At 46.3% G+C, this 57,671-nt stretch carries 47 protein-coding genes and 1 tRNA gene (2 of these 48 running past the window's edge); 21 read left to right on the forward strand and 27 right to left on the reverse strand.

Features of this window, described 5'->3' with window-relative positions:
* The 3 genes from GM173_RS06495 to GM173_RS06505 all read right to left on the reverse strand — a co-directional run.
* A protein-coding gene (locus GM173_RS06495) for a GNAT family N-acetyltransferase (protein ID WP_203570550.1) crosses the window boundary here: on the reverse strand, positions 1–340 show its 5' portion. The gene continues 116 nt to the left of window position 1, outside the view; only the first 340 of its 456 coding nucleotides appear in the window; it begins with the start codon at positions 338–340; its stop codon lies off the left edge, out of view.
* Between the two features lie 103 nt (positions 341–443).
* Positions 444–1,595: a cell division protein ZapE gene (gene zapE, locus GM173_RS06500; protein WP_203570551.1), complete on the reverse strand. Its 1,152-nt coding sequence runs from the start codon at positions 1,593–1,595 to the stop codon at positions 444–446.
* Positions 1,596–1,697: 102 nt separating this feature from the next.
* A complete protein-coding gene (locus tag GM173_RS06505; RefSeq protein ID WP_203570552.1) occupies positions 1,698–2,300 on the reverse strand; it encodes a peroxiredoxin in 603 nt (200 codons plus the stop codon).
* A gap of 326 nt (positions 2,301–2,626) precedes the next feature.
* Between GM173_RS06505 and GM173_RS06510 the strand changes: the two genes are divergently transcribed.
* Positions 2,627–3,508 (forward strand): type 2 periplasmic-binding domain-containing protein, encoded by an 882-nt coding sequence (locus tag GM173_RS06510; RefSeq protein ID WP_203570553.1) that lies wholly within the window; start codon positions 2,627–2,629, stop codon positions 3,506–3,508.
* Between the two features lie 82 nt (positions 3,509–3,590).
* Here the strand turns inward: GM173_RS06510 and GM173_RS06515 are convergent, their stop codons facing one another.
* Together GM173_RS06515 and GM173_RS06520 are read right to left on the reverse strand one after the other, a co-directional pair.
* Complete coding sequence (locus GM173_RS06515; RefSeq protein WP_203570554.1) at positions 3,591–5,993, reverse strand: EAL domain-containing protein; 2,403 nt, start codon at positions 5,991–5,993, stop codon at positions 3,591–3,593.
* 181 nt (positions 5,994–6,174) lie between these two features.
* Positions 6,175–6,251: transfer RNA gene (locus tag GM173_RS06520), tRNA-Arg, on the reverse strand.
* Positions 6,252–6,383: 132 nt separating this feature from the next.
* On the opposite strand from GM173_RS06520, the gene GM173_RS06525 reads away from it, so the two are divergent.
* The 4 genes from GM173_RS06525 to GM173_RS06540 all read left to right on the forward strand — a co-directional run bounded on the left by GM173_RS06525 (position 6,384) and on the right by GM173_RS06540 (position 9,241).
* Entirely contained in the window at positions 6,384–6,854 is a 471-nt protein-coding gene (locus GM173_RS06525) for an SRPBCC family protein (RefSeq protein ID WP_203570555.1), read from the forward strand.
* A 63-nt stretch (positions 6,855–6,917) separates the two neighbouring features.
* Complete coding sequence (rarD, locus tag GM173_RS06530; protein WP_203570556.1) at positions 6,918–7,790, forward strand: EamA family transporter RarD; 873 nt, start codon at positions 6,918–6,920, stop codon at positions 7,788–7,790.
* Positions 7,791–7,891: 101 nt separating this feature from the next.
* Positions 7,892–8,482, forward strand: a complete 591-nt coding sequence (locus GM173_RS06535; protein ID WP_203570557.1) for an acetate uptake transporter — start codon at positions 7,892–7,894, stop codon at positions 8,480–8,482.
* A 363-nt stretch (positions 8,483–8,845) separates the two neighbouring features.
* Entirely contained in the window at positions 8,846–9,241 is a 396-nt protein-coding gene (locus GM173_RS06540) for a carbohydrate-binding protein (RefSeq protein ID WP_203570558.1), read from the forward strand.
* A 77-nt stretch (positions 9,242–9,318) separates the two neighbouring features.
* Here the strand turns inward: GM173_RS06540 and GM173_RS06545 are convergent, their stop codons facing one another.
* The 6 genes from GM173_RS06545 to GM173_RS06570 all read right to left on the reverse strand — a co-directional run bounded on the left by GM173_RS06545 (position 9,319) and on the right by GM173_RS06570 (position 22,400).
* Positions 9,319–13,905, reverse strand: a complete 4,587-nt coding sequence (locus GM173_RS06545) for a PAS domain-containing hybrid sensor histidine kinase/response regulator (protein WP_203570559.1) — start codon at positions 13,903–13,905, stop codon at positions 9,319–9,321.
* A 63-nt stretch (positions 13,906–13,968) separates the two neighbouring features.
* On the reverse strand, positions 13,969–15,087 hold the full coding sequence (locus GM173_RS06550; protein WP_203570560.1) for a response regulator: 1,119 nt from the start codon (positions 15,085–15,087) through the stop codon (positions 13,969–13,971).
* A gap of 95 nt (positions 15,088–15,182) precedes the next feature.
* Positions 15,183–16,535, reverse strand: a complete 1,353-nt coding sequence (locus tag GM173_RS06555; protein WP_203570561.1) for an HD domain-containing phosphohydrolase — start codon at positions 16,533–16,535, stop codon at positions 15,183–15,185.
* A 4-nt stretch (positions 16,536–16,539) separates the two neighbouring features.
* Positions 16,540–19,740, reverse strand: a complete 3,201-nt coding sequence (locus tag GM173_RS06560) for a PAS domain S-box protein (RefSeq protein WP_203570562.1) — start codon at positions 19,738–19,740, stop codon at positions 16,540–16,542.
* Positions 19,741–20,061: 321 nt separating this feature from the next.
* Positions 20,062–21,366: an NAD(P)/FAD-dependent oxidoreductase gene (locus GM173_RS06565; protein ID WP_203570563.1), complete on the reverse strand. Its 1,305-nt coding sequence runs from the start codon at positions 21,364–21,366 to the stop codon at positions 20,062–20,064.
* A gap of 218 nt (positions 21,367–21,584) precedes the next feature.
* A complete protein-coding gene (locus GM173_RS06570; RefSeq protein ID WP_203570564.1) occupies positions 21,585–22,400 on the reverse strand; it encodes a response regulator transcription factor in 816 nt (271 codons plus the stop codon).
* A gap of 249 nt (positions 22,401–22,649) precedes the next feature.
* Between GM173_RS06570 and GM173_RS06575 the strand changes: the two genes are divergently transcribed.
* On the forward strand, positions 22,650–23,201 hold the full coding sequence (locus GM173_RS06575; protein WP_203570565.1) for an NADPH-dependent FMN reductase: 552 nt from the start codon (positions 22,650–22,652) through the stop codon (positions 23,199–23,201).
* Positions 23,202–23,301: 100 nt separating this feature from the next.
* Here GM173_RS06575 and GM173_RS06580 read toward each other — a convergent pair whose 3' ends face one another.
* Positions 23,302–24,534, reverse strand: coding sequence for a phosphoglycerate kinase (locus GM173_RS06580; protein ID WP_203570566.1), 1,233 nt, complete (start codon positions 24,532–24,534; stop codon positions 23,302–23,304).
* Between the two features lie 217 nt (positions 24,535–24,751).
* Between GM173_RS06580 and GM173_RS06585 the strand changes: the two genes are divergently transcribed.
* Both GM173_RS06585 and GM173_RS06590 read left to right on the forward strand, forming a co-directional pair.
* A complete protein-coding gene (locus GM173_RS06585) occupies positions 24,752–25,027 on the forward strand; it encodes a hypothetical protein (RefSeq protein WP_239078410.1) in 276 nt (91 codons plus the stop codon).
* The gene (locus tag GM173_RS06590) at positions 25,027–25,602 is read left to right on the forward strand and encodes a lysophospholipid acyltransferase family protein (protein ID WP_203570567.1); all 576 of its coding nucleotides are present in this window, start codon (positions 25,027–25,029) and stop codon (positions 25,600–25,602) included. Before GM173_RS06585 ends, GM173_RS06590 begins: the two co-directional genes overlap by 1 nt.
* Before the next feature lie 73 nt (positions 25,603–25,675).
* Here GM173_RS06590 and GM173_RS06595 read toward each other — a convergent pair whose 3' ends face one another.
* Positions 25,676–25,879, reverse strand: a complete 204-nt coding sequence (locus GM173_RS06595) for a cold-shock protein (protein WP_203570568.1) — start codon at positions 25,877–25,879, stop codon at positions 25,676–25,678.
* Positions 25,880–26,091: 212 nt separating this feature from the next.
* Entirely contained in the window at positions 26,092–26,700 is a 609-nt protein-coding gene (locus tag GM173_RS06600) for a YceH family protein (RefSeq protein ID WP_239078411.1), read from the reverse strand.
* A 117-nt stretch (positions 26,701–26,817) separates the two neighbouring features.
* Here GM173_RS06600 and GM173_RS06605 point away from each other — a divergent pair, with 117 nt between their 5' ends.
* Entirely contained in the window at positions 26,818–27,300 is a 483-nt protein-coding gene (locus tag GM173_RS06605; protein ID WP_203570570.1) for a DUF3617 domain-containing protein, read from the forward strand.
* 14 nt (positions 27,301–27,314) lie between these two features.
* On the forward strand, positions 27,315–28,418 hold the full coding sequence (locus tag GM173_RS06610) for an HD-GYP domain-containing protein (RefSeq protein ID WP_203570571.1): 1,104 nt from the start codon (positions 27,315–27,317) through the stop codon (positions 28,416–28,418).
* A 3-nt stretch (positions 28,419–28,421) separates the two neighbouring features.
* On the opposite strand, the gene GM173_RS06615 is transcribed toward GM173_RS06610, so the two are convergent.
* The 4 genes from GM173_RS06615 to GM173_RS06630 form a co-directional block, all read right to left on the reverse strand.
* Positions 28,422–29,168 (reverse strand): substrate-binding periplasmic protein, encoded by a 747-nt coding sequence (locus GM173_RS06615; protein ID WP_203570572.1) that lies wholly within the window; start codon positions 29,166–29,168, stop codon positions 28,422–28,424.
* Between the two features lie 84 nt (positions 29,169–29,252).
* On the reverse strand, positions 29,253–29,984 hold the full coding sequence (locus GM173_RS06620; protein WP_203570573.1) for a pseudouridine synthase: 732 nt from the start codon (positions 29,982–29,984) through the stop codon (positions 29,253–29,255).
* Positions 29,985–30,143: 159 nt separating this feature from the next.
* Positions 30,144–31,583 (reverse strand): pyruvate kinase, encoded by a 1,440-nt coding sequence (gene pyk, locus GM173_RS06625; RefSeq protein ID WP_203570574.1) that lies wholly within the window; start codon positions 31,581–31,583, stop codon positions 30,144–30,146.
* 241 nt (positions 31,584–31,824) lie between these two features.
* Positions 31,825–33,255 (reverse strand): MltF family protein, encoded by a 1,431-nt coding sequence (locus tag GM173_RS06630; protein WP_203570575.1) that lies wholly within the window; start codon positions 33,253–33,255, stop codon positions 31,825–31,827.
* Positions 33,256–33,358: 103 nt separating this feature from the next.
* On the opposite strand from GM173_RS06630, the gene GM173_RS06635 reads away from it, so the two are divergent.
* The 11 genes from GM173_RS06635 to mltA all read left to right on the forward strand — a co-directional run bounded on the left by GM173_RS06635 (position 33,359) and on the right by mltA (position 50,431).
* Entirely contained in the window at positions 33,359–35,248 is a 1,890-nt protein-coding gene (locus tag GM173_RS06635; protein WP_203570576.1) for an ATP-binding cassette domain-containing protein, read from the forward strand.
* Positions 35,249–35,253: 5 nt separating this feature from the next.
* The gene (locus GM173_RS06640) at positions 35,254–38,157 is read left to right on the forward strand and encodes a PAS domain S-box protein (protein ID WP_203570577.1); all 2,904 of its coding nucleotides are present in this window, start codon (positions 35,254–35,256) and stop codon (positions 38,155–38,157) included.
* A gap of 123 nt (positions 38,158–38,280) precedes the next feature.
* Positions 38,281–39,870 (forward strand): peptide chain release factor 3, encoded by a 1,590-nt coding sequence (locus tag GM173_RS06645; protein ID WP_203570578.1) that lies wholly within the window; start codon positions 38,281–38,283, stop codon positions 39,868–39,870.
* Between the two features lie 209 nt (positions 39,871–40,079).
* A complete protein-coding gene (locus GM173_RS06650; protein ID WP_203570579.1) occupies positions 40,080–42,368 on the forward strand; it encodes a mechanosensitive ion channel domain-containing protein in 2,289 nt (762 codons plus the stop codon).
* The gene (locus tag GM173_RS06655; RefSeq protein ID WP_203570580.1) at positions 42,358–42,627 is read left to right on the forward strand and encodes a hypothetical protein; all 270 of its coding nucleotides are present in this window, start codon (positions 42,358–42,360) and stop codon (positions 42,625–42,627) included. The genes GM173_RS06650 and GM173_RS06655 overlap by 11 nt, the downstream gene beginning before the upstream one ends.
* A 133-nt stretch (positions 42,628–42,760) precedes the next feature.
* The gene (locus GM173_RS06660) at positions 42,761–43,642 is read left to right on the forward strand and encodes a flagellar filament capping protein FliD (RefSeq protein ID WP_203570581.1); all 882 of its coding nucleotides are present in this window, start codon (positions 42,761–42,763) and stop codon (positions 43,640–43,642) included.
* Positions 43,643–43,941: 299 nt separating this feature from the next.
* Positions 43,942–44,964: a tryptophan--tRNA ligase gene (trpS, locus tag GM173_RS06665; protein WP_203570582.1), complete on the forward strand. Its 1,023-nt coding sequence runs from the start codon at positions 43,942–43,944 to the stop codon at positions 44,962–44,964.
* Positions 44,965–45,135: 171 nt separating this feature from the next.
* Positions 45,136–46,317 (forward strand): response regulator, encoded by a 1,182-nt coding sequence (locus tag GM173_RS06670; protein WP_203570583.1) that lies wholly within the window; start codon positions 45,136–45,138, stop codon positions 46,315–46,317.
* 280 nt (positions 46,318–46,597) lie between these two features.
* Positions 46,598–48,883, forward strand: a complete 2,286-nt coding sequence (locus tag GM173_RS06675; RefSeq protein ID WP_203570584.1) for an NADP-dependent malic enzyme — start codon at positions 46,598–46,600, stop codon at positions 48,881–48,883.
* On the forward strand, positions 48,876–49,127 hold the full coding sequence (locus GM173_RS06680) for a PhaM family polyhydroxyalkanoate granule multifunctional regulatory protein (RefSeq protein WP_203570585.1): 252 nt from the start codon (positions 48,876–48,878) through the stop codon (positions 49,125–49,127). The genes GM173_RS06675 and GM173_RS06680 overlap by 8 nt, the downstream gene beginning before the upstream one ends.
* A 110-nt stretch (positions 49,128–49,237) precedes the next feature.
* Entirely contained in the window at positions 49,238–50,431 is a 1,194-nt protein-coding gene (gene mltA, locus GM173_RS06685) for a murein transglycosylase A (RefSeq protein WP_203570586.1), read from the forward strand.
* A 96-nt stretch (positions 50,432–50,527) separates the two neighbouring features.
* On the opposite strand, the gene GM173_RS06690 is transcribed toward mltA, so the two are convergent.
* The 9 genes from GM173_RS06690 to GM173_RS06730 form a co-directional block, all read right to left on the reverse strand.
* The gene (locus tag GM173_RS06690) at positions 50,528–51,070 is read right to left on the reverse strand and encodes a phosphotransferase-like protein (RefSeq protein ID WP_203570587.1); all 543 of its coding nucleotides are present in this window, start codon (positions 51,068–51,070) and stop codon (positions 50,528–50,530) included.
* A 71-nt stretch (positions 51,071–51,141) separates the two neighbouring features.
* A complete protein-coding gene (locus tag GM173_RS06695; protein ID WP_203570588.1) occupies positions 51,142–52,413 on the reverse strand; it encodes a dihydroorotase in 1,272 nt (423 codons plus the stop codon).
* A complete protein-coding gene (locus GM173_RS06700) occupies positions 52,413–53,375 on the reverse strand; it encodes an aspartate carbamoyltransferase catalytic subunit (protein ID WP_203570589.1) in 963 nt (320 codons plus the stop codon). Before GM173_RS06700 ends, GM173_RS06695 begins: the two co-directional genes overlap by 1 nt.
* 347 nt (positions 53,376–53,722) lie before the next feature.
* A complete protein-coding gene (ruvX, locus tag GM173_RS06705) occupies positions 53,723–54,136 on the reverse strand; it encodes a Holliday junction resolvase RuvX (protein WP_203570590.1) in 414 nt (137 codons plus the stop codon).
* Positions 54,133–54,354 carry a hypothetical protein gene (locus GM173_RS06710; protein WP_203570591.1) on the reverse strand — a complete coding sequence of 74 codons (222 nt, stop codon included), beginning with the start codon at positions 54,352–54,354 and terminating at the stop codon, positions 54,133–54,135. The genes ruvX and GM173_RS06710 overlap by 4 nt, the downstream gene beginning before the upstream one ends.
* Positions 54,351–54,923 carry a YqgE/AlgH family protein gene (locus GM173_RS06715; RefSeq protein ID WP_203570592.1) on the reverse strand — a complete coding sequence of 191 codons (573 nt, stop codon included), beginning with the start codon at positions 54,921–54,923 and terminating at the stop codon, positions 54,351–54,353. Before GM173_RS06715 ends, GM173_RS06710 begins: the two co-directional genes overlap by 4 nt.
* A 142-nt stretch (positions 54,924–55,065) precedes the next feature.
* On the reverse strand, positions 55,066–56,241 hold the full coding sequence (locus tag GM173_RS06720; RefSeq protein WP_203570593.1) for a hypothetical protein: 1,176 nt from the start codon (positions 56,239–56,241) through the stop codon (positions 55,066–55,068).
* A 179-nt stretch (positions 56,242–56,420) separates the two neighbouring features.
* A complete protein-coding gene (locus tag GM173_RS06725) occupies positions 56,421–57,317 on the reverse strand; it encodes an ABC transporter ATP-binding protein (RefSeq protein WP_203570594.1) in 897 nt (298 codons plus the stop codon).
* Positions 57,310–57,671 carry the 3' portion of a GntR family transcriptional regulator gene (locus tag GM173_RS06730; RefSeq protein WP_203570595.1) on the reverse strand. 16 nt of this gene lie beyond the right edge of the window, so 362 of the gene's 378 nt are visible here — the last part of the coding sequence; its start codon lies beyond the right edge, outside the window; it ends in the stop codon at positions 57,310–57,312. Before GM173_RS06730 ends, GM173_RS06725 begins: the two co-directional genes overlap by 8 nt.

The raw sequence follows: 57,671 nt of genomic DNA on the forward strand, positions 1-57,671 counted from the left end.
TCGTTCCCGTCTCCAGGCTCAAACGACGAATCCCACGCTCACTTGCCCTGCGCATTATCTCTACCAGAATCGCCTGCGCTACACCTTTGCGCAGATGGCGCGACGAAGTGCGCATCGATTTAACTTCAGCATGTTGTGCATCAAGCTGTTTGAATGCACCACAACCGAGCAGCTCTTCACCGTCCCATGCAGTTAAAAAAGTAATTGCTGTCGCTTTAAGTGCATTCAAATCTAGTGCAAACACACACTCGGCTGGTGAGCTTGCATACATGCCTGCAAGATGTTCACTCAATAAAGCGGCGACTTTCGGGTGGCTCAAATCATCGACAATAATGCGCATTCAAAGCTCCTGCTTTTCTGAAAAGAGATACTGAACCAGCAATTTATGTACCTAAATGGCATTTAAGCGGCGACCCACATAAACTTAGAAGTAATTGATACTCTTAAGTCTCCACCACCCCAGCCGTCTGCTGCTCCAGCGTTTGATGCGCGAGCGCGAGGTATTCTTTGGATTGCATTTCCGACAAGCGACTAGCTGTGCGGAAAAATTCGCTGGCTTGCAGACCTTCGACATAAACTTCTTCCACCGGCACGTCGGCGGCGATGATGAGTTTGACGCGGTTGTCGTAAAACACGTCGACCAGCCAGGTAAAGCGGCGCGCTAGATTGCTCTGTTCGGCGCTGAGTTTGGGCAAGCCCGATAAAAACACCGTGTGATATTCCTGCGACAAGGCTAAATAATCGGCTTGGCCGCGACCATCGCCGCACAGCACGGCAAAATCAAACCAGATCGCCCCCCCCGCGCAGCGCCGTGCTTTCAGTTTGCGGCCTTCGATTTCAATATTGGTGTTTTCATCGTGCGCGGTCGCCATTTTGGCAAAAAGCTCGCTCAGTTCTTGCTCATTCTCGGCGTTATTCGGGTACAAATAAGTACGCGCAGCGGTCAGCGTGCGCAGCCGAAAGTCTTGCCCACCATCGACATTCAACACGTCGAGTTTAGCTTTCAAAAGCTCAATTGTGGGTAGGAAACTTGCGCGATGCAGGCCATTTGGGTACAAGCCATCCGGCGGATAGTTAGAGGTCGTCACCAGCACCACACCACGCTCAAAGAGCTGCTCCATCAGGCGACCTAGAATCATCGCGTCAGCAATATCAGAAACGTGGAATTCATCAAAACACAGCACACGCACCGCTTTCGCCCATTGCTCGGCGACTTTACCGAGCGGATCGTTTTGCCCTTGCTGCGCACGCAGGTCTTTATGAATTTGCTGCATAAAGTGGTGAAAATGCAGCCGTTTTTTGCGTTTGAACGGCAAGCCCGCGTAAAACGCATCCATCAAAAAACTTTTGCCACGCCCTACTCCGCCCCAAAAATACAGGCCGCGCGGTAAATCGGGCATCGGCAACAATGATTTACCAAACAAACGATTGCGCTTTTGCTTGAACACGACCAATTGTTGCCATAAGTCTTCTAACTGAGCGATGGCCGCGGCTTGCGACTCATCGCGGATAAAGCCTTCTTGGCTCGCCAAGGATTGATACCAAGTTTGTGGGCTGATGCCTGCTTGCGGCGGGGCGATGACGTGTTGAGACATGGGTTAACTCTTTAAAGACATAAGCCGATTATAAAGGCTTTAAATGCAAAAAAGCCCTGCGAAGTACGCAGGGCTTTGGATTACTTGCAATCGCGCGATCAATTACAGCGTAGCTGCATTGTCAGCCAAGTAGCTAGCAACGCCATCCGCAGAAGCGGTCATGCCTTTTTTGCCTTTGTTCCAACCAGCTGGGCAAACTTCACCGTGTTCTTCGGTAAATTGCAAAGCGTCAACCACACGCAACATTTCGTCGATGTCACGACCCAATGGCAAGTTATTCACCACTTGATGTTGTACCACGCCTTGTTTGTCGATCAAGAATGAACCGCGCAATGCCACGCCGTCATCCAATTGTACATCGTAGGCTTTGCAAATTTCGTGCTTGATGTCAGCAACAAGGGTGTAACCCACTTGGCCAATGCCACCTTTTTCAATTGGGGTATTACGCCATGCCGCATGAGTGAACTGGCTGTCGATGGATACACCGATCACTTCAACATTGCGTTTTTTGAATTCTTCCAAACGATGATCAAAAGCGATCAATTCAGATGGGCAAACGAATGTGAAATCAAGCGGATAAAAGAACAGTACAGTGTATTTTCCAGCGGTAGCCGCTTTCAAATTGTAGCTATCAACGATCTCACCAGTACCAAGAACAGCTGCGGCAGTAAAATCAGGGGCTTGCTTAGCAACGAGTACAGACATGTTTGCTCCAAACGAGAGTAGGTTTAAAAGGTAGGTGCACCATAAAACATCGGGGCGATCAGTGTCAAATCAAGAGAATTCATCCAGTTCATAGCTAAATTCTATTTCAAAGACCCAAAGGACTGCTCAAGTTCAATGTGATCAATACGTTTGCGTAATTGGTTAACTCACAGCAAAGCGTAAAAACCTCGCATAGTCACCATAAAACTTGACCGTATGTGATCGTAAATCAAACGTCCACAGACCTAGGCAGATCGAATACTTGCCATTTTCCTTACAGCTTGCCATGATAAGACAATCTGACTACAAACCGATGAAGGCTGGCTATGCACTTCCCACAAATCGCAAAATTGACCTTCGCAATCTCATTGATCACGCTCAGCACGGCAGGCTTTGCACAAGAAAAAACCATTACTATTTTGACACAGCAAGACGTCTACAATGATTATCAAAAATTTATTGATGGTCGTGATCCACTCAGTTTGACCCAATTTGGTGGTCCTAACTCGCGTCGTGATGTTGTTGAGCTGGTACTTGTTCAGCAAGCGCTCAAATTGGGCGGCAATAATTATCCAATTAAAATTGTCAAAGTCGACAACACCAGCGATTCATACAATCGATTTATCAAGGAAATTACTTCCGGCTCTGCCACGATGGGCGGCAATAGCGCTTGGCTGATCGATTTAAAACAGATTGCCGATAAAGTGCATATCAGCGAGCCCGTGATTCGCCAAGGGGAATTCGAAGCCGGGCTGTACACCACAGCAGATAATGCGGATGCCCGTTTATCCAAAACGCTGCCACAAATTCAACAACTCACAGCAGTAGTGGCTGAGAGCTGGAAACCCGATGTGGCTACACTTGAAAGCTTGAAATTCACCAATTTACTCAAAACCCAAAGCTGGGACTCTATGGTGGGCATGCTTGCCAAAAAACGCGCCGATGTATTGCTGGCTCCTTTTCAACCCACGCCTGATTTATCGATGGACGTGAATGGCAAAAAATTAGTCCCGATTTTAAATGTCAAAGTAGGCCTACAAGGCAGTCGACATTTCTTTGTGAGTAAAGCGTCCCCCATCGGGGCTGATGTTTTTAAATCATTAAATACTGGGCTAGGAAAATTACGCGATCAAGGATCAATTGAAAAAGCATATCGAGAATCAGGCTTTTTTAATAATGCCACTCGCAACTGGAATCGCCTCAATTAAATAATTTACAGATATAAAAAATACCCCACATTGCAAAATTCAAACAATGTGGGGTATTTTTTTAACAGAAGATAAGAGTCAATTACTTTAAGGGAGAAGGTTTACCAAAATGATAGCCTTGAGCAAAGTCCACACCAATTTCTTGTAAAACCTGCAAAATATCTTCGGACTCGACGAATTCAGCTATCGTTTTACAACCTAAACTATGCGCGATTTCATTAACCGCAATCACCATTTGCCGGCTCACTTTATCTTCAATAATATCAGTAACTAAACTACCATCAATTTTCAAATAATCAACAGGTAGAGTTTTTAAATAGTTGAAGGATGAAAAACCACTACCAAAATCATCCAAAGAAAACATGCAGCCGCGCGCACGCAACGTTTCGATAAACATCGTAGATTCTTTCAAATTAGAAATAGCTGCTGTTTCTGTAATCTCAAAACACACATTTGTCGGAGACACCCCAGTTTTATCTAATTGCTGCAAAATAAAAATCAGTGTTTTATTGTTCAGCGATTTCCCCGATAAATTCACTGCTATTTGTGGCAATGCACGACCTTCGTTTTTACACTCAGCCAGATAATTCAAACTGTGTTCAACCACCCAGCAGTCAATCTGTGCCATCATATCGTAACGTTCTGCGGCCGGAATAAATGCACCAGGAGTAATAACTCGTCCACTTGCATCAATTAACCGCAATAAAATTTCTAAATGCGGCAATTGGTGTAAATCACGATCAAATGGCTCAATTTTTTGGTAATAAAGTTGAAAGCGATTTTGCTCAATAGCTTCTTTTAAAGTTGCTAATAATTGCAACTCATTATGCCGCTCTTGTAACCCTTCATCGTCACGACGATACCAGCTCAAACGATTGCGACCGCCATCTTTGGCTGCAAAACACGCAATATCCGCTTGACTCATTGCCTCTTGAGCGCTGACGCAGAATTCATCAATCGTTGCTAAACCAATACTTACGGTGACACCATGTGGTCGACCTTGCCATACAAACCTAAATTGCGCCAAAGCATGCAAAATGCGTTCGGCTAATGCTTCAGCTTCAGCTAATTGCTCACCTGTAATTAAAATACCAAATTCATCCCCACCGAGTCGGCCTAACAGCCCCTCCGGTGACGTAATTAAGCCTTGTAATAAATTAGTGACCAGTCGTAGCAACTCATCACCGGCTAGATGACCGCAGGTATCATTCACTAATTTAAATTGATCAAGATCGAGCAACATCAAGACAAATTTCTGCTTTGATTCAAGAGCCGACTGATGTGCAGTTGCCAAGGCTCGCTCAAACCCACGCCGATTGGTAAGTCCAGTCAAATAATCATGCTCAGCCTGATAAGCTAGCTTTTCGGTCAGCGCTTGCGATTCGGTGACATCATGCAAGACCAAAACCATACCTTCAACTTGACCATCTTGGTCGCCAATCGGCGCAATTGCATATTCAACGGTAAATTGCTCACCACGGCGATTCACTATTGCAACCGTTTGTCTTGAGATCGCTTTATTTCGTTCACGAGCATGATGCAGCATAGCCAAAAATGCATCTGCACTAAGCTCACCACCTTGGCATAGAATGTCGCTAATACACAAATCACGTGCTTCAAACTGAGTCCAGCGCAATAATTTTTCTGCTGCCGGATTAAGCAATTTAACTTTAAAATCAGGGGTCGTGGTTACGATAGCGTCGGTAATCGAAATCAGGGTCACTTCAGCTAGTTCTTTCTCAACGTACAGCGCCCGTTGTGCTTCCTCTCGCTCTTTTACGCCGCGTTGTAAATTGAGCCGCATTTGATTAAATGCGTTCACCAAGGTTTGCAACTCATCTTCGTGCTGATTACGAGATAGTTTAAGCGGTGCTGCCAGCAAGTTGTAATTCAATCGGCCGGTATATTCCGCAATGTGGCTCAGATGCCGTGCGATCAACCTGTGGTACAAGATCAGGAAAAATAGCGCTGCCACAAACATACCCAGACCTTGCAACAAAAGCAGACGTAAGAATTGATCAAAAAGCTGCGTTTTATAATCACGCAGTGAAACGGTCAAACTTAACTCGCCTAAATTGACTTTTTTATTGGTCAGAGGATGCAAATAAGCGATAGGGAAGACTTCTGTGATGGTGTTACTTTGTTTCTTAATATCTATACCCGAGGTATAAATTTGCCCATCATTTTCTACCAACTGAATAAAATCAACGACACGAGTTTGCCGTAATGAATGAAGCTGTCCATGAATCGCTTCGGTATTGACTAGCCATAGGTTACTGGCTAGCTGAGGAGCAGCACTACTGCCTAGCGTGCGTAAATCTGCTTTGACTTTATCTAGACCGCGATTGTATTCAAATTGCAATAGCACCAGCGTCAAAGAGACTGTTACGACTAGACCCACCGCAAAAACAGCAAATACCAATCGCCATGCCAGCTGATTAGCTGAATATAATTTTCTCAGGCGGGGGAATAAAATGGAGATCACGCAAGCGGGTTCCTGATTACAAGCAGTTCAGCATAAACGCTGACGCACTAGGAGACAACCAAAATTCGTAAGCTAGATAAGGAAATGATGTTTTTAGAACCCAAAGCAATCATTTATCATTTCAGTTAAGAAGTGTTTGCTAAGCGACGAGTAAGAAATGATTAGATGCATATGGTGAAAGTGGTGCGCCCGGAGCGATTCGAACGCCCGACCCTCTGGTTCGTAGCCAGATACTCTATCCAACTGAGCTACGGGCGCACTAGCATGCAATCAAAGGAATGATCGCAGCGAAGAGGCACGATAGTACAGCCCTTATCCCTACGCGTCAAGCAGCTAAGCGGCTCAAATCAGCCTATAATCCAGTCTATTCATGTCGCCAGCGAGCCGCAAATGCAATTTGAACATCTCATCCAGATTAACGATTTAAAACAGCCCCTAGCCCAACTCCTCACTCGCAATCAACTATGGCAAGGCTTAGTCTATCGAGCAGAATCGCCAATGGAATTTATGGATCACATTGATGATGCCAAGGTTATTGAGCGGGGAAGCAATTGGATTGAGCGCCAAATTATCATGGGAAAACTACTGGTTCACGACAAAATTGAATATACGCATGAATCACATGTGCATTACCACACGTCCGCAAGTGCAGATCATGGTGGTGGACAAATGATCATGACAATCGAAGAACCTAGCCCAGCAGCATTGTTTGTTCGCTTTACTTACATCACACCACACCCTGACTCGCCTGACCCAGAAACTGCACACTATTTAGAGTTTCTTAAATCAGCTTGGCGCGAAACCGACATCGACACCATCCGGAAAATTCGTGAACTAGCCGCTCTCGGTCAATTGGGATAATCGCGCTATCTTGCTTGGGGGTTCAGCGATTACACTGCCCCCTTCCCTAGATTGGCGCTTTCGATGCAAACTGGAATTCTTTATACCCTACTGGCTTTTTTGATTTGGGGGCTGTTCCCGCTTTACTTCAAAGCCTTACACACGATTGCAGCATACGAAATCGTCCTGCATCGCTTTGTATGGTCATTGCTGTTTTTGGCGATCGTTTTACTGATTAAGCAGCGCTGGGCGTGGCTTCGCCCGACACTGAGCCAACCCAAACTCATTGGGCTGTTTACGCTGAGTGCAACCTTACTGGCAGCCAATTGGTTGACCTATATCTGGGCGGTGAATGCAGGCCGTGTCATCGACGCCAGTTTGGGATACTTTATTAATCCTCTCATCAATGTATTACTTGGCGTTGTGCTCTTACATGAACGCCTAAATAAAGTTCAATGGCTTGCGATTGCGATTGCGTGCCTCGGCGTCGCTTGGTTAACGTGGCAAGCGGGGCATCTCCCTTGGATTGCGCTGATTTTGGCCTGCACCTTTGGCTTTTATGGCTTGCTCCGCAAAACCGCTCAATTAGGCGCCTTGGAAGGTCTTTCCTTAGAAACCATCGTGCTATTTCCATTTGCTATCGGCGGATTACTCTGGCTGATATGGACAGATCGCAGCGACTTTATAGTGGCGTCAATCGATACGCAGCTTCTTGTCTTACTGACCGGGCCGATCACTGCAATTCCACTCTTATTGTTTGCCGCTGGCGCACGGCAAATTCCCTTGTCTCTGGTCGGTATCTTGCAATACACCGGCCCGACATTGCAGTTATTAATCGGAATTTTTGTCTTTCATGAGCATTTTGGCCTTGAGCGCTTGCTCGGATTTGGCCTGATTTGGTTAGCACTGACGATCTATGCCGCGGACGGCTGGCGAGCTTTTACTCAAAAAACATAAAAAATAATTTTCAAACGGCTATTTATTGACGCGTTACAAACCTTATATCATTGCGCCCCTGTATAAAGCAGCTCTAACTTACACATAATAGGAATCGCAAGATGACGGCCCCCACACTCTATTCCGAACAAGATCTCACTGCTAATCCAGCGCCATTAGGCTTGATGGGTTTTGGGATGACCACGGTACTACTCAATTTGCACAACCTCGGACTATTCGGCAATAGCGCCATGATTTTGGCGATGGGGATTTTTTATGGTGGTATCGCCCAAGTGATTGCTGGCATCATGGAATGGAAAAAAGGCAATACCTTTGGCACCACAGCATTCACCTCGTATGGCTTTTTTTGGCTGTCTTTAGTGGGCTTATTAGTGCTACCCAAACTAGGTTGGGCTGAAGCAGCCACTAGTGGCGCGATGGGTGCGTACTTGTTGATGTGGGGTATTTTTACCGCCTTCTTATTTATTGGCACGTTGAAAATGGACAAAGTATCACAGTTTATTTTTGGCTCATTAACCGTCTTATTCCTGCTACTCGCCATCGGTGACTTTAGCGAAATCGCGAGCATCAAATGGATTGCAGGCTTAGTCGGTTTGATCTGCGGTAGCGCGGCGATTTATGCAGCAATGGCGCTGGTTTTAAATGAAGCTTATGGCAAAACGGTGCTCAGCCTTGGTGGGAAAAGCCATTAATAACAATGGGTATATTGATAAAGGCATTATTTAATAAATACTACATCAATATACCCACTTATCAATACACACTCATCATCCTAAATCAAACTCAGTATGACTCGCAGGTGCGTCGGCTCACGGTGTACTTACTTGCTACGCGCATCTGCTTAAATTTTCAACTCCATAACTTGAGCCGATTTTGATGTATCGGCTCTTGCCAAAGCGGCTGCATCAATGCGGCGAGCCTAAGCTGCGATTTTTCAATTTAGAACCAGTACTTCACCTCGGCAGGCGCGACGTAAGTTGCTGGCGTTAATTAGTTCATTGTTGATTCAGTACCTGCATGGCAAACTGCGGCTATTTCACTTAAAGCGCAAACGTATGTCCACATTCAATAAGCTCATCTTATCTTTAGTGTTGATTAGTAGTTCATTGGCATGGGCAGCGAGCCCTTGGCGCGAGGGGCGCCACTACGGGCAAGGAGAGATTGTGACTTACCAAGGGCGCACTTACAAAGCGCTGCAAAGTCATACAGCCGAACGCGGTGCAAATTGGAGTCCGGCAGCAGCTGCGTCTTTATGGACGCCATTTACAATCAAAAACCCAAGCTTTAGCTGGCAAGAAGGCAAACACTACCGCCAAGGCCAAATGGTCGATTACCGCGGTCGCAGCTTCCGCGCTCGCCAAGCCCATAAAGCAGAGCCAGGCGCCAACTGGAATCCAGAAGCGGCCCCATCGCTTTGGGAAGCACTCGACAATATTCAATTGCCACGATAATTCGTAATTCAGCCTAGCCTCACGGCATTGCGAGGCTAGATATCAAATACCCACATTCAAGCAATGGATTTTAACCGTCATGATGAAATGGCGCTTTTCAAAATTTCGCGGGCTTGCTCATATTCAAAGTCCTCAATTTTGGCCTGTAATGCCTTGACCGACTCACCGAAAGCCTGCGAGAACGTATTCAGATTGTTTTGCAGCACAACAAAGGCCCCCATGTCATCCGTAGCAAGCAATGCATCCAATTGATTGATTAATGTTTTGATTTGCTCATCTGAAATTTGTCCCTCGGAAACCGAAGTGTTTTCATGCTCTGCTTGAAGAGCAATCGCTAATGCAAACGTCAATCGCTGATGTTCTGCCAACAAATCCGCCAGCGTATCTTGGATTGCGATAGGCAGCGCCGTCATCTCATCGTGTCGTAAAGCCCGTTCACAATCGGCTGCCAACTTGGAAAACCCAGCCATACCCAGTGTCGCTGCAGTACTTTTTAGCGTGTGCGCAAGCCGACTTGCAGCGAGCCAATCTTGCTCTTGGATTGCTTTGCTTAATTGCTCAGGCGTGTTATCAGCTTGAAACTTTTTGAGTAAACGCAGGTAACATTCAGCGTTGCCATTACAGTATGTGAGAGCCTCAGACGTACTGAGTCCATCAATTGTGCTGATTTTTTGCATAATGGCTTCAATAGAAGGGGCGACGTGGGTTGCCTGTAATTCCCTGACAGTGCCAGATGCTTTTTTAGGCAACCATTGCAGCAATTTGGCGTAGAACTCATCAGGGCGAACAGGTTTGGCAATATGATCATTCATCCCTGCTGCCAAGCACGTTTCTCGATCTTCATTAAATGCATTCGCGGTCATAGCGAGGATGGCGGTGCTGCTATAACTGGCTAGTTTTCTAATTTGACGCGTCGCTTCAATACCATCCATCACCGGCATTTGTACATCCATTAAGATTAAATCAAATTGAATTTGTTGAGCGTAGGTGAGTGCTTGTAAACCATCACTTGCGACTTCTGCCACAAAACCGACTTGTTGTAATAGCTCTTGAGCGACCTCTTGATTAATCACATTATCTTCAACCAGCATGATGCGCAAACCGCTGAGCTGCCGTAACTGCTGTTCTGTTTCATCGTTCGAGGACGGATGCGTCATTGCTGAGAGACGTGGAAATAAATGGCTTTGTACCGCATCAAATAATAGCGATGCAGTAAGTGGTTTTTGTAACATGGCAAAATAACCAGCTCTTGCGAGCGCCTCCTCGGGCAGCTGCTCTGAACTAGATGAAATCAGCAAACGAGGAATTGACGGACCATTTTTTTGATTTGCTAAACGACAGCCAAACTCTAGACCATCCAGTTCAGGCATTTTCCAATCGACAATCAATAAACCAAAGGGATCTTCATTTTGCTCAGCATTTGCAATCGCTTGCAAAGCATGACCAGCGCTGTCGCTAAGCTCAACACGCAAACCGAGTGAGCCCAACATTTCGCCGATGACTTCGCGAGCCTCGTCTAAATCATCGACGACGAGAGCATGCAAATTGAACGAGTGAGGCAAGCTTGAAATGGGGGTTTGTGTTTGGGCGGGCATCAAATCGACCTCAAACCAGAAAGTTGATCCCTGTTCGACTTGACTGTTAACGCCAATGTGGCCTGACATCATATCCACCAAATGACGTGAAATCGCCAATCCCAAACCCGTGCCCCCATACCGTCGGGTGGTGCTGGTATCAGCTTGCTCAAAATTTTGAAACAGCCGAGATTGCTGCTCTGGCGTAATGCCAATACCCGAATCACTCACCTCAAAGCGAAGATGAATTTTATCTGAACTACTTGAAGTCGATCTGACCCGCAGGGTGATTTGTCCTTGACTAGTGAACTTGACCGCATTGCTGAGTAAATTTAATAAAATTTGCCCCAAACGCAAGTCATCACCATGCAGCATTGAAGGCGTATGGTTGATGTCGACAATCAACTCTAACCCTTGTCGTTCGGCCTTATCCCGCACGAGATGAACCGCATCCGAGATCACTTTCTCTAGCGAAAAATCAACACATTCTAATTGCAGCCTACCCGCCTCGATTTTCGATAAATCTAGGATGTCATTGATAATGTTTAGCAGATGTTCCGCAGAGCGCTCAATTTTACTTAACTGACTCAGTAATCTAGGATCTTCAATTTTACGTTTAACTAAATGAGTTAAACCCATAATCGCATTCATTGGAGTACGAATTTCGTGGCTCATATTGGCAAGAAATTCACTCTTACTTTGATTAGCGCGTTCTGCGGCCAATTTGGCAATGTCGAGCTCTTTAGTGCGTTCTATCACCATATCTTCAAGATGCTCTCGGTGCTCGATCAACTCTAATTCAATCCGCTTACGCTGTGTAATATCCCGTGCAATCCCCAAAACGCCAATAACTTGACCTTGAAAATCAAGCATCTTTGTTTTAATGGTCTCCAAAAAAACCCGTGAACCATCCGAAGCAAAAGTCACCTCCTCTTCATTGAGAAGAGATTGCTTACTCAACATCGCTTTTTGATCATGTGCGCGGAAAAAATCAGCTAAGGCCTTATCAACAAAGTCGTAATCAGTTTTGCCAATCACGTCGGCTTCTTTAGCGCCAACAAACCGCTCAAACATTGGATTGCAAAATTGATAAACACCGTTTGTGTCTTTAAGCCAAACCAAATCAGGTAGCGTATCAATCAGCAATCTTAATCGCCGTTCGCTCTCTTGTTGCGCCAGTAATAACTGAGTCCGCAGCGTTATATCTTCCTTGATCGCAACATAATGTGTGATTGTGCCGTCATGCATGCGCAGCGGAATAATGATGGCTGACTCGATGATTTCATCGCCATTTCGGGTGTTATTGATAAATTCACCCTTCCATACTTCGCCTCGACTGATCGTTGACCACAACTCTATATGAGTCGATTTTGGGGTTTTATTTGATTTTAAAAAGCGTGGGTTTTTCCCGATAACATCGGCTTGTTCATAACCAGTACACAGACTAAATGCTGGATTAACATAGACAATATCCCCCGCAAGATCCGTGATAACAACTGAATTTGGGCTTTGCTCCACAACGAGAGACAACTTTGTGATTTCATTGAGCGCTTTCTTTTCTGCAGCAATATCTCGCCACACACCAAGAAAATAAGATTTTGCATTTAATCTAACGACCTGCACCGTGATATTTATATCGAGTAAATGACCATCACGATGACGATATTGTGCCTCGAACGAATCAAACCCCGCTTGCAAAATCTGCGTGGCTTTGGCTTGCAGCGCGTCACCAACAAAACCAGCAAGGACATCTGCCACATTCATTTGCATTTTTTCGGCACGAGAATATCCCAGCAAATCGCAGCTTTGCTGGTTACATGCATAAAAATCGAGCGTTTCAGTATCCACAAGCTCAATCGCCATCGGCGATTGATCAAATAACATATCCAATAAGCTCATTTGTTTTTCGAGTACAGCCGTATTGCGCTTACGTTCAAATGCTTGGGTCAGGTGCGTGGCGATACTTTCAAGTAAAGCCAGCTCTTCAACTAGGAATTCCGGCCAACCCCCTGATACCAAAGGTTGGGAATAAAATACGCATAAATCAGTTTTTTCACCGGAAGAATTAGTAAATTGCACGCTGCGCTGCGGCCCATCGGGTAAAAATTCAGGCAACCCAAGATGAACCTGTAATAGCTCGGGGTACTGAAACGCAGCCGGCAAACGCTGGCAAATCGCATCAATGAGTTCGTGCTCTACAAAATCCGGTTGATCGCATAAGCTAACCACATCATATAAGCAGTGTTGCTCTTTGAGTCTTTCTTTAAGGGTATTTTCGATACTGTGGCGCGACTGGATTGAATCATGAAATGCCAAAATAGCTTGGGCCATTTCGCGCAATGCGCTATGACGGTCATTGGCTATTTTCTTTACTAGGCGCAAGTGATCCGAAGTGTCGTTCTCCGAACTGATGGCGATCAAAGCCGACGTCATATAAGCGACTCGACGACCGATCCATTGGCTAAAAAATAACCATAGCAAGCAAATCAGCGCCATTAGAGCACCACCAGAAATGATTGCTCGCCAAACCAGTTGATTTAACTGGCTACTTTCCAACTTTGACTCTTCTAAAACACTAACACTGAGACCGTTTTCAAGCTCTTGAATGTGTTCAAGTAGTCCAAGTAAGTGATTCGCCGCATTTAAAATAGTGACTTGTTCGACTTGGTTTTCATTTGAGCTAAGAACGAGGGTAAGTTGCTCTTGGTATTGCAACAGATGTGTTTTAGCTTTTTGGGCATGCAGAGGGTCAAGGTGATCGAACTGATCTAATTGAGTTTGTAGATCTTTGATTTGCTTTAGAAAATAAGGCAATTGTGCATGTCGACCTGCCTGCGTGAGTGTGACGGTTTGATTAATGGCAACCGTTTCGTTGAGCGCTTGCTGTAGTTGGAGTAATTTGGGCTCGAGTTGCTGTACTTTATGCAGGACTTCAATTTTTCCTAAATGGCGCTGGAGATTGTGAGCTTGAAATTGTTCAAGTTGATTCAAGGTATAAAGCATCAGCACGCCACCAAACAGCGTAATGAAGAGTACGGGCAAGAACAGAAGTGATAAATAATTCCAAGCGCTTTTATTTGGCTCTGTCATGGTATTGATCTGTAGCCCTTTTGTCTTAATAGCTGCAATTAAATAGATGTACTGGGTATACCCTTAATCCGCATGAAGTCGTGCAATCGCTTCGCACTCGGCACTGCACGCGACAAAAGCATCCACAATCTGTGGATCAAAGTGCTTACCTTTACCAAGTTCAATCCAGTGATTGGCGTCACTAAAACTCCATGCCACTTTGTAAACACGGCGGCTAACCAGCGCATCATATACATCAGCTAATGCCATCAACCGCGCACCAATCGGGATCGACTCGCCCGAAAGTTGCATTGGGTAGCCAGAACCATCCCATTTTTCGTGATGACAACGGGCGATTTCTTCGGCAATTTGCAAAAATGAAACCGCTGAATGGCTAGTATTCAATTGCGGATTAGCGGCCACCGCTTGCGAAATCGCTTTATTGATAGCTTCAGACCCAATTGTGGTATGGGTTTTCATGATTTCAAATTCGGCGGAAGTGAGGCGGCCAGGCTTGAGCAAAATCACGTCGGCAATGCCCACTTTGCCAATGTCATGCAAGGGTGCCGCTTTGATAATTTGCTGTAATTTTTCAGGCGTCAGCTCAGGTGCGTGATTGGCTTGCTGAATCAGATATTCACCCAATATGGCCACATAGGATTGAGTACGAATAATGTGCCGGCCGGTTTCATTGTCTCTTGCTTCAGCTAAACACGCTAAAGCACGTATATTGAGTTCTTGAATCAAGATATTTTCACTCATTCGTCGAGCGACTTCTTGTTCAAGCCAGTCGTTTTGCTGCTTAAGTTTATCACGCGAATGCTTTAATTCGAGTTGAGCCTTCACTCTGGCCAATACAATAGCAGGACGGAATGGTTTAGTAATATAATCGACTGCGCCGAGCATCAGACCATGTTCTTCATCATGGCTATCGCTCATTGCGGTAATAAACATGACCGGAATAGACTGAGTTTCCGGATTGGCTTTGAGTGCGGCAATGACTGCATAGCCATCCATATCAGGCATCATGATATCTAACATAATCAAGCTGGGGCGAGGCTCAGTGAGGACTGCTTTTAATGCGCGCGCGCCACTATTGGCCGCCCGAACACGAAATTCAGGCTGCAACAAATTGCCCAAAACTGTTAGATTTTGTGGTGCATCATCCACGATCAGGATGACATCCTCTGTTGAGCTTGCCATCACCACTCCGATTGGCTTGAAAATTCACAATTATGCAAATATTTGCTACTACCTTAGCTCATTCTGACTTTTAATTCTGGCTTATTCCCACTGTCTCATCCACGCTTTACCGCTGTCGATGTAGATTCATTTCCTTTATGGCTAGTGCGAGTTGGTCTTTCTTTGATCACGTAAATGCTTAATGTCGTCGCTGCTTGTTTTTCAACTAAAACCAACTGATCAATCAAGGTGCGATTCAAAAGTGTACTTTTCGATAGCAATAAAAATCCATCAGGATGCATGACGTCTTTGGATAGCAACATGCCTTCTTGTAGGTACTTAGCTGAAATTCGCACTTCATCAATTTCAGTAGCACTATCCTGCGCGATATAGGGTTCTAGACAGTCAATCACACAAGGATCATAGCGGCGACCGCGGTTTTCTAAAAAATAGCCATGGCAATCCCGAGCATTCATCGGGCGCGTAGTAAGTGCGCCAGTACGAAAATCATCGTAGTCGCTCACAGCGGCAATTATTCGCGCGCCAAGCGGGATATTGAGTCCACTTTTACCCGCAGGAAATCCTGTGCCATCGAAGTACTCATGATGATCTTGAATCATCTCGGCAATGTGGTTGAGCGATTTAATTTGGCGCACAATATTTGCGCCTTGCACGCTATGACGTCGATAAATGCTTAATTCACTGCTATTTAAAGTATTCAGTGATTTATTGAATAATGAATCGGGGAAGCTCACTTTACCGATGTCATGTAGCAAAGCCGCAATAAAAACATCTTGAACTTCATCATCACTAAGATCCATTTTTCGAGCGACTTGTCGCGCTAAATCGGCCACACGCCTTGAATGCTCACCGATGCCACCGCCACGCAGTTCCGCCATTGAATTAATAGCGAGCAAAGTGCTGAAATAGGTCTTCTTAAGTGCGGCATGAGCAGTTTCGTTTTGCTCCAATGCTTGGCGAAGTGCTTGCGTACGCTGTGCCACTTGGAGTTCAAGAAGATTGTTGGCTTGTGCGAGATGGTCTCGCATGGCTTTTAACTCAAGCTGGGTGCTGACTCGGGCCAGCAAAATCGGAGCAGTCACTGGCTTAGTAATGTAATCCACTGCGCCATGCTCTAAGCCTTCGGCTTCATTCTCCAAGCTATTCATCGCGGTGACAAAGATCACGGGAATGGTTTTGCTAATGTTTTGTTGACGCAATGCCTGCAGAACTGCGTAACCATCCATATCAGGCATCATAATATCAAGTAGTACTAAATCAGGCGTTGGCATAGACGAAATTGCACGAAGCGCTTCTGGGCCAGAGCGAGCAGCGCGGACCCGATATTGCGGTTTTAAGATCGCAGCGAGCACGCTGATATTCGTGGGCTCATCATCGACAACGAGAATAGTCGGCAGATCCGATGATCGATTTAAACTACTTTCAGTTTGTTTTATCGCGGCGTTCATTGGTTCAATCTCCCTCTAATTGTTTGCGCAATTGATTGACTTGCGCCACCGCTTTGGGAAAATCAAAGCTCTCAATGCTTTGTTTTAATTGCTCAGCTTGCTCTGCAAAATATAATTTGAGCTGCACCTGATAGGCTTGAAACAGGTCATCCGAAGCCGTGTCATCACACGCCAGCAAATCACTAAGCTGGATGAGGATTTCTTGCATTTGTGCGGACGGGATTTTTGCTATCGCCAATTGAGTGACTTTCAACTCCAAAGGCAGTTTTGATAAAGCTAAGAGATGCTCAGCCATTTTTTTAATCAAAACCGCAATACCACTACCATTTTGCTGAAGCGCTTGTTCAAGCTCTGCGGCGCAGGAGTGTAACTTAAGTAATCCAAGCGTAGCTGAAGCGCCTTTCATAGTGTGTGCACGACGTATGGCACTCTCTATTTTTCCGGTTTGCAAATCATGGGCTATGTGCTGGCCTTCATTGCGATGGCTTTGAATGAACCGCCGAAGTAAGCGCAAATAAGTATCGACATCGCCATGAAGGGCACTGAGTGAACGCCGAACATCGATATCTGAATTGTGTTGCAAACACTCAGGTAGCGATTCAAGTAATGAGGAGGATTCTGGCTTGTTGAACAATTCAGGTGCTGTGCTAGGCTCAGGCAACCAGCGAGTTAAGACCTGCAGCAAAAGATTAGGATCCACCGGTTTAGTAATAAAATCATTCATTCCTGAATCAATACAAGCTTGGCGATCTTCTTTAAATGCATTCGCCGTCATAGCGATAATCGGTACATCTTTCCAAGCTGGATTTTTTCGCAAACTACGTGTGGCTTGCAAACCATCCATTTCAGGCATTTGCATGTCCATTAAAACAAGAGGGTAAGGATACGCAGCCATCATTTTGATTGCCTCCAGCCCTGTCCTTGCAATATCAACTTGCAAACCTAAATCTTGTAGCATTTGTGTAGCAACTTCAGAATTAATCTCATTATCTTCTGCCAACAATATCTTTATATCTTTCCAGATTTTATTGATTAATGTAAGACCCTTTTCCTCCACAGCTGGCTGGACTTTGGAGAAGGAAAATTTAGCTGTAAACCAAAAACGACTCCCTTTACCCAATTCACTATCGACGCCAGTTTCCCCTCCCATCATCAGAACTAAACGACGCGAAATAATCAAACCTAAACCTGTTCCCCCATAACGGCGGGTAATTGAACTATCTACTTGCTCAAATGGATTAAAGAGTTTTTCGATATTTTCTGGTGAAATTCCAATTCCGGTGTCGATTATTTCAAACAGCAAGGTCACTATTTCTGCATCATGCTGCGCCTCTGAAATTCGAAGCTTTACCTCGCCTTGCGCTGTAAATTTAATTGCATTACTCATAAAATTAAGTAGCACTTGATGTAGTCGTGCAGGATCACCACTAAGCCAATCAGATACACTCTCTAACTCAACAATTAACTTCAGTCCTTTTCTCCTAGCTGTTTCATCTAACATGCAAATTAAATTGTTAATTGTAGATTCCAGCGAAAAATTCGTTTTATCAAGAATAAGCCGATCGGCCTCTATCTTTGAAAAATCAAGAATATCATTAATAATAAACAATAAGTGCTTGCCAGATAATTCAATCTTCTGTAAAAACCCATCTTGCTCTTGATTGGGCTGCTTAGCACGCAATACATGAGCCAAACCAATAATTGCATTTAATGGCGTCCTAATCTCGTGGCTCATTGTTGCTAAAAACGCACTCTTTGCTTTATTGGCTGCTTCTGCACTTTGCTGTGCAATTCTTAATTCAGAAGTCCGCTGCTCAACTAATTCATACAAATGATCGCGATATTTTGCTAACTCCTCTGCTTGCATCTTCTTTTCGGTAATATCTTCTTTAACCGCAACATAATGGCTAACGATTCCATCATCTTGAAAAATAGGTGTAATCGAAGCAGATTCAATATAAAGCGTACCGTCTTTCTTAGTATTATAAAATTCCCCCTTCCATGTACGCCCTTGAGATAGCGTTGACCATAGTTCAGTGAAAGTCGCTGCATCGGTTTTCCCCGCATTCAAAACTCTTGGATTTTGACCAAGGACTTCCGCGTAACAGTAACCCGAATTAATCTCAAATGCCTTATTGACATAATTAATCGAACCATTCACATCGGTAATCACAATACTTTCAGAGCTTTGCTCTACAGCCTGCGATAATATTCTCAGCTGCTGCTCATTTTTTAATTGTTCTGTTACATCATGAATCAGTAGTAGACCTGCATTTCGTTCAGAAAATAAAATAAGCCGACTGTTTAAATTAACTTGAATCTCTTCGTTACTTTTCTTTATGTGCCGCCATGGTCCAGACTGAATTGCCAAATTCGATGAGCTAGATAAATGCTTGACTTCAATGACTGGCGAATTAGGCACAGCCAAATCTTTTACTGTCTTCTGGCGAATCTCATCAAGTGTATATTCGTATAGATTAAGTGCTGATGCATTGGCATCCAAGACTACTTGCGATTCAAGATCATGTACAATCATTGGTAGCGGATTATGCTCAAATAATAATTGATAGCGCTCTTTCGCTATCCGAGTTTCATTTTCAGCGGCTTGTCGAGCGCGACGCGACTCAAAATTATCTAGCGCATAGCCAATATCTTCGACCATTGCCATCAATAATTCACGTATATCGTCATCAAACGCATTCTTCTCTGTCGAATAAATTGTTAATACACCGACTGTGCGACCATTTTTCCTAAATGGAAGCGCTGCCATAGAGCACCAACCTAAACGCTCAGCTAATGAGCGAATAGCACTAGCTCGCGGATCTGTTAGTAATTCATGACTCCAAATTGGATATTTCTCAATAAATGCGTGAATTGAAGGATTAATTAATTCTGTTTCATAACAACTGTGATTTAGAGACACATTTTCAAAGGTATCTCTTGCTTCCCCATACGATGCTGCAACATTTAAGCTTTGCCCGTCATCTGAAACTAATCCTATCCACGAGGAATGCATGCCGCCAAAATGAACAACAGCACGTGCTATTTTCAAAAATAACTCTTCGGGCCTAGTCGAACGAATAATAGCTCGGTTACTCTGGCTCAAAGCCGCATTGAGAAATGTTAATCGTAAAACATTCGCCTCGAGCGAATTTATCGCTTGTGCAAATCCTTGATTATTATCCAAACTTTGCTCAATACTCATTTTAATCGACTCAATTCAAGATAAACATTAGATTTACTAATAATCCAGTATTACTCCTGCAATCTGGCTTTTGAACTTAATTACGAATTATTAAGTATTTCGTCATCAGTATAGATGATAGAACTTAAATCGCTTGTTAGTAACATTTACTTGTTTCTGAACTGAGCAACAAAGCAACATCTAACGCTTTAGAAACCTTCCCCTATTCTGAACAACAAGACAACCAATTTACCCAAGAGAGGCTTTATCAATAAGTAATAATTTAAAATACCAAGCAGAGAATGGAGTTGCAAAAAAAGGGAAGCAAAGTTCCCTTTTTTATCAATGCAATTTAAGTGATGGCCGTGCAACACGCCTGAGCTTATCGCCTACCCACAGCAATCCGGTCAAAATCCAGCCATGAACCGCAGCTTGGTGCATCCGATACAAAGAAGCATAAATTAATTTTGCGCCACGCCCTTCTACATAGTAATTACGCTGCGGCCCGACTATTGCGGCCAAACTCCCCACGGCCGTATGTTTGCCTAACGAGACCATCATCCCTTGCGGCTTAAATTGAAACGGCTGCACTTCTGCACCCTTGATTTGCTGCTCTAAAGCCCTTGCGAGCCATTCAGCTTGCTGATGCGCCACTTGCGCCGTCGCAGGCAATACCATGCCATCATTGTTGGGCGACAATGCTGAACAATCACCCAAAGCATAAATGTGTTTATCGGTTAAAGTTTGCAAGGTACTAGTCACTTCAATTTGGTTTAAGCGATTGGTTCTTAAACCCAAAGTACTTAACCAGTCAGCTGCCTTTACACCAGCGACCCAAACACGAATATCGCTTTCGATTTCACGCCCATCAGCGAGGACAAAGCCACGCTCGGTGACTTTGGTCACTCGGCTATTGGTCGCAACTAAAATACCGCGCTGCGCCAAAGACTCCGTCGCGTACTCAGATAACGATTCTGGTGCCCCCGCCAAAATCCGCGGCATCCCTTCAATAATGGTGATTTCAAGCTGCGCCGGGCTCAATTCAGCACCATAAATATGCATTTCTCGAATGGTGTGATCAATTTCAGCGGCAAGCTCGACCCCGGTTGGGCCTCCGCCGACGATACCAATATTCAGTTTTTTAACCGCATTGCCCGAAATACCGACTGCAAACGATAAAGCCAGTATTTTTTTGCGTAGTTTTTCGGCATCCACTGGATTATTCAAGAACATACAATGTTCTTGTGCACCTTGAGTACCAAAATCATTGGCAATCGCGCCCAAAGCCAGTACCAAATAATCGTAAGCAATTTCGCGCGGCGCGACAATTTCATCGCCTAAATCATCTTGCACACTGGCAATTTGAATCATCTTGCGCTCGCGATCAATCCCCGCCATCCAACCAAATTCAAATTGATATTGATTACGCCAAGCATGACCGAAGTAATTCACCTCATCTTCGCCCGTATTGAGCGCGCCAGTCGCCACCTCATGCAGCAAAGGCTTCCAAATATGTGTGGCCGAGCCATCCACCAAAATAATCTTGGCTTTTTTAGATGCCCCTAAAGTTCGCCCCAACTTAGTCGCCAATTCCAGACCACCAGCACCACCACCAACAACAACAATACGCGGAATTTTTGTATTCATAATGGCTACTCCAGATATGACATGACGGGATGAAATCTCAAGTGAAGTATACCGTGCGCCATATAAAAATGTAGTATTAATACGTATTAATTGGTGGTTTTTTGATTTTTAATACCAAAACTCAAACGGTCTGAAAATTGAGATTGTTCGGCATGAGCAATAAGTATATTCATCCATGTCATATAAATAAATGGCCTGAGAAATATACCCACTCAAAACTAATGAGACGACAGCACTCGCTCCAGCAAAGATTTCACCATCGCAGGCTCAAATGGCTTATCGCAAATACCAGAAACGCCGGCCTGCTCGACCGCCGCCAAACGGCCATAATCTTTCTCGGAAGACACCATCAAAATAGGAATATGACTTTGCCAACTTTGTGTTCTGACATATTCAACTAATTCTTTACCATCCATTTCGGGCATATTGTAATCAGTAATCAAGAGATCGAATGTATTCTCTTCAAGAAGTAACTTTCCAGCGTGGCCATTTTCAGCCTCAGAGATATTGCGAATCCCCATGTTTTCGAGCACTTTACGCATGTAATTTCGTGCAGCACGTGAATCGTCGACCACTAACACGCGAACAAACTCTAAATCAATTTCATGCTGATCCAGTGAATGGTCGACCGACAGATAATCTAATGTAATCATTAGAGCCTGATTCAGAAGCTCGGACGTAAAAGGTTTAGGCAAAATAGCGCAGGCACCAAGTTGACGCACAGGCTCAAGCACTTGAGGGCGAGTTTCGCTTGAAATCAAGATAAACGCCAGATTTTGCGTACTTTCTTCATTCCTTAATTGATTTAACAAGTCAATTCCAGTCATATCCGCCAGATACAATGCGCTCATGACTAAGTTTGGCGATTTATCATCCAGAGGAATCAATAACTCCAAAGCGGCCTTCGCAGTGTCAACGCGTGTCACATGAGTAATGCCCAACTCTGCCAGATAACAGATCATTACCTTGCTTTGCACTAAAGAAGGTTCAATCAGTAAAGTCCTTAAATCGCTCGGCTCATAGAACGAACTCATTATTTATATCCGCCAAAAATATCTACTCTTTATAGTGAGTCATTCAGGCAAGACGCAAGAAAATGACCTATAGATATTGCGGTATCATAACAACTCTGGTTATTTCATTTAGATATTTTAAAAAAGCAGAACAATCGCATTAATCTAGCGATCCGCTCTACTCAATATGACGCCGCAGGCCACTACGCAGCGTCAACACTAATTGTTTGTACGAAGATTTATTTTTATTCACGACTAAGGAGTGCATCAATGTCAATCGAAACTAAAGTCCTTGCCCTATGCGGTAGTTTACGCGCTAAATCAAGCAATAAAGGCTTGCTTCGCTACGCTCAAGCCAATGCGCCAGCAGGGATGAGCATCGAGATTGCCGACCTTTCGCAAGTGCCATTTTATAACTCAGATCTCACTGAACAACCTGCCGCGGTAACCACCTTGCTCGCGCAGTTCGCAGCGGCAGATGCCTTTATTTTTGCCGGTCCCGAATACAATTACTCCATCTCTCCTGCACTGAAAAACGCGATTGACTGGGCTTCACGAGCACCCAACAATGCATTATTAGGCGGCAAAGCAGCAGCCATCATGGGGGCTGGCGGCGGCATGGGCACCTCGCGTGCGCAATATCATTTACGACAAGTTTTCGTATTTGCCGACATCCATCCATTAAATAAACCTGAAGTGTTTGCCAACGCGTTTGCTGGACAATTTGATGCCGATGGCAATTTAATTGATGAAAAAATTCAAAACAATGTGAAAGCTCAGCTTGAGGCTTTGGCCGCGTGGTCGCAGCAACTGCGCAAATAATCTACGCAGCTAGCAAAAATAAAAAAGCCGATCAGTAGATCGGCTTTTACGTATATCAATGTAGTCCTTATATATTAAAGGCTACATAGTAATACCCTAATTATTTATCGCTCAAGGCATCAACACCTGGTAATGCTTTACCTTCCAAGAATTCAAGTGACGCGCCACCACCCGTTGAAACGTGGCTAACTTTATCTTCCAAGCCCGCTTTTTCGACTGCAGCTACTGAATCTCCGCCACCGACAATCGTGATCGCGCCAGTCGCAGTCGCGTCCACCAAGGCATGTGCAACCGCAAAAGTACCTTCTGCAGAAGCATCAATCTCGAACACGCCCATTGGACCATTCCACAGAACGGTTTTAGCTGATTTAATAATGTTTGCATAAGTCGTGCGTGTGGCCGTACCAATATCAACGCCTTCCTGATCTGCCGGAATCGCGGTTGATTCCACTTGCACCAAACCATCCAAAGTACGCGCATCAAAGTTCAGCGCTCGCGTTACCATCGTGTCGCTTGGCAATACCAATTTGTCGCCCGCTTGCGCCATTAATTCGCGCGCCAAATCGACTTTGTCGTTTTCGCACAATGATTTACCAATCTCATAGCCTTGGGCTTTGAGGAAAGTAAACGCCATACCGCCACCGATAATCAATTTGTCTACTTTTGGTAGCAACGCTTGAATCACGTCGATCTTGCCGGAGATTTTTGAACCACCAATAATCGCCACTAATGGACGCACTGGATTGTTGACGGCTTCGCCCAAGAAATCGAGTTCTTTTTTCAGCAAGTAACCCGCTGCGCGTGGCAATTCAACACCCACCATCGATGAATGAGCACGGTGTGCAGTACCAAACGCGTCATTGATAAACACATCACCCAATTTGCTCAAGCTAGCGCGGAAAGCTGCAACTTTAGCAGGATCTGCTTTCACTGAATTACCATCTGCGTCTTTGGCTTTGCCTTCTTCTTCAATATGGAAACGCACGTTTTCAAGCAACACGACTTTTCCTGCTGGCAAGTTAGCGCAAGCCGCTTCAACTTCAGCACCAACACAATCGCTCAAGAATTCAACAGGGCTACCTAGCAATTCAGTTAAACGAGCCGCCACCGGTGCTAGGCTGTATTTTTCAACTTTCTGACCATTTGGACGCCCCAAGTGCGACATCAAGACAACAGATGCTCCTTGTGCCAAGGCATAACGAATTGTCGGCAGTGCCGCACGAATCCGTTTATCACTTTCAACTACGCCATTTTTAACAGGAACGTTAAAGTCAACGCGAATCAGGACACGTTTACCAGCCAGATCGAGGTCTTCAATAAACAGCTTAGCCATGCGTTTTCTCCGTAAGGGGGAATAAATTTGTATCAGCTTATGATTGTAACAAGAACCTTGGGCAAAAACGTTGTCTATGCTCAGTTTTTCTCACCGCAAACTGACTTTACTACGTATTAATACTAGAAAACACCCGCCAAAGCAGTCCAAAGATAAATAGTCAGCGATAGAACACCCGCAAACCTTTATAATAAGCGCGCTTAAAAAGGAAACAATCATGCCAATGAAGAAATATGAATTAGAGAAACGCAAAGCCGAAAAGCTCCATAACGACTTGAGCGCAGCAAATGCCCCTGCCCGTTTTGGCCACGCGGCGGGCACAGTGCTCGACAAAAAAGAACAACGTAAACTCGACCAAGCAAAGGGACTCGTGCCATTTGCTTGCAAACTAAATCAAGATCTGATCAAGCAATTGCACGAAGCCTGCACGGCACGTGAGATTTCAGTCAATGATCTGGTGGCTGAGCTCATTCAAGCCGGTCTGAATAAATAATGCAGCGCACCATCTTTGATACACCGATTATCCGCGATGTGATGCCCGGTGTTTCGAGAATATTCTTTAAGCTGATTGGCTGGAAGGTCGTCGGTGATTTTCCAGCCATCAATAAATATGTACTGATTGCTGCGCCACATACCAGCAACTGGGATTTCCCAGTTGGCTTGGCCATTTGCTTTCTTGGCGGCAAAAAAGTCTATTGGATGGGAAAGCATACGCTGTTTCGAGGCCCGCTAGGACCAATAGCACGTTGGCTGGGCGGGATTGCAGTTGACCGAAGAAAGTCAAATTCCTTAGTCGAGCAAATTGCTGAAGTCTATCAACACAGCGAGCAATTGATTGTCGCCGTGCCGCCCGAGGGAACTCGCAAAAAAGTGGCGCAATGGAAAACAGGTTTTTATTACATCGCTTTACAAGCTAAAGTACCAATCGTCCTTGGCTATCTGGACTTCGCTAGCAAAACAGGTGGCTGCGGGAAGGTCTTTTATCCTACTGGTGATATCGCTCAGGATATGCAAGAAATTCAACAGTTTTACCACGGCATTCGCGGCAAAAATCCTGATAACCAATAAATCAATTCATTTGCTAAGGACGTAAAAAAACCCAGCTCGCTGGGTTTTTTCTACATCAACAGACCGAGCTAAATTAAGCTGGTTGGATGTTAGAAGCTTGTTTGCCTTTAGGACCAGTAGTCACGTCAAAAGACACTTTTTGGCCTTCTGCGAGAGTTTTGAAGCCTGGAGTGTTGATTTGAGAAAAGTGAGCAAACAAATCTTCGCCGCCTTCATCTGGAGTGATGAAGCCGAAGCCTTTAGAATCGTTGAACCACTTAACTGTACCTTGAGCCATTTTGTATTTCCCTAAAAAAAAAATTTAAAGCACGAAAATCAAGGGAAATGAAGCACTGCGGTACGGCAAGGCCACTACATCACACACATCCACTACTTGAAGATCCTGCAGCACGTATCATGTCTGACTACGCTGCTGCTGGCAAGCTTTATTTGCCAATTTCCGACAAAAAGAAGCTAATCGGCATTTTTTACACTTTATTTCACTCAGCTCTAGCTGTTCTGTGGGTTTGCGGCGCAAAGCAATGCCAATTGTTGCTTTAACTGAACCACTTCCAGCTCTAATTGATCCACTCTCTCAAGCAAAGTCCTATTTGGTAATTCACTAGAGATCGATGGCACTTCACCTGAGAGTAAGTGTGCCCAACGACATTCACGCGCGCCTGCTTGCTTGGGCAGTTGTGCGACCAAAGCACCTGGTTCACGCCCTGCCAACTCTTCCAAAAAGCCCTCTACAGCAGAAATATCAGCAAACCGGTGTAAACGCTCACAATTGAGACGTAACTCCCCTGCCGTTTGCGGACCACGCAACATCAAAACAGCCAATAAAGCCACAGACTGACTCGGAATTTGTAAAGCACGCCCCAGTAAATGCTCGTAGCGCGGCACGCGGCCGCCACTGACTTCATTCACCATATTCAATGCGCGCAATTGATCAATGGCCGCCGCCACATCGCCCTCTGAGGCTTCCAGCACCGGATCTCGACTCGACTTTTGATTGCATCCCGTAACTAAACTATTCAAAGTTAAAGGGTAGGAATCTGGAACAGTGTGCTGTTTTTCAATTAATACGCCTAAGACGCGAGTTTGCAACAAACTCAATGCTTCTCCTTCGTACATCAACATGACCTCTTGGCGAAAAAAAGACCATTATCTATCGCTTTAAGCAAAAAACAAAAACTATAAACAAAACTAATTTCATCCACTTTGGAGACGATGATGCTGAAAACCTACCTATCCCTACTAGCCATCATCGGTTCATTGAGCTGGAACACAAGCTACGCTGCGCTCACCCCGCAACTGGGCTTATGGGAAAGCACTAGCGAGATTCCTGCCGAACAAAAAGCAATGTTTCAAAAAATGCCGCCTGAAGCATTCAAGCAAATGCAGCAATCTGGGATGAAAGTGAATCTATCTGCGGGAACAATCAGTAATACGTTTTGCATCAACCAAGAGCAGCTTTCGAATTGGCATCAAATGGGACAAAAATCAGCACAGCAATGCGATAAACCGCAAATTAGTGACAGTGGCAATGTGGTCAAGATGAATATGGTTTGCCATCAGCCACATCCGAGTAAGATGCAAAGTATCATCACGTTCAATGCGGCACGTGATGCCTATCAATTTGAACATCTCATCCAGTCCGAACAGCACAGCATGACGCTACGCGGCCGTGCCAAACGGCTTGGCGATTGCAAATAAAAGGTCAAATCAGCATGGCGGAAAATACCGAGCTCGAAAATCCACAAGTCATCGATTGGAATGCATTCACTGATTTTCGTGATGGTTTAGTCGATACCGCACCCAAAATCGAAAATTTACTCGCTGAACTCAAACAAACGCCACAAGATTTAAGCCGCATCACCTTACTGTTTCGTTTATTTCATAACATCAAAGGCGATGCGGGCTTATGTCGCCTGCCGTTTGTGATTCCACTGGTTCACGGCGTAGAAACGCTACTTGGGCGCATGCGTACTGGCGAATTACCGTTTAGCGATCTGTTGGCAGAAGTCATCTTACTGACACTAGACCGACTCGAACAAACGATAGAGTTGTTAAGCGAAAATGAGTCTGCTGCCGCGCTAGCCTTACCTGCTTTAGCACTAGGCCTAGAAGGTATTGCTGCACAGCCATTAGAAAATATAGACTCTAGCGCAATACGTCTAATTGAAAATGTAACAGGCTTTCGTCCTGGCCTCAGTGTATTGCCACAACGCAACGCAAGCCTTGCGGTCCGCAATATCGCCGAGCGCCATGAAGACCTGAATTTTTTTCATCAATTAGCACTGCAACTAGAAGCCCGCTCGCCTTTATTCCAAGGCCGCACGGCACGCAATTTAGAACTTGCCCTTGAAACCAATAAGGAAGCCGGCAGCCGAGTCGACCCCGCTCAGTTAGAAGCAGCCGTCTATTTACATGATCTAGGAATGATGTTTTTGCCAGAATCGTCGTGGCTGCAAGTTGAACAACTGAGCCTAGAGGCAAGGGAGAAACTGAAGCTACACCCACAATGGGGCGCAGGATTAGCTGCACGAATGGTCGGCTGGCAAGAGGCTGCCATTATGGTGATGCAACACCATGAAAAACCTAACGGCAGCGGTTACCCGAATCAGTTAAGCCACCATGAGATTGTCGATGGCGCGAAAATTTTAGCCATTATTGATGCATTTGATGCCATTTTGCTCAAACACAGCCACCGTGGTCAGCAGCGCTCGATGTTACGAGCAATTGCAGAAATCAACGCATCTGATCGGCAATTTGCTGCCGAATGGATTGCGCCCTTTAATCGGGTGATTCGTAATATGTTGGAAAATAAATAAGCGCTAATCGATTGCCCGTAATTGCTTTAATCGACCACTTGCGGCCAATTTCGCTAAGCCTTGGTTAAACTGCTCAATCCTTGTAGCACATTGTGGATTTTTAATCGCGCAAACAAAATGCAATTCACCCGCAGCCACTTCAGTCGCGTGGAGCAAAACAAACTCCGCGCGCTCCTGCTTATTAAAATTTTGTGCAATCAAAGCGGTAGCAACCCGTGAATCCATCAATACAAAATCAACTCGGCCGTGCAACAGTGCTTTTAAACTGATCACATCGTTATAAGAGGCCACCGTTTTGAGCTTGGTCTTGTATTGCTCAAATGTTTCGCCATAGCTATATGCTTGGGTAATACCCAAACGATACTGAAGCAGGTCTTCCCAATTCTTCCAGGCAAAATCTCGATGCTGCTGAGTGCCGATCAGAATCGAACGGCTGCGTAAAATCGAATCAGAATAATGCCAACGTTGCAGTCGATCCGTGGTCTTGATATAGCCAAAAGAAAAATAATGATGAGTATCTAAACCATGTTCAACACGCTTCCATGGCTCAAATTGAAATTGGGTTTGCACCCCAACTTGAGCAAATGCTTCTTGCACAATTTGACTTAAATCGCCAAAGCCAGGCGGCGTATTTTCAATATAAGGTGACCAATCACCGACCGTGAGCCTGAGCGTATCCACACTATAGGCAGGTGACAACAGCCCCCATAAGCAAGCCCCCAAAAGCAGCTGGCATAGATCATTTCGCATACTGATCACCCATTTGCAATACAAAAAATAAGGTGTATTACCTTTGGAGGCTTATAAATTATTGCCAATAAAGCAATACCCAACCTAGAATCGTTCATTTCCTTGCAAAAAACGCCACTGACTCTCCGGCAAACTCGCTAGTGCAATGCGGCCAATTCGAATCCGTTTGCAAGCCTGCAGATGAATGCCAACTAATTCGCACAAGGCCGGTAAAAACTCAGGCGCGCCCGCACGCAGCACCACCCGCAATTGCTGATCACTTTGCCGCGTAACTTTGTAGGGTTTAAGCGGCTGTCCATCAAATTTAGTGCGACTATTCATTTGCTTGAGCGCCTCAGCGCTCAGTTCACCTGTAAACCATAACAAAAATTCTTGCTCATTTTCCGTCGCCAAAGTGCGCGCCAAACGACTATCTTGCGTCAAAACCAATAAACCGCTCGCTTCAGTATCCAAACCACACGGTACCTGAAAATGCGGCAAGTGTTTTTTCAGTAAGGCAAAGCCCGTTTTATCTTGCGCATCGCGATGCTCGCTATTGAGTAAGTCAAGCCATGGTTTCCCGGCTGCCTCAGGCCAAGCCGCAAAGCCAACCGGCTTATTGAGCAACAAAGTGATTCGGTCTGGTTGCTTATACGCCGTCATTTTCACGGCAGTAATCGCAATTTTTTGCTCCGCCGTCACCCGACTGCCTAATTGATCAACGACCTGACCATCTACCGTCACCCGACCCAGTTCAATCAATTCATCAGCCTCACGGCGCGAACATAAGCCCAACTCGACCATACGTTTGGAAAGACGAATGAGTTCTTGCGTCATGGAGGCTTCCTTTTTAAAAAATCAGTGTAGTCCGATCAGTAAAGTCCTGCGTCGATTCAAGCTTGCTTTGCATGACCGACGTAAGATTTCAATGATTTAAGCACGTAAAAAACAAAAAACCGGCCCGTAGGCCGGTTGCAGTCACAATACAGTCAGCGATTAACGCGAAGCCGTGCCGACTTGAACAATACGCATGGTATTGGCACCAGAACCAACCGCAGCTTTATGTACGCCCAAGGTTACAACTAATTTGTCACCAGGAACAACCACACCAGCGCGCAATAGTTCAAGTTGTGCGTACGCCAATTGCTCTTCACGATCAGCGCCGATTTTGGCATCAATCAAAATTGGACGAACGTGACGGAACAAGGCCAATTTGCGATAGGTATTGAGTTCTTGCGTAAACACATAGATAGGTACACCAGTGTTATAGCGAGACAACCACAACGCTGAAGCGCCAGAATGTGAAATGCACACAATCGCTTTGATTGGCAATTTGCTAGCGGCATACAGGGCTGACATCGCCACAGCTTCGTCGATTTTGGTAAAGTCAGTCACTTTATCAAATTCAGCTTCTACCTTGCTTTCGCCAGAGCGCTCAGCTTCTAGGCAAGTACGTGCCATGGCTTGTACTGCTTCGAGTGGGTATTTACCTGCTGCAGATTCAGCAGACAACATTACCGCATCAGTACCATCCAATACCGCATTGGCACAATCGGAAACTTCTGCGCGCGTTGGCACTGGGCTTTCGATCATTGATTCCATCATTTGCGTCGCAGTGATGGTCAATTTGTGCATTTTGCGCGCCATTTTGATCATGCGCTTTTGCAATGCAGGCACAGTGGCATCACCGACTTCAACCGCCAAGTCACCACGTGCCACCATGATGCCTTCGGAAGCCGCGAGAATTTCTTCCAAATTAGCAATCGCTTCAGTGCGTTCAATCTTGGCAATCAAACCGCCGTGACCACCCGCAGCGCGCAATAAAGTGCGTGCCATATACATATCAGCAGCTGATTTCGGGAATGATACGGCGATGTAATCGGCTTGCAATGCCGCTGCCGTTTTAATGTCTTCCATGTCTTTGGCAGTCAACGCCGGCGCCGTCAAACCGCCACCTTTACGATTGATACCTTTATTGTTCGACAGTACGCCACCCATCGTCACCGTCGTGAACACTTTCGCGCCAACGACAGAATCAACGATCAATTGAATTTTGCCGTCATCAAGCAACAACTCAACGCCTGGCTCAACATCGTTTGGCAATTCTTTGTAATCCAGACCCACAGTGTCTTGGTTACCCAATTCGCATTCCGCGTCCAAAATAAATTTGGCGCCTTTTTTCAATTCGATTTTGTTTTTTTCAAACTTGCCAACACGGATTTTCGGTCCTTGCAAGTCAGCCAACACCGCAACCGATTTGCCTAATTTGGCGGCAATTGAGCGAACCAAAGCGGCGCGATCGGTATGATCTTGCGCGGTACCATGTGAAAAATTCAAACGTACCGTATTCACACCGGCAGCAATCAGGCTTTCGAGCACCGCTGGATCATTCGACGCTGGGCCGAGAGTTGCTACAATTTTTGTACCGCATTGCATACTTTAAATCTCCAATCAATGGCAAAAAAAACTTAGGCCAACAATACGCGGGTCAAGCCCGCTTTAACATGATAAAAAACAGTAAATCCTGAAATGAAATCAATTATTTTGCAGCGAAAAGATACATGTTTACACAAGAACTCTAAGAAGCCAAAAATACACCACCCATGTATTAACACATGCGCGTTACAGTAATATGCCTACAATGATATACCCCTAATGGCTTTCAAACCACTAAACGCTATTTTTTTGCGCTCACGCCACTTGCCCGTTTCGCCGCGGTTTTCTCCGCCGATTGATAAGCCAAGTAAAACCGATTCACCGTCGACACATAATCAACCATGCCTTTACTCACATGATTTAACGCTACTTTTTCTACATTCCCAACCCATACATTCGGATCTAATCCCTGTGCTTTCGCCCGACTCCGAATCTGCTGTAAACGCCCTTCTCCGGCGTTGTAGGCGGCAATCATAAAATAAAGTTGATTGTCTTCAGTGATGCCCTGTTGACTGTACATTTTTCTTAAGTACGCTAAATATTTCGCCGCAGCGGTGATATTACCTTCGTTGCCATGCGGATCGCTCACCCCCATCGCGCGCGCCGTTGAGGGATTAATTTGCATCACCCCTGTTGGGCCATTTTTACGAACTACAGGATTTAACTTTGATTCTTTTTGCCCTATCGCAGCAAGCAACATCCAGTCCAAATTATTAGCCGCGGCAATCGATTGAAACATCGGCACAAAAAATCCCAACTTATCCAACGGTGCAATCGCTTCAGAACGTGCTGCTTTCGCGTCTTGCGCTAAGTAGCGTTGCGTCAGGCTGATCGCCTTTTCCATCGGCATTTTTTTACTTGCCACATAGCGATTAATCAGCGTCAACAATCCCTCATCGCTTGGGCGAACCGCCCACGTTAATGGCACTTTTTCATTCAGACAACTGCCAATTTGCAGAGACTTAAACCGCGGTGCCCATAGATTTAAAATCGTTTTACTCGCCAAGGTGTAATTGGCTTGACCAGAATTGATCTCAGCCAACTGCGTTTCGACAGAGCTACCAAGTGGCGGCTCTTCCAAAGTGATTTTCAGATCAGGATGAGCGTCCAGTAAACGCCGCCCCATGCTGGCGGAACTCAGCACCAATGGCTGCTCGGCCAGATCCTCCAAACGACGGATTGTGCCCTCTTTGGGGCCAACCAGACACCACTGATCGAATGCATAGGGTTCAGAGAATGACACAATCGAGCGTGCGCCCTCAGTCAAAGGCATCAAACCGGCGGCAATGTCACCCTTGCCCGCCAATAAAGCGGGAATCAGCTCACCCGACTCAATCGGGATAAATTGCAATCGAATCGGCGGTAATCCCTTCGCACGATTGCGGTTGAGTTCTGACTCAAGCCCGCTAAGCAAAGCATACTCAAGACCATGCGGACGACCATCTTTTAAAAAATAGGTCGACGCACCTAAGCCCACCAGTACCCGAATTCGGTGCGGTGGATTTTCTGTATCGAATTCGCCCGCTTCGGCTAAAGCACTGCTGGCTTTCAGCGCAGGATGGGTGCTTTTTGCTTGTGCGGCATCGATTTTGACTGGTTTTGCGCTCGGTTTCTTCGCCCAAGAAATGGCGGAAATACACGCAAAAATAAGGCACAGGGCGATCTGTTTCATCCTGCGGCTCCGTATGAGATGGTCATGATTCTAATCGCTAACGTGCTCAATACCCAACACACCCGTATAATCGCGGCTTAAATTGCAAATTAAAGAGTCTGTTATGCCTTTGTTACTGGTTGAAAATGCCCACCTCGCCTTTGGTCACTGGCCGCTGCTCGACGGCGCAGCCTTGGTGTTAGAGCCAGGAGAACGAGTGGGTTTGATTGGCCGTAATGGCGCAGGCAAGTCGTCTTTACTGAAAGCAATTGCCGGTGTGCAAAAGCTGGACGAAGGCACAATTCGTTTTGTAGACAACGCTAAAATGGCTTTTGTTCCACAAGAGCCAATGCTCAATCCAGAACATACGGTGTTTGAAGCCGTCGCCGAAGGTCTTGGCAATATTCGCCAAATTTTGCTCGATTACCACAATGCACTCGACCACCTTGATGACACCCAAGAGAGTCTAGATCGTCTGACCGAGATCCAGCATGAACTAGAAAGCCAAGATGGCTGGCGTCTTGATTCATTGATCTCAACCACCATGTCGCAGCTTAGCTTGCCAGCGGACACGCTGATCTCTGCTTTATCAGGTGGCTGGAAAAAACGCGTTGCCATCGCGCGCGCCTTAGTCACTGAGCCACAAGTGCTACTGCTGGATGAACCCACCAATCATTTAGACGTTAGCGCGATTGAATGGCTAGAAAGTATGTTAAAAGCCTTCGCTGGCAGCGTTTTGTTTATTACGCATGATCGACGTTTTTTGGATAACGTTAGCAATCGGATTATTGAACTTGATCGTGGCAATATCACCAGCTTCACTGGCAACTTTGCCGCTTATGAAGCAAAAAAAGAAGAACTGATTGCCCAAGAAGAAGTCAACAATAAAAAATTCGATAAAGATCTGGCCGCAGAAGAAGTATGGATTCGTCAAGGCATCAAAGCCCGCCGCACCCGCAACGAAGGCCGGGTTCGTCGCCTTGAACAATTACGCCGCGAACGCTCGGAGCGCCGTGAGCGACTGGGAAAAGTCGAGTTTCAAGTCGATTCTGGTGATCGTAGCGGTAAAATTGTGGCGGAACTCGAGAACGTCAGCAAAGCTTACGGTGACAAAGTGCTGATTAAAAACTTCAGCACGCGTATTTTACGTGGCGATAAAATCGGTTTAATCGGACCGAATGGTGCCGGAAAAACCACGCTGCTGAAAATGATTTTAGGCGAACTGGAGCCCGATACAGGCACAGTCAAAGCAGGTACTAAAATTCAAGTGGCCTACTTTGACCAATTTCGTGAGCAACTGGATGAAGAAAAATCAGTGGCTGACTCGGTTAGTCAAGGCGACGACTTTGTCGAGATCGGCGGCCAGCGCAAACATATCATGGGCTATTTGGAACAATTTTTGTTCCCTGCCGAACGCGCACGCAGCCCAGTCAAATCACTATCAGGTGGTGAGCGCAATCGCTTACTGCTCGCCCGACTGTTTACCCGTCCAGCCAACGTCTTGGTGCTTGACGAGCCAACGAATGATCTCGATATTGATACGCTCGAATTGCTAGAACAATTGCTCGATGAGTATCAAGGTACGGTGTTCTTAGTAAGCCATGACCGAGCTTTTTTGGATAATGTGGTAACACAAACCATCGTCTTTGAACCCAATGGACAAATCATCGAAAACGTCGGCGGTTATCAAGATTGGATTGAAGCGAAAGACCGGATGCTAGCCAGCCGCGCAGAACCCAGCAAAACCGCCCCCACCAAGGACAGCAAGCCTGTTGAACGAGTAAAACCGCAAAAAAACAAACTAAGCTTTAATGAAACGCGAGAATTAGAAAATCTACCCAAAGTAATTGCCCAATTAGAGCAAGAACAAGCACAATTGCAACAATCTTTGCTTGATTCGGCGATTTATCGTGATTCTGCTGATAAAGCCAAAGCAATGCAGGCTAGAATCGACGAAATCGATACCTTGCTCCTCGAAAAAATGGAACGCTGGGAAGAATTAGAGGCCAAATAAACAGCATGCTGAAGTTGTTACGTCCAAAGCAATTAGCCAAAAAAACCAATCACAATACACTTCGCGTATTGCGTATTGGTTTATTGGCTTTCTATGGCGTCACCGTACTACTCGTGCTACTGACCTTAACTTGGATCACCATCCGCGACTACCATCAAACGATGCAAGAGGCAGAAAAATACAATCTGTCTCTGGCTCGCTCTTTAGATGAGAACGCCACTCGCGCGTATGTCTCAACCGAACAAGCAATGCAAAACATCATCGAAGACATTGAGCGCCAAGGTGGTGTAGAAAAATCTGATGAATATGTGATGCACTTGCTGCTCAAAGATAAAGTGCGTTTAACCCCGCAAATTCGCGGCATTATTACAATAGCCCCCAATGGCGTACTTCATAGCCACGGATTGGAATACCCTGTTCGCAAAGTCTCACTATCAGACCGTAGTTATTTCGCCTATCACCGAGATTTTGATTCAACACGACAATACATCAATGAACCGATTCTTTCTCGTACCGATGGTAAATGGTTACTCCCGATCACCCGTAGGATCAATTTACCAAATGGCGAATTTGGTGGGGTAGTCCTATCGGGGATGGAGCCCACTTACTTCCTAAAATTTTATGACTCGCTACAACTCCCACAAGGAATGAAGGTTGAGTTATTGCGCAGCGATGGGATTATCCTAGTCAATTATCCATTTAATGAAAGCAAATTGGGCTTAAATGTTCGCAATAATGACCCATTATTTTTTGAGCAGCTCCGTTTAAAACGCAGCAGTACTTTTATTCAAAATGAAAATGGTGAAAAGCTAGTTACTTTTATTGTTAATCAAAGTGATAACCCACTGATTATTCGCTTGTCGTACGATGTTGATTCAATTCTCGCGTCATTTAAATCACAAACCCATGTCCGAATTGCGCTCGCTGCCGCACTGATGTTAGTCATTTCGATTCTAACATTTATATTAATGCGGCAAATTAAGCGTGCCGAAGAAACAGAAGCGCGTCTGCATTTGACTCAATTTACTGTCGATGAATCACCTGATATGACGCTATGGTGTGATGAAACAGGCAAGATCACTTATGTAAATAAAAGCATGGTCAAACAATCTGCCTATGAGACAGAAGAAATCGATCAACTCAGTTTCACCGATTTATTCACTGAAATTACATCAGATGAATGGCAAAAACTCTTACTACAATTACAAGAAAACAAGCCAACTAGTTTTGAAGGTTTGCTCAAAAACGCTTTGGGTAAAATCATTCCGATTGAAATTTCATTATCTCGAATTCAATTTCAAAATCAGTTTTATATTTGCTGTACGGCGCGAGACATTTCCTCTCGTCGTGAAGCTGAGCAAGAATTGCGCCGCCATCGCGACCATCTACAAGAAATGGTCATGGAACGTACCGCCGAAATACGCACGGTGCTAGATGCCAGCCCACTCGCGATTATGCTATCCATGCGTGGCGTAATTCGGCTCGTCAACCCCGCTTTTGAACTACTGTTTGCTTACGCCGCGAGCGATATTATTGGTTTACCCACACACCAAATTTTCTCATCTACCGAACGATTTAGTGAAACCAGCCAAATCATTTGGAGCAAAATTGCCAGCGGTGGCGTGTACCGAGGAGAAGCAGAGCTTTATCGCCGCGATCATTCACCATTTTGGGCAATGATCTATGCCAAAGCCCTAGTCCCCGGCGATATGTCAAAAGGCCTGATTGCAGTGATTGAAGACATCACATCTCAGCGGATTGCAGCACAAGCACTACGCCAATCTGAGCGCCTAAATCGCACGATTATTGATCAAACAGCGGATGGCTTTTTACTCATTGATGCGGGGCTGCGTATTTGCGATGTCAACCGCTCATTTACCCGCCTTCTGGGCTTTACCCGCGAAAATCTAATTGGCCGCCGCCCAGAAGAGCTCTGGCCAGATAATGCGGCGCGGATTTTTCCAAGCAATCTGTCTGAATTGATTGACAAACCACAAGCCCCTATCGATTTAGAGTTAAATAATGTCGACGGAAAAAGTCATCCATTCTTGGTTAATAGTGGTGTAGTGCTGGATGATCAACATTCAATTGAACACGCCTATGCTTTCTTTACCGACATTACGGTACTCAAAAAAATTGAAGCACATTTAGTCGAAGCCAAAGAAGCGGCTGAAAGTGCGAATTACGCAAAATCATCATTCCTTGCCAATATGTCGCATGAATTGCGCACGCCGATGCATGCAATTCTATCATTTTCTGAAATGGGTTTAGGCAAGACCCAAAATCAGGAGATTGCAGAAAATGTTAATTTATACCGCTATTACGAACGCATTAATGCCTCTGGAAAACGATTATTAGTATTGCTCAACGATTTACTCGATATGTCACGGCTAGAAGCCAATAAAATGACATATGACAAAGCCAGTTATAGTTTGCAGCAAGTTGCCCGCTTGGCATGTAATGAAATCAGTTCACTCATTAATAGCAAGCAATTACAATTAAACATTCAAGAACCCGAATTTGAATCAAGCGCAAATTTTGACAAAGCCCGCTTAACTCAAGTACTAGTGAACTTATTATCAAACGCAATTAAATTCAGCCCAGTTGGCGGTATGATTGATATTCACTTTATCAACTCAGCCAAACTCAAAGATGGCCAAGCTGCAATTGGCATCAGCGTACGCGATTACGGCCCCGGCATTCCAGAGGAAGAACTCGAGTATATCTTTGATAAATTCATTCAAAGTACCCGCATCCGCAACGGTGGCGGTACAGGACTAGGACTCGCGATTAGCCGCCAGATTATCAATGATCATCAAGGGCAAATTGTGGCCGAGAATCACCCGGAAGGCGGAGCTATCTTTACTGTATTACTCCCCTGCGAAAGCAACGCTCTTGATGGTGCTTAAATTAAAAGCGCGCTGTTTTGACCAATCGGCAATTCACTCAGTCTATTCGTAATAGCGTTTATGGTTTTGCTTCGCGCGACAATCGCGTAGAATTGAGTGTTTTTCCCCTTTGACATCAATACCATGCCGGATATCATCAGTGAAGTGGCGCGCCGCCGTACTTTCGCCATCGTCTCCCACCCCGACGCGGGTAAAACCACCCTCACTGAAAAACTGCTCTATTTTTCAGGCACGATTCAAGCTGCTGGTACGGTAAAAGGTAAAAAAGGCGGTAAGTTCGCCACCTCGGACTGGATGGACATCGAAAAGCAACGGGGTATTTCGGTTGCTTCATCGGTGATGCAGTTTGATTACCGCGATCACGTCGTCAATCTACTGGACACCCCAGGTCACCAAGACTTCTCGGAAGACACTTACCGCGTGTTGACCGCGGTCGACTCGGCCTTGATGGTGATTGACGCGGCCAAGGGTGTAGAAGCGCAAACGATCAAGCTACTCAACGTCTGCCGCATGCGCCACACGCCAATCATCACCTTCATGAACAAGTACGACCGTGAAGTACGAGATTCGCTGGAGCTGCTCGACGAAGTCGAAAGCGTACTCGAAATCCGCTGCGCGCCGATTACGTGGCCGGTGGGAATGGGTAAAACCTTCCGTGGTGTGTATCACATCCTCAAAGATGAAGTGATTATCTTCACGCCGGGCAAAGGCCCGCTCGACGAAGTCGAAATCATCAAAGGGATTGATAACCCACGTCTGGATGAATTATTCCCGCTGGAAATCGACCAAACCCGCATGGAACTCGAGTTGGTTCGCGGTGCTTCGCATCCCTTCGTACTCGACGAATTCCTTGATGGCACACTCACACCGGTATTTTTCGGCTCGGCGATTAATAACTTCGGCATTCGCGAAATCTTGAATGCCTTGGTTGATTGGGCGCCACAGCCCTCAGACAGTGCTGCGATCCAACGCGCGGTATCACCAACCGAAGAAAAATTCTCGGCCTTTGTCTTCAAAATCCAAGCCAATATGGATCCAAAACACCGCGACCGTATTGCTTTTTTACGCGTATGTTCGGGCGAATTTACCCGTGGAATGAAGTTCAAACATTTGCGTCTGAACCGCGACATCGCCGCCAATTCGGTAGTGACGTTTATGGCACAAGGTCGTGAGCAAGTAGAAGAAGCTTACGCTGGCGATATTATTGGTTTGCCTAATCATGGCAATATCCAGATCGGCGACTCGTTCTCCGAAGGCGAATTGCTGTCATTCACCGGCATTCCCTACTTTGCGCCAGAAATGTTCCGTATCGTGCGAATCAAAAATCCGCTGAAAATTAAGCAATTGCAAAAAGGCTTGCAACAGCTCGGCGAAGAAGGTGCCGTGCAGGTATTCAAACCACTCAATGGCGGAGATCTAATTCTCGGAGCTGTAGGGGTATTGCAGTTTGAAGTTGTCGCATCAAGGCTGCTGAACGAATACGGTGTAGAAGCCATGTTTGAATCGACCACAATTTACACCGCACGCTGGGTGTCTTGTGATGACGCGAAAAAAATCGCTGATTTCGAAAAAAATCTGACGAATAATCTCGCGCGCGATGCAGCAAATAGCTTGGCCTACTTAGCGACTAGCCGTGTCAACCTTGATTTAACAATGGAACGTTGGCCCGAATTGCGTTTCCACGCTACGCGGGAACATGCTGTAACACTATAATAGGTATATCTTTGGATGCAGCTTTTTGTCTTAGCTGCATCCATATACCCATACAAGAACAAACGTCTTTTCGCCGAAAAATTTCTGCTTACGCACATCGACCAGCTCCAATCAGTCGCAGAAATCCAATACCAAACCGCTTTTTCTGCAAGATAAGGTTGCCTAGCAGCTAAAATTCAGCAATCGAATCTCAACCGATAAAATCCGCTATGGCGCGCCTTTTTGCTTGTTTACTCCTTTTTTTTGCTAGCACCGCTTTTGCTTCGCAAGTCGATTTATTGCTTGGCAAATCCAGTACGATAGCCAGTGCAGTTGAATCGGAGATTGCCCCCAATGACGAACGCGATCGGCTGATTCAGCGATTAGAATTAGCGCAAAAGCAACTCACCGAGCTAGACAACAACCCCCAAGCACCCGACCGAGACATGAATCGATTCTGGATCACCCTGTCGATCTATGCTTATCAACAACACATCGCCGCACTGGAAGGGCTCGATGCGCTCAAAGCCCCTCGCGCAAATAATCAAGCAGCCAGCCGCACCAGCAATAGCGTACAACTGCAACAAGAACGACAAATTATCGAACAAGAAATCAATGTGCTGAGCAGCGGCCTCAAAGCACAAGAAACATACCTCAATACCATCCATGATGAATTAGAACAAGCGCAAGCGGAGCTGCGCTTGGTACAAGGTCAATTTGAAAAAGCACCGCCGCAAAGTACCCAACGCAGCCAACTGGCCAGCAAAATGGCACTCGCGCAGCGTAAAGTAGCGACTTGGCTGGCCACATTGGCCAGCATTGATGCGCGCCAGCAATTTAATCGTGCCCGCTTACAAGAACGTCGTGAACAAATCCTCACACTAAATAATCAAATTGGGAATGATCAAACCAAATTACAATCCGCCTTACTCGATGCTAATCTGCAAGCCATGCAGGATCAGCAGCAAAAATACACACAACAACAAAGTCTGCAACTCAATCGTGAGCAAGAGTTACGCCGTCAATTAGCCGCACTCAAACAGCAACGTGAGGCATTGCAAACAAAAATCGACAATCCTAAAACCAAGCATCCCGAGCAGTTGCAAGCGCAGTTACAAGCTTTAGACCAACAAGAACCCATACTATTGCATCAACTGGAAACGCTTGCGATTCAAACAGGCATCCTCACCGATCTGATGATGGTCAACACGCTGGATATTACATTTTGGAAAAAACGGCAGGCACTAGCGAATAATCACTCGCAAACGGAAGTGCAAAGCTTGAATGCCGCAGTAGAGGACTGGTTGGTCACCCTGCGTGATATGCAAAATGCAGCCCAAAAATCAGCCAATATTGCACAAGATCAGCTAGATCAATTACAAAAAATCGGAAATAGCTCAGCCGAAGTCATCCAAGCATGGCAAGAGCGGGAACAAATTTACCGGAATGCAGCCACCGATTTTCGACATTCAAGTGAGAAATATCAGCGCTGGATCAGCGATGCCTCACCGAAAGATAAAACACTTGCGATGCGTTCCGACTATTGGCAAGGCCTCATTCAAAGCAAGTTAACCGCTATTTGGAACTATGAATTATTCAGCGTGAATGATTCGGTGCAGGTTGATGGGCAAAATATCTCGCTCACGCGCGGCGTCACCGTTGGTAAAGTGTGTATTGCGTTATTACTGATTACGGTTGGTTTTGCCCTCTGTATTTTGAGTAGCAATTTAATTGAACGATTAATACTGAAATACACCCAATGGGCTGAGATTTCCGTCCGAATCGCCAAGCGCTGGCTGCTCTCGGTCGCCTTTATTATCTTATTGATCAATTCTTTATTAATCGTGCAAATCCCGCTGGCTGCATTTGCCTTCTTAGGTGGTGCGATTGCAATCGGCTTGGGTTTTGGTATGCAAACGCTGCTCAAAAATCTAATTAGTGGTTTGATGATGCTACTAGAGCGCCCATTTCGCCCTGGCGACACGATTGAAGTGGCTGGAATTCGCGGTACGATTGTCGACATGAGCGTTCGCGCAGCAGTCGTTCGTGACGTCAATGGCATTGATACCTTGGTGCCGAATAGCACTTTCCTAGAGCAAAATGTCACCAATTGGAGCTATACCACCAGTATCATCCGGCAAGGTTTTCAAGTCGGTGTCGCTTACGGCAGTGATTTACGCTTGGTCGCCAAATTACTAGAAGAAGAAGTCAAACGGCATGGCCAAATTGTTGCAGATAAAAATCCAGAAATATTATTAGAGAACTTTGCCGCTGATGCGCTGACGTTCGGCGTGTATTACTGGATTGATATCGGCGCGGGCATTATTGGCCGACAAGTGGCGAGCGATTTACGCTTTATGATTGAAGCGAGTTTCCGTAAACATGGCATTTGCATCGCCTTCCCTCAACGCGATGTTCACCTTGATCTGACTAGCCCTGTCCGTGTGCAACTTGAAACCACATCCACACCCCCCAATACGAAGCACGATGATTCGCTAGGCCACACTCATGCAAAATAAATCACTGCCCAATATCGAATGGACGGCCGATGAAGCTGCGGTTTTTCAGCGGCTGACTCAACACCGGCAATCAACCAGTGCCGAGCTGATTAAATATTGTGCTATCCAAAACCCACAAGGCTTAGTTGCCACAATGCAGCAAAAACTGGCGGGTACCGAGTGGCAAATATTCAGTAGCGTAATGCGAACTACTGATCCCAAAAAAATGCCTATTGCTTACTATCGACTTTTACGTAAACCACTGAGCAGCTTAAAATAAGCCTAAGGTCTGTTGAGGTTTGGTTTCCCGCCGCGCTGGAGCGATTTTCGTGCATATTTACCTAGATGGTATTGATTTTGCTTGCTATTTTGGATGAAGTTTTCAGTTAAGCAATTTTCCTAAGAGGTGCATCATGGATCTTTCTGCCAAATCGATTGCAGGGCATATAGCCAGCATCAAAACGGATACCCTCAGCCCCTTACTCAATCCCAAAGCAGGTAGTAGTTTTGACATCGCCCAATTGGCCAGCGGCTACATCAACAGTCAGTCAGGGCTAACAGGAGTGGCTGGCGTCGATACCATACCCGGACTATCCGCAATCGGTCGTAATATGACGCTCAGTGATCCAGAGTCGGCCTACAAAATGATGACCGACATTAATCGTCGCTCAGTCGAGTATAAGGCACAATATGCCGCGCTCTCTGATATGCAAACTGGCGTAGGCCAGTTAAGCCAAGCAGCAGAACAATTAGGGGAAATCACGGCGACAAGCTCTTTTGCCACTGTCAAATCTCAGTTACAACGCTTTGCAGACCAATACAATAGTTGGCGACGCGAGTTCGATACTGATAGCCAAGATCCCGAATTACTTGGCAATACCCAAGCCGCGCAAGCAGCGCGCCACACGCTGCAAGCCAGCATCAGCAATCCATTTCATGGCGCGAATCAAGGACTACAAGGATTAGCAGCACTCGGACTAGAAATTGACCCCGTGACTCAAATGGCTAAGCTTGATGTCGCAAAGTTCGAACAAACGTGGGCGCAACAGCCTGCAAATGCAGCGACGGCAATTAACGATTTCAGCAGCCACTTTAGCGCCGCGGCAAAATTGCTCAGCGCTAACGGCAATTTTTTCCAAAAACAACTGAGCAATTTAGATCGCGCGATTGACTATATTCAGAGCAATCAAAGTGCCTTACAGGCTGAATTTGGCCTTGGTGATCCGCCCAAATTATCAAATCGGCTCAGTCAAGCACTCGCTGAATATCAGAAAATACAGACTGCTTTCACATAAATCAGATGTATTACCATGAAGGTATTGATAATATTGACCTAGATAGCAATACATCAAGCATTTTCATCATTAGGGTTATTCCTAGCTTTAGTTTGCTTGACGCCACGACCACTATCCTGACATGATAAAAAGATGAACTCGATCAAACAAACCCTTGCTGTAATTTCTTATTACTGGTGGCGCCTTTAGGCGGCACTGGGTTTGTGTATCTATACAAAACCTGCTGCCGGATTCGGTGACAGGTTTTTTGTTTTTTGCCCTCCCCTCATCCGGCAGCTCCTCAATTTAGGAGCAATCTCATGTCGATATCGACTAGCCCGAGCATCATTGTCACTGGTGATCGCACCACAGGCCCCTTACATCTCGGCCATTTTGCTGGTTCACTACAAACACGTTTAACATTACAAGAAAGCCACAATCCATTCATTTTATTGGCTGACACCCAAGCGCTTGCCGATCATCAAGGAGACTACCGCGCGGTGCGCCAAGCGGTGCTCGACGTTGCACTTGATTACCTTGCTGTTGGTATTAATCCACAAAAATCAACCATTCTGATTCAATCGATGGTGCCCGAACTGGCTGAGCTCTCGTTTTACTTGCTCAATTTAGTCTCGCTAGCACGCTTAGAACGCAACCCAACAGTGAAATCAGAATTACGTGCTAAGGGTTATGAAGGCCAAGATCGCAATATTGCCGCCGGATTTTTAAGCTACCCCGTCAGCCAAGCCGCCGATATTACGGCACTACGCGGTACATTGATTCCAGTCGGCGAAGATCAACTGCCAATGATTGAACAAACCAATGAAATCGTGCGTCGCTTTAACCGCATGGTCGGCGAGAACATCCTTAACGAATGCGAAGCGCTTTTATCCAACACCACTCGGCTGCCCGGCATCGACGGCAAAGGTAAAATGAGCCGTACCGCAGGCAATCACATCGCTTTATCGGCCAGCAGCGACGAAATCAGCGCAGCCGTGAACCGGATGTACACCGATGCACAACACCTCAGCGTAACGAGTCCAGGCCAAATCGAAGGCAATGTCGTGTTTGCATTTTTAGATGCGTTTGATAGCGATATCGAGCACGTGAACGAACTTAAAGCCCAATATCAACACGGTGGCTTGGCAGATAGCGTGATTAAAGCCCGTTTAAATGACGTACTACAAGCGCTGATCGCCCCCATTCGCACTCGTCGAGCCGAATACGCTCAAGACCCTGATGCGGTGCTATCGATGCTGCTATGCGGCTCAGCCAAAGCACGGCAAACCGCGGCACTCACGTTGCACAAGGTCAAAACAGCGATGGGAATGTACTATTTTTAATTAATGATTTCACCAAGCTGTCGTTTATCTATAAATACTCTATAAAGAAAGCCGATACCGATATGCCTCGCCGCTGCTGAACTTTGCTTTTCAGCACGCTCAAGCAATTTTCGCGGCGAATCAAAGCGTAGCATCTGCACTTGGCTTGCTGAATTTAGTGGAAGAAAAACGATGCCTTTACAACTCTTGATTGTTGAGCACGATAATGACTCTAGCAGGCAACTGCGCTTAGCTTGTTCCGATGGATATGAAATCCACCAAGCCAACACAGGCATAGCTGCGCTGGCCTTGCTAAAGCAGTTGCAACCCGACATTGTGGTGATTAATGTCGATATACCTGATATCAGTGGCTATGAAATTTGCCAAGCGTATAAAGCCCAGCAAGCAGACTGCTATGTGCTGTGTATTTCACAGCACGACCACCGCGCCGCTTACAGCGCCGCCTATGAGGCTGGCGCCGATGATTTTATTAAACACCCTTTTGAAACAGGTGAATTGCAGCAAAAGTTATCGGTATTCAAACGCCATTACGACGCAATTGAGCATTTACAATCTTCAATCAAAACCGCCACGGATACCGCGCTGCAAGCCATCTCCAATACAGCAGAGCTCGGTACTTTAATTAACTTCTTCAAAAAATCATCACTAGCGAGTAATAAAACCGATTTACTGGCCGCATTAGTACAAACAGCTAGCCAATTTAATTTGCAAGTCGCAGCACAAATCCATCACAAAAATCAACTCACTACGCTCAATAGCAACGGTCGTAGCAGTCCACTAGAAGAGCATATGTTGCAAACCTTGGCGCAAGATTCGCAGCGAATTTATGAAATGGGTAAGCGACTAATTATTAATTTCCCCCGAATTATCTTGCAAGTCAAAGCAATGCCCACTGAGCAGCCAGAATTATGTGGACGATTACGCGATCACATCGCTATCTTGGTTGAGGCTGCCGAAAATCGTTTTGATGGTATTCTGAATGAAGAGCAAATTCGCGGGCAGCAAGCGCTCACCTTAGATGCAATCGGCTTAATTCAAAAATCAATCCAAAAATTAGAAGAAGAATACCGCCAGCAAGCGGGTTCATCGATGCGATTATTTACTGAACTACAGGATAAATTTGAGCAAAAAATGGTCTACTTAGGGCTAACCGACTCGCAAGAAGGTGCCCTATTTGACATGATTTCGCACAGCCTACAAGAAGCCACCCAAATTTATGACCAAGGCTTATCACTAGACGATGAGTTTTCACATGTGATTGCGACTTTACTGTATCTGACCCAGCAATCACCCAATGCGGCAGAAAAAGCAAGGCTCAGCACAGAAAGCTCCGATGACATTATGCTATTTTAAGCTCGATAACAGACACGCTTCATCCTTAGGGTCTGCTGAAATTTGGCTGCTTTGAGGCAGGTTTCAAATACGACACAACACTTTGTGCCGCACCATCAGCCACAATCAGCACCAATACGGCAGGCAAACTCAAACAGTCACCGAGTCAAGACATTATTTTTAGTAATGTTCTAAGCGATACCTATAATTCAAACAAAAGCTTGGGACATTCCCCGATAGGACATTGCAGCGAATTCAAGCAGCATTAAACCACAACATCACACGCACTCAGGGGCAGGTCATGGACGAAGAACTCCGCAAAAAAGCACTTGAATACCATCGTTTCCCAAAGCCGGGCAAAATTCAGGTTGTTCCTACCAAAGGCCTCGCTAGCCAACGCGATTTAGCACTCGCCTACTCGCCCGGCGTTGCCGCCGCTTGTGATGCCATCGTCGCTGACCCGGCTGAGGCGCGTAATCTCACCTCCAGAGGCAATCTCGTCGCCGTCGTGACCAATGGCACCGCTGTACTCGGGCTCGGTAATATTGGGCCTTTGGCGGGTAAACCGGTTATGGAAGGAAAAGGCGTACTGTTCAAAAAATTCGCGGGTATTGATGTCTTTGATATCGAAATCAACGAAAATGATCCCGATAAGCTGATCGAAATTATTGCATCGCTAGAGCCAACCTTTGGCGGTATCAATCTTGAAGACATCAAGGCACCGGAATGTTTTTACGTCGAGAAGAAACTGCGAGAACGGATGAAAATTCCGGTATTTCACGACGACCAACATGGCACCGCCATCATCGTCGGCGCCGCGGTTAAAAATGCTTTGTCATTACTTGGTAAGAATATCAGCGACGTCAAGCTCGTTGCCTCCGGTGCCGGCGCTGCGGCGATTGCGTGCTTGGACTTACTTGTTTCACTGGGTGTACAAAAAAGCAATATTTTCGTTTGCGACTCGAAAGGCGTGATTCACACCGAGCGCGGGCCGCTCGATGAAACCAAACAACGCTATGCCCGCGAAACCAACATCCGCACTCCGGCTGAAGCACTCGTCGGCGCGGACATTTTCTTAGGCCTTTCTGGCCCCGGCGCAATTGATGCGGAAATGCTCAAAACGATGGCCGCATCGCCGTTGATTTTAGCATTGGCCAACCCCAATCCCGAAGTCACGCCACCCGAAGCGCGCGCTGCTCGACCGGATGCGATTATCTGTACCGGTCGCTCAGATTACCCAAATCAAGTCAATAACGTACTGTGCTTTCCCTTTATTTTCCGTGGAGCACTCGATGTTGGCGCAACGACAATTAATGAAGCGATGAAACACGCGGCAGTGGATGCAATTGCCGAGCTCGCGCACGCCGAGCTATCCGATGTAGTGGCCAACGCGTATAGCGGTAAAAATCTCGCCTTTGGTGCTGAATACCTGATTCCTACGCCGTTCGATCCACGTCTTATCGTCAAAATTGCCCCCGCAGTCGCCAAGGCGGCAATGGACAGCGGCGTAGCGACGCGGCCAATTGAAGATTGGGCGACCTATGTCGAAGAACTGACGCAATTTGTATATAAATCCAGTCTTTTTATGCGCCCCGTCTTTATGGCGGCGAAAAAAGCACAAAAACGCGTGGTATTTTGTGAAGGCGAAGATGAGCGCGTTTTACATGCCATCCAAGAAATTCTCGATATGCGCTTGTGTGAGCCGATTCTGATTGGACGCCCGAATGTCATTCAAGCCCGCATCGAAAAACTCGGCTTACGAATTCGTCTCGGTATTGATTTTGAAGTCTGTAATCCAGAAAATGATCCGCGCTACCGCGAATACTGGCAGTTGTATTACAGCATCATGCAGCGCAAAGGCGTGTCCGAAGACCTTGCCAAAGCCGAAGTTCGCCGTAAAACAACGCTAATTGGCGCGCTGATGGTCAAACGCGGTGAAGCTGATGCAATGATTTGCGGCACGTATGGGCTATACCACAACCATCTCGCGCATATCAAAAACGTACTGGGCTTAAAAGCAGGCGTTTCGACGACCGCAGCGATGAATATCTTGCTGCTGCATACCGGGAATATTTTTATTACCGATACCTATGTCAATGCAGATCCAACGGCCGAGCAACTCGCCGAAATCACCTTGATGGCCGCCGAAGCCGTGCGCAAATTTGGCATTGCGCCCAAAGTGGCACTACTGAGTCATTCCAGCTTTGGTACCAGCGAAAGCCCATCGGCGATTAAAATGCAAGATGCCTTGCACATCGTCACCCAGCAAGCGCCGGAGCTAGAAATCGATGGCGAAATGCACGGCGATGCGGCACTGTCTAGCGCGATACGCGCGCAGATTTTCCCTAACTCACGCTTAAAAGGGGAAGCGAATATTCTGGTGATGCCCAACTTAGACACCGCCAATATTTCATTTAATCTGCTCAAAGCCACCGCGGTCGATGGCGTAACAATTGGGCCAATTTTGATGGGCGCAGCTAAACCCGTGCATATTTTGACGCCAACCGCGTCTGTTCGCCGTATCATTAACATGGCCGCACTCGCCGCAGTCGAGGCCGCACTTGCACAGGAGGCAATTGATGAGTGATTTTAATCCGAATGATCCATTTGGTTTTTTTGCCAGCATGATGAAACCGGGCGGAACCAATCCCTTTATGCCGCCTCTGACTGAAGAAGAAATCGACCGCAAAATCGTCGAATGCAAAACGGTTGAGCAATGGCTAGCGATGCAAGTTGGCATGCTGCAAATGACAGTCAAAACACTAGAAATGCAAAAAGCCGGTTTAGCTGCGTTTAAACAAAGCATAGACCCCAAGCCCGAACACAGTTAAATAGTAAGGTAAAAGCTTTCTGGCTGCGTGATTTCCCGAGCCGTACAAATCGTACTGTCTGCGGCTTCGACGTCTTGCCATAAAGCTTTTAATCCGTATTTGGACACTCAATGACTCAACGAAATATCGCTTCAACATTGAAGCACATCACACTGGCCAGCTTGCTGGCCGGTTTTTTTACCGCCTGCGGAACGGCTCCTAGCGCACCAAACAAAACAACAGCTGCAGTCACGCCAAACAGCGAAACGAACCCAGCACCTGCTGCCCCCAAGTATATTGCCAATACTTGGCAGCAGCTCCCATTGTGGGGTCAAGATGAGCTGATCAAAGGCTTTCAAACTTGGCGCAATGGCTGCGTTAAATTACAAAAAAATCCAGTCTGGGCACCGATCTGCCAAGAAGCAGCCAGCGTTCCTGCCAACACCGCAGCGATTCGTAATTTTTTGCAAACGCGTTTAACGCCATATCAATTACAAAATCCAGACAATTCAACAACGGGTTTGATAACGGGGTATTACGAGCCAGTCTATGCAGGTAGTCTCTCTAAGACTAATACATCAACACAACCCGTATATGGTCCACCATCGGACATGATTACCGTCGCACTCGATAGCGTCTACCCCGAACTCAAAGGCAAACGTCTGCGCGGTAAACTCGTTGGCAACAAACTCGTGCCTTTTCCTGATCGCGCTGAAATCGTCAAAAACGGCGTTAACGCGCCGGTACTGGCATGGCTCAACGACCCGATGGACGTGCAATTTTTGCAAATCCAAGGCTCGGGTCGCGTGAAACTCGCTAATAGTCAAGAAATTCGCCTCGGCTACGCAGACCAAAATGGCCGCCCGTATAAACCTGTCGGTCGTTGGCTAGTCGAACAAGGTTTAATGCCAGCTAGCGACGTCTCAATGCAAAGCATACGCGCATGGGCGCAAGCCAATCCGAAACGCGTCGACGAATTACTCAACAGCAATCCAAGCTATGTGTTTTTCCAAAAGCTGCCACCCAGTAAAGACGGCCCGATTGGTTCGCTTGGCGTCCCCCTCACCGCCGCCTACAGCATTGCGATTGACCCAAACACGGTACCGCTAGGCAGTATGGCCTTTATCGCAACGACTCGCCCCGATAATGATGGGGGTATCCACCGCTTAGTCGCAGCACAAGACACCGGCGGCGCGATACGTGGCAGTGTTCGAGCCGATTTCTTTTGGGGAACTGGCGATGCTGCTGGAGAGTTGGCAGGAAAAATGAAGCAGACTGGCAGCCTATGGTTACTGTGGCCGAAAGATCAGCCATTACCGAAGTAATTCTTCAGGTGGTAAGACAATTAACAATTCTTTATAACTGTTTTAAATTAGAGCGGATTGTTAAAAGCAATTCGCTCTCAATATTTACAATTTATACTAAGTATGTAGCACTTCGATGTGATTAGCTTTTTGTAGCTGTGAAATCTGCATCGCTATTTCTTTGGCTGCAATCGCTGGTGTTAAATACGTAGTGTCAATTTCAATATCATATTTTTTATTAATATGAATACGAGTTGACTGCCAGTTAGCCAAGCCAATTTTCCTATCCCCTCTGAGACGTTCACGTTTTTCTAATTCAGCCAAATTGCAATGTACGCCAATTAAGATGGGCTCACGTTCAGCTAAAGCCTTCAAGCACCCATCCAACCAAACTTGCTGCTCAAAAACTTGATCAACAATAATTGAATAGTTAGTTTTAGAAAAACCATTTAACAAATGATTAAATTGCTGAACGATTACCCCATAGCACTCGACGGCTTCTGACGATTCTAATTCTTGTTCGCAATGTAACATATCGTGTATATCATCGATTTTTGCAATCCAAACAAGACCTTGAATATATTGAACCAACTCTTTTGCAATACTGGACTTCCCTGAACTAGATGCCCCGTTTAAGATAATTGTAAATGGTTTATTCATAACACCACCAAAAAATCAAAGCTCAAAAAATCAATAAAAAATGGCTGAACATTCAGCCATTTTTTAATTCATCAAGCAAAAATCACTTTACCCTTCACCAAGGTGTATTTCACTTTACCGAGCATTTCATGCCCGATAAATGGTGTGTTTTTGCCTTGGCTTTTTAGGCGTTCTGGAATCACTTGCCAATGCGCTTTGGCGTCAAACAACACCAAGTCAGCGCGATTGCCAACCGACAAACCCGCTTCAAACCCAAGCATTTTCGCCGGTGTTGAAGTAATTTTCGCCAAGGCTTGCGGCAAGCTAATCTGCTGGCTACTCGCCCATTTCAACGTCAATGGCAGCAGCAATTCCAACCCCGTCGCGCCGCGTTCGGCTTGTGCGAAAGGAAGTAATTTACCGTCGTCATCGACTGGTGAATGATCCGAGCAAATCGCATCTATCGTACCGTCGTTCAGCGCTTTCACAATTGCATCGCGATCAGAAACGGCGCGCAGTGGCGGATCGAAGCGGTATTGGCTATCAAAGAAACCGATATCGATGTCGGCCAGATGAATGTGGTTGATACTCACGTCACACGTCAGCGGCAAGCCTTCTGCTTTAGCGGCACGAACCATATCTAAGCCCGCCGCGCTCGACATCCGCGCCAGATGCACACGGCAACCTGTAGCACGCATCAATTGAACGATTTGCGCAATCGCAATCGTTTCAGCAATCACTGGAATCCCCGTTAAGCCAAGGCGTGATGCGTACGGGCCATCGTGAGCCACACCATCATTGACCAAGGACGCTTCTTCAGGGCGCAAGCGCAACTCAAAACCAAAATTCGCCGCGTAGAGCATCGCGCGATACAGCACTTGCAAGTCGGCAATCGGCACATCGCCTTGCGAAAATGCGACGCAGCCTGCTTCTTTAAGCATCGCCATTTCGGTGATTTCTTTACCTTTTAATCCAACGGTCAAAGCACCAACTGGGTACAAACGCGCTAAATCAAGGTTTTTCGCACGTTGGCGCAGATTGGTCACCAAACCTGATTCATCGAGCGCAGGGTCAGTATCCGGTGGACAAACCACGCTAGTCACACCGCCCGCTACTGCCGCCGCCATTTCAGATTTCAGTGTGGCTTTGTACTCATAACCAGGCTCGCGCAAGCGCGCTGCCAAGTCGACCAAACCCGGCGCAACGATTAAGCCCGTCGCATCAATCGTTTCATCCACCGCAAAACCCGCCGGAGCGGCACCTACCGCAGCAATTTTGCCACCCGCGAGATACAAATCAGCCACTTGCTCAGTGCCAGCAATCGGATCCACCAAGCAGCCATTTTTAAGAAGAATATTTTTCATTAGAGCAAACTCCGCTGATTGGCCGCCACAATACTGAGCACCGCCATTCGCACCGCGATACCAAATGTCACTTGCGACAAGATCACCGCTTGATCGCCATCGGCGACCGCCGAATCAATCTCCACGCCGCGATTCATCGGGCCTGGATGCAATACGATCGCATCGGGTTTGGCAAAAGCCAATTTTTCAGGGGTAAGGCCGTAAACCTTAAAGAATTCCTGTGTTGACGGCAGATACGCCCCCGCCATGCGTTCATTTTGCAAACGCAGCATCGCCACCACATCGACGTCTTTTAGGCCGCTTTCCATATCATGATACACATGCACGCCCAGCTGCTCGATCCCGGTTGGCAACAGCGTTTTCGGCGCAATCACACGAATATCCGGGCAGCCCAAGGTTGACAAGGCGTGAATTTGCGAGCGGGCAACGCGTGAGTGCAATACATCGCCGACAATCGCAATCCGCAAATTGGTGAAATCTCCTTTGAAATGACGAATCGTGAACATATCGAGCATCGCTTGCGTTGGATGCGCATGACGACCGTCACCGGCATTCACCACCGCCACGCCCGGCTTCACGTGCTTGGCGATCAAATGCGCCGCGCCCGAATCGGAATGACGCACCACAAACAAATTCGCGCCCATTGCTTCGATATTGTGGATGGTATCGAGCAGCGTTTCGCCTTTGGCGGTGCTGGACGCTTGAATATTCAAACTCGACACATCCGCCGACAGACGTTTGGCCGCGATTTCAAATGTCGTACGCGTGCGCGTTGAGTTTTCGAAAAATAGATTAAACACTGAAGTTCCAGCCAAATCGGCGAACTTCTGATTGACGAGCTCGCCCCCCGACACAAACTCGGCGGCTTTATCCAAAATTTGCGTCAAAATCCGACGCGGCAGCCCTTCGGTGGTGAGCAAATGAATCAGCTCACCTTGGGCGTTCAGTTGCGGGTTGTACATAGCATTCCTCGCTAACAAACAAAATTATTCTTTGTGCCTTCGCACGTGTTTTACAGTCGCAGTCCGCGACGGGGACTCACTTTTCTTGGACTTTGACATATTCACTGCCCAAGAAAAGTAAGCAAAAGAAGGCGACCCGGGCGCACACCGCTCCGCGGTTCCCTCGCGTGGCGAAAGCCAAACAATAAAACTGTTTGTCTTTCTTCGTGCTTCGGTGTGCTTAAACGGGATTTAAAGCCCTACTTCAACGAGCGCGGCACAGCATCAACACCAATTCTAAGCATCATCGATGTATTCATATACAAGCCATATTTTTAATAGCCTACATACCAATACATCTAAAATATTTATTCCATCCCATCAAAATACGTCTGCAAAATCTGCATCGCTGCGACTTGGTCGAGCGCGGGTTTTTGCTTGCGGCCACGTAAACCGGTTTCATTCAATGCGGAGCTCGCGGCGGCACTACTGAGGCGCTCATCCACTAAATGCACGGGCAAAGAAAATCGCCCATTCAGGCGATTGGCAAATTTTCTCGCAAGCCGCGACATATCGTGTTCGGTACCATCGAGATAGCACGGCAATCCGACCACCAGTAGCGACGGTTGCCATTCTTGAATCAGCGCCTCAATGCGGGCAAATTTTTTATCGTTCTCTTCAAAGGCGATCGTTTCTAATGGCGTTGCGATACCCATCTCAGTCGAGCCCGTCGCCACGCCGATGCGTACTTCACCAAAATCAAAACCTAGCACGGTTGTCATGCAACAGACTCTCCATCGATCAAAATAACCCAAACGAGTCGCTGTGAACTTATGCAGAGCATCAATTTAGCAAAAATGGTTTTGATCCGCGTAGCGAGCCGACGCTGAGCGAAGAGCAGCAGCGCAGACACCGGAATGGACATTTTGTCCATGAGGACGTCGAGCAGCGCACGATGAAGTTCAGCTTTGGCGCAGTAGCGGAGCAAGACCATTTTCATGCGTGGCCTGTTTCCTGTGAAAGCATCCCCACATCCACCCCCAACAAAGCCAAGGCGGCGGCATAACGCTCTTCAGCAGGCAAATCAAACAATACCGGCATTTCAGCCACTGGCACGGTGAGCCAAGAATTCTCGCAAATTTCTTTTTCCAGTTGCCCTGCTTCCCAGCCAGCAAAACCGAGCGACACAAACATTTTTTCGGGGCCGCCGCCGTCGCCCACAGCCAGCAAAATATCTTTTGATGTCGTTAAGCCAATCTCGGGCGACACGATTAATGTTGATTGCCAATCACCCAAGGGTGAATGCAGTACAAAGCCGCGATCAGTCTGCACCGGGCCACCAAAATGCACCGCAAGTTCAGCCACATCCGGCCGGTGCATTTCGATGCCAATCTGCTCAAACAAGGTCGACAAGGTCATCCCTAGTGGACGATTCATAATCACCCCCATCGCGCCCTTTTCGTTATGCTCACACACATAAGTGAGTGATTTAGCGAAAATCGGGTCAACCAAATTCGGCATCGCGATCAGAAAGTGCTGCGTGAGATTCAATGTGTTGGTGTTTTCCATAGCGCAATTATCGCATAGCTTTTACAAAGTCGCTGCGACTAAGCGATGACTCTGCTGCCGCCTAGCTTGAAAAGAAAAAGACCTAAAGGTATAGACCTCAAGGCCTTTATTATCAAAAAATACAAAGCAATACATACATTATTCAACTTCGCTTCGCTCGCCGAATTGCACCTAAATCAATTTTCATCGCTTTTCGATAAGAAACATAGGCCAAAATCGGTGCCGCCAGAGCAAATGCCATAATCATCATGGTGGTATTTGATTGCACGCCAGAATTCCAAATTGTAGTAACGCCAATACACAACGGCATTAAACAGATTAAAGTCATCAGTCCAACTTGAGTTGTACGGCCATCCGCACTCAACCCCCAAAGCGACATCCACGGCATACTAAAAATAAGATACCGTAAGCTGACCCCACCAAACACAAATAACAGTGCTGCATTCAAAATATTGTTTACATTATCAACTTGCAGTAACCGCAACAAAGCACCATTGAGCACTGCAGTTACCAATAATGCACCTAAAAACAATTGCTCATCTTGCCACCATAACTGCGCTCGACTATGACTGCGAATCAGCCATGCGCCAGGCCACTGCCGCCGGCCTGTAAACAAACCCAGAAATCCAGGAATGAGCATCGCAAAACACGCACCCGCTCCCCATTGGCTGGTCGCTAGTGATGCAGGCACTAAGTGCTGAAGCCCCAAAATGAATGTATACGGGAAAAGAAATAATGAAACCAAAATTTTACGCTGGCCTTTTTGATCTAAAGCGCCGCCCATATTCATTTCTAGCCGCAGCAGCAGCGGATGCTTGGTCTGCTGAAATATTTCACTGCTGTGATGTTCTGCATGTTTGATATTTGCGAGATGCCTTGCTCGCCCGAATCTCCTCAACTGCCAAGCAAGCGCTAACAATAAGCCCAATGTGGCAGCAAGTAGCATATTGCTAATCAAGACTTCATATTGGGGGAAAAAAATCAACGCAAATGTCGGTATCAATACAGCCCAAATTCCTTGTCCCTGTAGCACTGGCGCATTCAGTAGGCTAAGCGCTTTTTTGTCCAGTGCTTGTGGGACAAAATAGCCCATCAACAGAACATTCAACTGCACAAGGTTAAACAAAACCAGCAGAGTTGGATTTTCCATACGATGCCAAATCAATAATCCTAATAAGCTCCAAACCATCCAGTACAGTAATAGAGCTTGCACTATCACATTTTGCAATTGAACAGAACGCATCCGCCATTTCTTTAGTGCAGCGATGACTTCAACGGCATTCGTTGCATGAAAATAGGATAGGAAGCATAAGGGCATATAAAATATCTTTAAGTGTTCATTTGGCAAAAGCCAAATAAGACACAGCAGCATCATAAATCCCAAAAACCACCCAATACGCAGGTTAGATGTCCGCCCCCAAAACTGCAAAAACAACCAATCCCGCTGTGCCTTCACCGCCGGATCGCGCCAGCTCGCAAAAATTTGATAAGCCAAGCTCATTGCGAGATCTCCACAAAAGCATCCTCAAGCCCCAGCGCTTCAACTTGATACGGCGAGGTAATTTGCGCAGCGCATTCAGCAGCCAGCGCCTCATTCCAACCGCGAATAATCCATGTTTCGCGCCCAGCACTGAACTCTGTACGAATGACACGAGACGTGGTGAGCGCCAAGCTGGCAGTCACTTGCAAAGGTCTGGTTAAATGCAAACGCACCACCGATTCTTTCAGCTCATCCAAACCGCCTTGATAGGTGATATTGCCTTTTTCCAGTAGCCAAATATGGCTGGCAACGCGTTCGATGTCGCTGAAAATATGGCTCGATAGCAAAATAGATCGCTCGCCATCGGCGACAATGTCAATCAACTCGCTAATCAAGGCGCGGCGCGCCAGCGGATCGAGGCTGGCAGCGGGCTCATCCAGCACCAGCAATTGCGGCTCGTGCGCCATCGCGGCGACCAAGGCCAGTTTTTGCCGCTCACCCACCGACATATCGCTGATTTTCTGCCACGTTGGCACTGACCAGTGATCGACAAGACGAGCCGCTAAATCATAATTCCAGTGCTGGTAAAACAGTCTTGTCGCAGCCAGCATTTCGCTACCCGTCAACCACGGCAATAAATCATCTTGCTGCGCGACAAAGCCGATCTGCTTGCATACTTCTGCGGGTAATTCAGTGGGATTATGGCCAAACACGCTCACTTCACCTGCGTTCAAAAACGTATAGCCCAGCAAACCATCAAGCAAGGTTGTTTTACCTGCGCCATTTTTACCCAGTAAGCCAATTACCTGCCCCGGCATGATAGTCAGCGTTTGGCCTGCGCAATTGACGACACCGAGGGCGACATTTTTGGCGGTCACTAGCGTTTGTTCGATTGCATGATTACGATCATTCATGGTCTTGATCCTGATTCAGTTCAGCATGAAGGGCAGCGATCAGCTCGGCATCGCTCAGTCCCAGTTGGCGCGCGGCGGCGATGGTGTCGCGCAAAATCGTTTGTAATTGGTGACTTGCGATGAGATGCGGCGGCGGATGCTCGGCGACGGTCATCGGCTTACCACGTTGCCGCGCCAGCAACCCTTCAGCTTCGAGCAAGCTGTAGGCTTTGGAAATCGTCATTGGATTAACCGCGTGAATTTCGGCCAACTCTCGCACCGATGGCAGCGCAGCGCCCGGCAGCAATTGCCCACCCGCAATCAAGCGGCGCACTTGATCTTGAATTTGCCGATAAATCGGCGTGGGTAAAGCGG

This window comes from Deefgea chitinilytica, assembly GCF_016881405.1.
Taxonomy (GTDB): Bacteria; Pseudomonadota; Gammaproteobacteria; order Burkholderiales; family Chitinibacteraceae; genus Deefgea; species Deefgea chitinilytica.

Bases quoted from the DNA above. Each gene is read 5' to 3' on its own strand.
- GM173_RS06650 (WP_203570579.1), top strand. From the start codon at position 40,080: ATGGCGCGCCTTTTTGCTTGTTTACTCCTTTTTTTTGCTAGCACCGCT.
- GM173_RS06700 (WP_203570589.1), bottom strand. From the start codon at position 53,375: ATGTACAACCCGCAACTGAACGCCCAAGGTGAGCTGATTCATTTGCTC.
- GM173_RS06715 (WP_203570592.1), bottom strand. From the start codon at position 54,923: ATGGAAAACACCAACACATTGAATCTCACGCAGCACTTTCTGATCGCG.
- trpS (WP_203570582.1), top strand. From the start codon at position 43,942: ATGTCGATATCGACTAGCCCGAGCATCATTGTCACTGGTGATCGCACC.
- zapE (WP_203570551.1), bottom strand. From the start codon at position 1,595: ATGTCTCAACACGTCATCGCCCCGCCGCAAGCAGGCATCAGCCCACAA.
- rarD (WP_203570556.1), top strand. From the start codon at position 6,918: ATGCAAACTGGAATTCTTTATACCCTACTGGCTTTTTTGATTTGGGGG.
- GM173_RS06505 (WP_203570552.1), bottom strand. From the start codon at position 2,300: ATGTCTGTACTCGTTGCTAAGCAAGCCCCTGATTTTACTGCCGCAGCT.
- GM173_RS06690 (WP_203570587.1), bottom strand. From the start codon at position 51,070: ATGAATAAACCATTTACAATTATCTTAAACGGGGCATCTAGTTCAGGG.
- GM173_RS06585 (WP_239078410.1), top strand. From the start codon at position 24,752: ATGCCAATGAAGAAATATGAATTAGAGAAACGCAAAGCCGAAAAGCTC.
- GM173_RS06570 (WP_203570564.1), bottom strand. From the start codon at position 22,400: ATGAGTTCGTTCTATGAGCCGAGCGATTTAAGGACTTTACTGATTGAA.
- mltA (WP_203570586.1), top strand. From the start codon at position 49,238: ATGACTCAACGAAATATCGCTTCAACATTGAAGCACATCACACTGGCC.
- GM173_RS06660 (WP_203570581.1), top strand. From the start codon at position 42,761: ATGGATCTTTCTGCCAAATCGATTGCAGGGCATATAGCCAGCATCAAA.
- GM173_RS06635 (WP_203570576.1), top strand. From the start codon at position 33,359: ATGCCTTTGTTACTGGTTGAAAATGCCCACCTCGCCTTTGGTCACTGG.
- GM173_RS06725 (WP_203570594.1), bottom strand. From the start codon at position 57,317: ATGAATGATCGTAATCATGCAATCGAACAAACGCTAGTGACCGCCAAA.
- GM173_RS06555 (WP_203570561.1), bottom strand. From the start codon at position 16,535: ATGAACGCCGCGATAAAACAAACTGAAAGTAGTTTAAATCGATCATCG.
- GM173_RS06545 (WP_203570559.1), bottom strand. From the start codon at position 13,905: ATGACAGAGCCAAATAAAAGCGCTTGGAATTATTTATCACTTCTGTTC.
- GM173_RS06590 (WP_203570567.1), top strand. From the start codon at position 25,027: ATGCAGCGCACCATCTTTGATACACCGATTATCCGCGATGTGATGCCC.
- GM173_RS06510 (WP_203570553.1), top strand. From the start codon at position 2,627: ATGCACTTCCCACAAATCGCAAAATTGACCTTCGCAATCTCATTGATC.
- ruvX (WP_203570590.1), bottom strand. From the start codon at position 54,136: ATGACAACCGTGCTAGGTTTTGATTTTGGTGAAGTACGCATCGGCGTG.
- GM173_RS06640 (WP_203570577.1), top strand. From the start codon at position 35,254: ATGCTGAAGTTGTTACGTCCAAAGCAATTAGCCAAAAAAACCAATCAC.
- GM173_RS06670 (WP_203570583.1), top strand. From the start codon at position 45,136: ATGCCTTTACAACTCTTGATTGTTGAGCACGATAATGACTCTAGCAGG.
- GM173_RS06645 (WP_203570578.1), top strand. From the start codon at position 38,281: ATGCCGGATATCATCAGTGAAGTGGCGCGCCGCCGTACTTTCGCCATC.
- GM173_RS06615 (WP_203570572.1), bottom strand. From the start codon at position 29,168: ATGCGAAATGATCTATGCCAGCTGCTTTTGGGGGCTTGCTTATGGGGG.
- GM173_RS06610 (WP_203570571.1), top strand. From the start codon at position 27,315: ATGGCGGAAAATACCGAGCTCGAAAATCCACAAGTCATCGATTGGAAT.
- GM173_RS06595 (WP_203570568.1), bottom strand. From the start codon at position 25,879: ATGGCTCAAGGTACAGTTAAGTGGTTCAACGATTCTAAAGGCTTCGGC.
- GM173_RS06695 (WP_203570588.1), bottom strand. From the start codon at position 52,413: ATGAAAAATATTCTTCTTAAAAATGGCTGCTTGGTGGATCCGATTGCT.
- pyk (WP_203570574.1), bottom strand. From the start codon at position 31,583: ATGCAATGCGGTACAAAAATTGTAGCAACTCTCGGCCCAGCGTCGAAT.
- GM173_RS06630 (WP_203570575.1), bottom strand. From the start codon at position 33,255: ATGAAACAGATCGCCCTGTGCCTTATTTTTGCGTGTATTTCCGCCATT.
- GM173_RS06675 (WP_203570584.1), top strand. From the start codon at position 46,598: ATGGACGAAGAACTCCGCAAAAAAGCACTTGAATACCATCGTTTCCCA.
- GM173_RS06575 (WP_203570565.1), top strand. From the start codon at position 22,650: ATGTCAATCGAAACTAAAGTCCTTGCCCTATGCGGTAGTTTACGCGCT.
- GM173_RS06540 (WP_203570558.1), top strand. From the start codon at position 8,846: ATGTCCACATTCAATAAGCTCATCTTATCTTTAGTGTTGATTAGTAGT.
- GM173_RS06710 (WP_203570591.1), bottom strand. From the start codon at position 54,354: ATGAAAATGGTCTTGCTCCGCTACTGCGCCAAAGCTGAACTTCATCGT.
- GM173_RS06720 (WP_203570593.1), bottom strand. From the start codon at position 56,241: ATGCCCTTATGCTTCCTATCCTATTTTCATGCAACGAATGCCGTTGAA.
- GM173_RS06525 (WP_203570555.1), top strand. From the start codon at position 6,384: ATGCAATTTGAACATCTCATCCAGATTAACGATTTAAAACAGCCCCTA.
- GM173_RS06560 (WP_203570562.1), bottom strand. From the start codon at position 19,740: ATGAGTATTGAGCAAAGTTTGGATAATAATCAAGGATTTGCACAAGCG.
- GM173_RS06580 (WP_203570566.1), bottom strand. From the start codon at position 24,534: ATGGCTAAGCTGTTTATTGAAGACCTCGATCTGGCTGGTAAACGTGTC.
- GM173_RS06620 (WP_203570573.1), bottom strand. From the start codon at position 29,984: ATGACGCAAGAACTCATTCGTCTTTCCAAACGTATGGTCGAGTTGGGC.
- GM173_RS06550 (WP_203570560.1), bottom strand. From the start codon at position 15,087: ATGGCAAGCTCAACAGAGGATGTCATCCTGATCGTGGATGATGCACCA.
- GM173_RS06605 (WP_203570570.1), top strand. From the start codon at position 26,818: ATGCTGAAAACCTACCTATCCCTACTAGCCATCATCGGTTCATTGAGC.
- GM173_RS06565 (WP_203570563.1), bottom strand. From the start codon at position 21,366: ATGAATACAAAAATTCCGCGTATTGTTGTTGTTGGTGGTGGTGCTGGT.
- GM173_RS06535 (WP_203570557.1), top strand. From the start codon at position 7,892: ATGACGGCCCCCACACTCTATTCCGAACAAGATCTCACTGCTAATCCA.
- GM173_RS06680 (WP_203570585.1), top strand. From the start codon at position 48,876: ATGAGTGATTTTAATCCGAATGATCCATTTGGTTTTTTTGCCAGCATG.
- GM173_RS06655 (WP_203570580.1), top strand. From the start codon at position 42,358: ATGCAAAATAAATCACTGCCCAATATCGAATGGACGGCCGATGAAGCT.